General features: G+C 33.4%; 65 protein-coding genes and 1 tRNA gene. 9 read left to right on the top strand and 57 right to left on the bottom strand.

The window, feature by feature from the left end; genetic code table 11:
- Nucleotides 1-65: 65 nt before the first annotated feature.
- Entirely contained in the window at nt 66-2,798 is a 2,733-nt protein-coding gene (locus ACFWM3_RS03220) for a sigma-54-dependent transcriptional regulator (RefSeq protein WP_390310187.1), read from the top strand.
- Nucleotides 2,799-2,856: 58 nt separating this feature from the next.
- Here the strand turns inward: ACFWM3_RS03220 and chbG are convergent, their stop codons facing one another.
- The 11 genes from chbG to ACFWM3_RS03165 all read right to left on the bottom strand — a co-directional run bounded on the left by chbG (nt 2,857) and on the right by ACFWM3_RS03165 (nt 10,973).
- Nucleotides 2,857-3,573 carry a chitin disaccharide deacetylase gene (gene chbG / locus ACFWM3_RS03215; protein ID WP_390310185.1) on the bottom strand — a complete coding sequence of 239 codons (717 nt, stop codon included), beginning with the start codon at nt 3,571-3,573 and terminating at the stop codon, nt 2,857-2,859.
- Between the two features lie 79 nt (nt 3,574-3,652).
- On the bottom strand, nt 3,653-4,990 hold the full coding sequence (locus ACFWM3_RS03210) for a 6-phospho-beta-glucosidase (RefSeq protein ID WP_098231984.1): 1,338 nt from the start codon (nt 4,988-4,990) through the stop codon (nt 3,653-3,655).
- Between the two features lie 72 nt (nt 4,991-5,062).
- A complete protein-coding gene (locus ACFWM3_RS03205; protein WP_056469863.1) occupies nt 5,063-5,383 on the bottom strand; it encodes a PTS sugar transporter subunit IIA in 321 nt (106 codons plus the stop codon).
- A gap of 22 nt (nt 5,384-5,405) precedes the next feature.
- Nucleotides 5,406-6,761: a PTS sugar transporter subunit IIC gene (locus ACFWM3_RS03200; RefSeq protein ID WP_390310182.1), complete on the bottom strand. Its 1,356-nt coding sequence runs from the start codon at nt 6,759-6,761 to the stop codon at nt 5,406-5,408.
- Nucleotides 6,762-6,805: 44 nt separating this feature from the next.
- Nucleotides 6,806-7,108, bottom strand: a complete 303-nt coding sequence (locus ACFWM3_RS03195; RefSeq protein WP_056469857.1) for a PTS sugar transporter subunit IIB — start codon at nt 7,106-7,108, stop codon at nt 6,806-6,808.
- 441 nt (nt 7,109-7,549) lie between these two features.
- On the bottom strand, nt 7,550-7,870 hold the full coding sequence (locus ACFWM3_RS03190; protein WP_056469854.1) for a PTS lactose/cellobiose transporter subunit IIA: 321 nt from the start codon (nt 7,868-7,870) through the stop codon (nt 7,550-7,552).
- 25 nt (nt 7,871-7,895) lie between these two features.
- Nucleotides 7,896-9,251 (bottom strand): PTS sugar transporter subunit IIC, encoded by a 1,356-nt coding sequence (locus ACFWM3_RS03185; RefSeq protein ID WP_056469850.1) that lies wholly within the window; start codon nt 9,249-9,251, stop codon nt 7,896-7,898.
- Between the two features lie 43 nt (nt 9,252-9,294).
- Entirely contained in the window at nt 9,295-9,597 is a 303-nt protein-coding gene (locus ACFWM3_RS03180) for a PTS sugar transporter subunit IIB (protein WP_335410042.1), read from the bottom strand.
- Between the two features lie 336 nt (nt 9,598-9,933).
- Entirely contained in the window at nt 9,934-10,227 is a 294-nt protein-coding gene (locus ACFWM3_RS03175; RefSeq protein WP_390310179.1) for a DUF6509 family protein, read from the bottom strand.
- Between the two features lie 311 nt (nt 10,228-10,538).
- A complete protein-coding gene (locus ACFWM3_RS03170; RefSeq protein ID WP_156339647.1) occupies nt 10,539-10,694 on the bottom strand; it encodes a hypothetical protein in 156 nt (51 codons plus the stop codon).
- A gap of 205 nt (nt 10,695-10,899) precedes the next feature.
- A tRNA-Arg gene (locus tag ACFWM3_RS03165) sits at nt 10,900-10,973 on the bottom strand.
- A gap of 846 nt (nt 10,974-11,819) precedes the next feature.
- On the opposite strand from ACFWM3_RS03165, the gene clpP reads away from it, so the two are divergent.
- A complete protein-coding gene (clpP, locus tag ACFWM3_RS03160; RefSeq protein WP_025568718.1) occupies nt 11,820-12,413 on the top strand; it encodes an ATP-dependent Clp endopeptidase proteolytic subunit ClpP in 594 nt (197 codons plus the stop codon).
- Between the two features lie 85 nt (nt 12,414-12,498).
- Here clpP and ACFWM3_RS03155 read toward each other — a convergent pair whose 3' ends face one another.
- The 27 genes from ACFWM3_RS03155 to ACFWM3_RS03025 all read right to left on the bottom strand — a co-directional run bounded on the left by ACFWM3_RS03155 (nt 12,499) and on the right by ACFWM3_RS03025 (nt 36,709).
- Nucleotides 12,499-12,756 (bottom strand): HPr family phosphocarrier protein, encoded by a 258-nt coding sequence (locus ACFWM3_RS03155; protein ID WP_056469843.1) that lies wholly within the window; start codon nt 12,754-12,756, stop codon nt 12,499-12,501.
- 20 nt (nt 12,757-12,776) lie between these two features.
- On the bottom strand, nt 12,777-13,727 hold the full coding sequence (whiA, locus tag ACFWM3_RS03150; RefSeq protein WP_056469831.1) for a DNA-binding protein WhiA: 951 nt from the start codon (nt 13,725-13,727) through the stop codon (nt 12,777-12,779).
- A gap of 39 nt (nt 13,728-13,766) precedes the next feature.
- Entirely contained in the window at nt 13,767-14,735 is a 969-nt protein-coding gene (locus ACFWM3_RS03145) for a gluconeogenesis factor YvcK family protein (protein WP_056469830.1), read from the bottom strand.
- Entirely contained in the window at nt 14,735-15,619 is an 885-nt protein-coding gene (rapZ, locus tag ACFWM3_RS03140; RefSeq protein WP_056469828.1) for an RNase adapter RapZ, read from the bottom strand. Before rapZ ends, ACFWM3_RS03145 begins: the two co-directional genes overlap by 1 nt.
- A 27-nt stretch (nt 15,620-15,646) precedes the next feature.
- On the bottom strand, nt 15,647-16,105 hold the full coding sequence (locus ACFWM3_RS03135) for an NUDIX hydrolase (RefSeq protein ID WP_056469826.1): 459 nt from the start codon (nt 16,103-16,105) through the stop codon (nt 15,647-15,649).
- Between the two features lie 382 nt (nt 16,106-16,487).
- The gene (gene trxB / locus ACFWM3_RS03130; RefSeq protein ID WP_056469823.1) at nt 16,488-17,435 is read right to left on the bottom strand and encodes a thioredoxin-disulfide reductase; all 948 of its coding nucleotides are present in this window, start codon (nt 17,433-17,435) and stop codon (nt 16,488-16,490) included.
- A 227-nt stretch (nt 17,436-17,662) separates the two neighbouring features.
- Nucleotides 17,663-19,162, bottom strand: coding sequence for a tetratricopeptide repeat protein (locus ACFWM3_RS03125; RefSeq protein WP_056469819.1), 1,500 nt, complete (start codon nt 19,160-19,162; stop codon nt 17,663-17,665).
- 174 nt (nt 19,163-19,336) lie between these two features.
- A complete protein-coding gene (locus tag ACFWM3_RS03120) occupies nt 19,337-19,837 on the bottom strand; it encodes an acyltransferase (protein WP_390310176.1) in 501 nt (166 codons plus the stop codon).
- On the bottom strand, nt 19,834-20,481 hold the full coding sequence (gene ppaX, locus ACFWM3_RS03115; RefSeq protein WP_056469814.1) for a pyrophosphatase PpaX: 648 nt from the start codon (nt 20,479-20,481) through the stop codon (nt 19,834-19,836). Before ppaX ends, ACFWM3_RS03120 begins: the two co-directional genes overlap by 4 nt.
- Nucleotides 20,482-20,494: 13 nt before the next feature.
- Entirely contained in the window at nt 20,495-21,436 is a 942-nt protein-coding gene (locus ACFWM3_RS03110; protein WP_390310174.1) for a nucleoside recognition domain-containing protein, read from the bottom strand.
- A 27-nt stretch (nt 21,437-21,463) separates the two neighbouring features.
- A complete protein-coding gene (gene lgt, locus ACFWM3_RS03105) occupies nt 21,464-22,276 on the bottom strand; it encodes a prolipoprotein diacylglyceryl transferase (protein WP_390310172.1) in 813 nt (270 codons plus the stop codon).
- A gap of 21 nt (nt 22,277-22,297) precedes the next feature.
- A complete protein-coding gene (gene hprK, locus ACFWM3_RS03100) occupies nt 22,298-23,239 on the bottom strand; it encodes an HPr(Ser) kinase/phosphatase (RefSeq protein WP_056469807.1) in 942 nt (313 codons plus the stop codon).
- 291 nt (nt 23,240-23,530) lie between these two features.
- Nucleotides 23,531-23,905, bottom strand: a complete 375-nt coding sequence (locus ACFWM3_RS03095; protein ID WP_056469805.1) for a phage holin family protein — start codon at nt 23,903-23,905, stop codon at nt 23,531-23,533.
- Complete coding sequence (locus tag ACFWM3_RS03090) at nt 23,906-24,100, bottom strand: PspC domain-containing protein (RefSeq protein WP_025568734.1); 195 nt, start codon at nt 24,098-24,100, stop codon at nt 23,906-23,908. It lies immediately after the preceding gene.
- A gap of 229 nt (nt 24,101-24,329) precedes the next feature.
- Entirely contained in the window at nt 24,330-27,188 is a 2,859-nt protein-coding gene (uvrA, locus tag ACFWM3_RS03085) for an excinuclease ABC subunit UvrA (RefSeq protein WP_390310373.1), read from the bottom strand.
- A gap of 14 nt (nt 27,189-27,202) precedes the next feature.
- Nucleotides 27,203-29,188, bottom strand: a complete 1,986-nt coding sequence (gene uvrB, locus ACFWM3_RS03080; RefSeq protein ID WP_056469802.1) for an excinuclease ABC subunit UvrB — start codon at nt 29,186-29,188, stop codon at nt 27,203-27,205.
- A gap of 287 nt (nt 29,189-29,475) precedes the next feature.
- Nucleotides 29,476-30,744 carry a hypothetical protein gene (locus ACFWM3_RS03075; RefSeq protein WP_390310169.1) on the bottom strand — a complete coding sequence of 423 codons (1,269 nt, stop codon included), beginning with the start codon at nt 30,742-30,744 and terminating at the stop codon, nt 29,476-29,478.
- A 13-nt stretch (nt 30,745-30,757) separates the two neighbouring features.
- A complete protein-coding gene (locus ACFWM3_RS03070; RefSeq protein ID WP_390310167.1) occupies nt 30,758-31,600 on the bottom strand; it encodes a hypothetical protein in 843 nt (280 codons plus the stop codon).
- Nucleotides 31,597-32,286, bottom strand: coding sequence for an ABC transporter ATP-binding protein (locus tag ACFWM3_RS03065; protein WP_056469792.1), 690 nt, complete (start codon nt 32,284-32,286; stop codon nt 31,597-31,599). The genes ACFWM3_RS03070 and ACFWM3_RS03065 overlap by 4 nt, the downstream gene beginning before the upstream one ends.
- On the bottom strand, nt 32,287-32,679 hold the full coding sequence (locus ACFWM3_RS03060; RefSeq protein WP_056469789.1) for a GntR family transcriptional regulator: 393 nt from the start codon (nt 32,677-32,679) through the stop codon (nt 32,287-32,289). It abuts the gene before it with no gap.
- 210 nt (nt 32,680-32,889) lie between these two features.
- Nucleotides 32,890-33,093 carry a transcriptional regulator gene (locus ACFWM3_RS03055; RefSeq protein ID WP_390310165.1) on the bottom strand — a complete coding sequence of 68 codons (204 nt, stop codon included), beginning with the start codon at nt 33,091-33,093 and terminating at the stop codon, nt 32,890-32,892.
- Nucleotide 33,094: 1 nt separating this feature from the next.
- Nucleotides 33,095-33,391, bottom strand: a complete 297-nt coding sequence (locus ACFWM3_RS03050) for a YxlC family protein (protein WP_390310163.1) — start codon at nt 33,389-33,391, stop codon at nt 33,095-33,097.
- Nucleotides 33,384-33,923 (bottom strand): RNA polymerase sigma factor SigY, encoded by a 540-nt coding sequence (gene sigY / locus ACFWM3_RS03045; RefSeq protein WP_390310162.1) that lies wholly within the window; start codon nt 33,921-33,923, stop codon nt 33,384-33,386. The genes ACFWM3_RS03050 and sigY overlap by 8 nt, the downstream gene beginning before the upstream one ends.
- Nucleotides 33,924-34,073: 150 nt before the next feature.
- Nucleotides 34,074-34,679 carry a flavin reductase family protein gene (locus tag ACFWM3_RS03040; RefSeq protein WP_390310371.1) on the bottom strand — a complete coding sequence of 202 codons (606 nt, stop codon included), beginning with the start codon at nt 34,677-34,679 and terminating at the stop codon, nt 34,074-34,076.
- A gap of 16 nt (nt 34,680-34,695) precedes the next feature.
- Nucleotides 34,696-35,301, bottom strand: coding sequence for an alpha/beta hydrolase (locus ACFWM3_RS03035; RefSeq protein WP_390310160.1), 606 nt, complete (start codon nt 35,299-35,301; stop codon nt 34,696-34,698).
- A gap of 2 nt (nt 35,302-35,303) precedes the next feature.
- On the bottom strand, nt 35,304-36,245 hold the full coding sequence (locus tag ACFWM3_RS03030) for a ring-cleaving dioxygenase (protein ID WP_390310159.1): 942 nt from the start codon (nt 36,243-36,245) through the stop codon (nt 35,304-35,306).
- Between the two features lie 23 nt (nt 36,246-36,268).
- Nucleotides 36,269-36,709: a MarR family winged helix-turn-helix transcriptional regulator gene (locus tag ACFWM3_RS03025; protein WP_390310158.1), complete on the bottom strand. Its 441-nt coding sequence runs from the start codon at nt 36,707-36,709 to the stop codon at nt 36,269-36,271.
- 259 nt (nt 36,710-36,968) lie between these two features.
- On the opposite strand from ACFWM3_RS03025, the gene ACFWM3_RS03020 reads away from it, so the two are divergent.
- Nucleotides 36,969-37,679, top strand: a complete 711-nt coding sequence (locus tag ACFWM3_RS03020; protein WP_390310156.1) for a polysaccharide deacetylase family protein — start codon at nt 36,969-36,971, stop codon at nt 37,677-37,679.
- A gap of 2 nt (nt 37,680-37,681) precedes the next feature.
- Here ACFWM3_RS03020 and ACFWM3_RS03015 read toward each other — a convergent pair whose 3' ends face one another.
- Complete coding sequence (locus ACFWM3_RS03015; RefSeq protein ID WP_390310155.1) at nt 37,682-38,263, bottom strand: VanZ family protein; 582 nt, start codon at nt 38,261-38,263, stop codon at nt 37,682-37,684.
- 264 nt (nt 38,264-38,527) lie between these two features.
- On the opposite strand from ACFWM3_RS03015, the gene ACFWM3_RS03010 reads away from it, so the two are divergent.
- Nucleotides 38,528-39,184 carry a glycosyltransferase gene (locus ACFWM3_RS03010; RefSeq protein ID WP_390310153.1) on the top strand — a complete coding sequence of 219 codons (657 nt, stop codon included), beginning with the start codon at nt 38,528-38,530 and terminating at the stop codon, nt 39,182-39,184.
- A 66-nt stretch (nt 39,185-39,250) separates the two neighbouring features.
- On the opposite strand, the gene ACFWM3_RS03005 is transcribed toward ACFWM3_RS03010, so the two are convergent.
- The 3 genes from ACFWM3_RS03005 to ACFWM3_RS02995 form a co-directional block, all read right to left on the bottom strand.
- A complete protein-coding gene (locus ACFWM3_RS03005) occupies nt 39,251-40,039 on the bottom strand; it encodes an EcsC family protein (protein WP_390310151.1) in 789 nt (262 codons plus the stop codon).
- Nucleotides 40,040-40,403: 364 nt separating this feature from the next.
- Nucleotides 40,404-41,288, bottom strand: a complete 885-nt coding sequence (sigJ, locus tag ACFWM3_RS03000; RefSeq protein ID WP_390310150.1) for an RNA polymerase sigma factor SigJ — start codon at nt 41,286-41,288, stop codon at nt 40,404-40,406.
- Nucleotides 41,289-41,308: 20 nt separating this feature from the next.
- The gene (locus ACFWM3_RS02995; RefSeq protein ID WP_390310148.1) at nt 41,309-42,610 is read right to left on the bottom strand and encodes an FAD-dependent oxidoreductase; all 1,302 of its coding nucleotides are present in this window, start codon (nt 42,608-42,610) and stop codon (nt 41,309-41,311) included.
- 236 nt (nt 42,611-42,846) lie between these two features.
- On the opposite strand from ACFWM3_RS02995, the gene ACFWM3_RS02990 reads away from it, so the two are divergent.
- From ACFWM3_RS02990 to ACFWM3_RS02980, 3 genes are read left to right on the top strand one after another with little or no spacing between them, the layout of a single operon-like run.
- A complete protein-coding gene (locus ACFWM3_RS02990; protein ID WP_056469746.1) occupies nt 42,847-43,173 on the top strand; it encodes a PadR family transcriptional regulator in 327 nt (108 codons plus the stop codon).
- On the top strand, nt 43,173-43,577 hold the full coding sequence (locus tag ACFWM3_RS02985) for a permease prefix domain 1-containing protein (protein WP_056469743.1): 405 nt from the start codon (nt 43,173-43,175) through the stop codon (nt 43,575-43,577). Before ACFWM3_RS02990 ends, ACFWM3_RS02985 begins: the two co-directional genes overlap by 1 nt.
- Before the next feature lie 11 nt (nt 43,578-43,588).
- Nucleotides 43,589-44,221 carry a hypothetical protein gene (locus tag ACFWM3_RS02980; RefSeq protein ID WP_056469740.1) on the top strand — a complete coding sequence of 211 codons (633 nt, stop codon included), beginning with the start codon at nt 43,589-43,591 and terminating at the stop codon, nt 44,219-44,221.
- A gap of 110 nt (nt 44,222-44,331) precedes the next feature.
- Here ACFWM3_RS02980 and ACFWM3_RS02975 read toward each other — a convergent pair whose 3' ends face one another.
- Both ACFWM3_RS02975 and ACFWM3_RS02970 read right to left on the bottom strand, forming a co-directional pair.
- Nucleotides 44,332-44,973: an NAD(P)-dependent oxidoreductase gene (locus ACFWM3_RS02975; protein ID WP_390310146.1), complete on the bottom strand. Its 642-nt coding sequence runs from the start codon at nt 44,971-44,973 to the stop codon at nt 44,332-44,334.
- 140 nt (nt 44,974-45,113) lie between these two features.
- A complete protein-coding gene (locus ACFWM3_RS02970) occupies nt 45,114-45,542 on the bottom strand; it encodes an Rrf2 family transcriptional regulator (RefSeq protein WP_056469736.1) in 429 nt (142 codons plus the stop codon).
- Nucleotides 45,543-45,815: 273 nt separating this feature from the next.
- On the opposite strand from ACFWM3_RS02970, the gene ACFWM3_RS02965 reads away from it, so the two are divergent.
- Nucleotides 45,816-46,067, top strand: coding sequence for a hypothetical protein (locus ACFWM3_RS02965; RefSeq protein ID WP_390310144.1), 252 nt, complete (start codon nt 45,816-45,818; stop codon nt 46,065-46,067).
- Between the two features lie 145 nt (nt 46,068-46,212).
- Here the strand turns inward: ACFWM3_RS02965 and ACFWM3_RS02960 are convergent, their stop codons facing one another.
- Both ACFWM3_RS02960 and ACFWM3_RS02955 read right to left on the bottom strand, forming a co-directional pair.
- Complete coding sequence (locus ACFWM3_RS02960) at nt 46,213-46,827, bottom strand: LysE family translocator (RefSeq protein WP_390310142.1); 615 nt, start codon at nt 46,825-46,827, stop codon at nt 46,213-46,215.
- A 10-nt stretch (nt 46,828-46,837) separates the two neighbouring features.
- Entirely contained in the window at nt 46,838-47,308 is a 471-nt protein-coding gene (locus ACFWM3_RS02955) for an Lrp/AsnC family transcriptional regulator (protein ID WP_390310141.1), read from the bottom strand.
- Between the two features lie 174 nt (nt 47,309-47,482).
- Between ACFWM3_RS02955 and ACFWM3_RS02950 the strand changes: the two genes are divergently transcribed.
- The gene (locus tag ACFWM3_RS02950; protein ID WP_390310139.1) at nt 47,483-47,914 is read left to right on the top strand and encodes a YmaF family protein; all 432 of its coding nucleotides are present in this window, start codon (nt 47,483-47,485) and stop codon (nt 47,912-47,914) included.
- Nucleotides 47,915-48,095: 181 nt separating this feature from the next.
- On the opposite strand, the gene ACFWM3_RS02945 is transcribed toward ACFWM3_RS02950, so the two are convergent.
- From ACFWM3_RS02945 to ACFWM3_RS02895, 11 genes are all read right to left on the bottom strand, one after another.
- The gene (locus ACFWM3_RS02945; RefSeq protein WP_390310138.1) at nt 48,096-48,497 is read right to left on the bottom strand and encodes a VOC family protein; all 402 of its coding nucleotides are present in this window, start codon (nt 48,495-48,497) and stop codon (nt 48,096-48,098) included.
- 17 nt (nt 48,498-48,514) lie between these two features.
- A complete protein-coding gene (locus ACFWM3_RS02940) occupies nt 48,515-49,063 on the bottom strand; it encodes an NADPH-dependent FMN reductase (protein WP_390310137.1) in 549 nt (182 codons plus the stop codon).
- Between the two features lie 133 nt (nt 49,064-49,196).
- Nucleotides 49,197-50,135: a 2-dehydropantoate 2-reductase gene (gene panE / locus ACFWM3_RS02935; protein ID WP_390310136.1), complete on the bottom strand. Its 939-nt coding sequence runs from the start codon at nt 50,133-50,135 to the stop codon at nt 49,197-49,199.
- Nucleotides 50,136-50,183: 48 nt separating this feature from the next.
- Entirely contained in the window at nt 50,184-50,831 is a 648-nt protein-coding gene (locus tag ACFWM3_RS02930) for a response regulator (protein WP_056469707.1), read from the bottom strand.
- A gap of 13 nt (nt 50,832-50,844) precedes the next feature.
- Nucleotides 50,845-51,963, bottom strand: coding sequence for a GAF domain-containing sensor histidine kinase (locus tag ACFWM3_RS02925; protein WP_390310134.1), 1,119 nt, complete (start codon nt 51,961-51,963; stop codon nt 50,845-50,847).
- A gap of 2 nt (nt 51,964-51,965) precedes the next feature.
- On the bottom strand, nt 51,966-52,409 hold the full coding sequence (locus ACFWM3_RS02920) for an SRPBCC family protein (RefSeq protein WP_056469704.1): 444 nt from the start codon (nt 52,407-52,409) through the stop codon (nt 51,966-51,968).
- A 26-nt stretch (nt 52,410-52,435) separates the two neighbouring features.
- Complete coding sequence (locus ACFWM3_RS02915; protein ID WP_390310132.1) at nt 52,436-52,978, bottom strand: GNAT family N-acetyltransferase; 543 nt, start codon at nt 52,976-52,978, stop codon at nt 52,436-52,438.
- Between the two features lie 42 nt (nt 52,979-53,020).
- The gene (locus tag ACFWM3_RS02910; RefSeq protein WP_390310130.1) at nt 53,021-54,007 is read right to left on the bottom strand and encodes a GNAT family N-acetyltransferase; all 987 of its coding nucleotides are present in this window, start codon (nt 54,005-54,007) and stop codon (nt 53,021-53,023) included.
- 148 nt (nt 54,008-54,155) lie between these two features.
- Nucleotides 54,156-54,947, bottom strand: coding sequence for a YwqG family protein (locus ACFWM3_RS02905; protein WP_390310128.1), 792 nt, complete (start codon nt 54,945-54,947; stop codon nt 54,156-54,158).
- A gap of 120 nt (nt 54,948-55,067) precedes the next feature.
- On the bottom strand, nt 55,068-55,436 hold the full coding sequence (locus tag ACFWM3_RS02900; protein ID WP_025568995.1) for a VOC family protein: 369 nt from the start codon (nt 55,434-55,436) through the stop codon (nt 55,068-55,070).
- Nucleotides 55,437-55,548: 112 nt separating this feature from the next.
- A complete protein-coding gene (locus ACFWM3_RS02895) occupies nt 55,549-57,285 on the bottom strand; it encodes an aromatic amino acid hydroxylase (RefSeq protein ID WP_390310127.1) in 1,737 nt (578 codons plus the stop codon).
- Between the last annotated feature and the right edge of the window lie 386 nt (nt 57,286-57,671).

The following is a 57,671-nucleotide window of genomic DNA, read 5'->3' as shown; positions in this document are numbered from 1 at the left end:
AGTGAAAACGTTTACTTTTTCCTGTATAGTAAAAGTATACAACTCTTTATGATGGGTGGGCCATTATGAACAGAAAAAATCAGATTTATGAAGTTTTTCTTCAAAGTAAGGAGCAAGGTTTTACCGCTAATGAGATTGCTCAAAACCTTGGTTTAGATAGGGCAAACGTTAGCAGTGATTTAAATAAATTAGTTAAAGAAGAATTATTAATTAAAACAAATTCTAGACCGGTCGTATTTAAACTACTATCTCATACTTTACAACAATCGAATAAATCTCAAATTAAGATAGCAAGTTCGGAGTATAAATATGAATATTTTTACGATGAAAATATTAGTTTAAGACCTGCCATTGAAAAAGCAAGATCAGCTATTCTCTATCCACCAAATGGTATGCATACATTAATACTCGGTGAGACTGGTGTTGGTAAATCTGCTTTTGCTAAAAGAATGCATGATTACGCAATTCGTTCGAATGTTTTAGAAAAGGATTCTCCATTCATTATTTTTAATTGCGCAGACTACGCTAATAATCCTCAACTATTATTAGGTCAGCTATTCGGTGTACGAAAAGGCGCTTATACAGGTGCAACGGAACAAAAAGGTCTACTTGAGAAAGCAAATAACGGAATATTATTTTTAGATGAGGTTCATCGACTTACTCCTGAAGGTCAAGAAATGTTATTTACGTTCATTGATTATAAGTTGTATAGAAGACTAGGAGAGATAGAAAACGAACGAACATCGAATGTTTTAATCATTTCAGCAACAACAGAGGATCCCGAGTCTACTTTATTATCTACGTTTACACGCCGAATCCCTATGGTCATTACATTACCAGCTCTTCGTGATCGAACATACGAAGAGAGATTAACACTGATTAAACGATTTTTCACGGAAGAAAGTGTTCGTCTAGGAAAAGAAATTGTTGTAAGTGCAAATACCATTCGCTCTTTTCTATTTTATCCGTGTCAAAACAATATCGGACAACTTAAAGCCGATATTCAATTAGCTTGTGCAAAGGCTTACGCAGATTTTATTACACATAAACATGACAAAATACGTATTTATAGTACTGATTTGAACTGGTATGTGAAGGAAGGCTTATTCATTGAAAAAAAAGTGAAGCATGCAGTCACACTATTAAACGAGCATTTCGAGTTTTCACCAACAAAGGGTATAACTAGTAACCAACAATTGGATCATTCTGCAGATACAATTTATGACCGAATTGATACGAAATATGAAGAACTTAAACAACGTGGCGTTGCTCAGGACGAGTTATCCTTACTAATGGAAAACGATATCGAAAGCTATTTTACGCATTATTTAACTTCTATTAATCGTAAACTATCTAGTAAAGAAAATGTCCAAAAAATAATCAAGCCTGAAATCGTTACGCTAAGTGAAAAAGTACTAAAACTAGCAGAAGAAAAATTAAGTAAGAGATTTAATGAAAAAATACTTGTTGCTCTTAGCCTACATATACAAACGCTATTACAACGTATACAGTCAAACAAGAAAATTTATCATCCAAATATTACGCAAATCCGTGATCAATATAAGCAAGAGTTTTCCGTTTCAATTGAATGTGTAAAAATGATTGAAGATTTTTCAAATGTTTCAATCCCATTTGATGAAGTAGCATTTATAACGATGTTTTTCGTATATGGAAACGAAGATTATAAAGTGCCTAGTTCAAATGTGAAAGTAATAGTTTTAGCTCACGGTAATGGTATTGCTAGAGAGATGGCAAATGTAACAAATGAGCTTCTAGAAAACGAGGAAGTTATCGGAATTGATATGCCATTAAGTGAGCCACCACAAGATTTTTTAATTCGCGTAAAAGATTATATTAAATCATTAGGCAAATTAAATGGAATTCTACTTTGCATCGATATGGGGTCACTATCTTATATCGGTGACATAATTGAAGCCGAATTTTCAATTCCTGTACGAGTGATTCAAATGGTAAGTACCGCACATGTAATCGAAGCTTCTAGAAAAGCAACACTAGGATATAATTTAGACGAGCTTTATCAGGACGTGCGAAACTTAACTACTTTCTTCATCAATTCTCATTCTAATAAAACGAAACAACCTGAATTTAATCGTTCTGTCATTCTAACTGCATGTCTGACTGGTCAGGGAAGTGCAATAGCCATTAAAAATATACTAGCGAATAACTTGGTCTATGATAAAGAGATGCTAGAAATCGTGCCAATTAGCCTTTTAAATAAAAACGAATTACAAAAAATGTTAAATGATATATCTAAAGAACGAAGTATCGTTTGTATTGTTTCGAATTTTGATATAAATGTTCCATTTAATATGTTCCACTTACAGGATGTATTAAATATGAAGGCTACAAAAAAAATACAAGAATTAATTACTTATGAAGAAACGTACTTAAAAATGGCTGAAACATTACAAGATACGATTTCTTTAAAGGATGCTAAAAAAGTAATTAGTGTGATTAGGCGTGCTTTAAATGATATACAAGCTCAGACTAATAAATTTTTCAAGAATGAAGATTTAATGGGAATTGTGATTCATATGAGCTGTATGATTGATCGGATTCAAAACGCTCAACCTCTAATCCCATTTAAAGATAAAGAAGATAAAATAAATAGTGACTATATGCTATATTTAAAAATTAAAAAAATACTGCAGCAAATTGAGGATGCTTGTGACATTATCATACCTGATGATGAAATATGTTACTTAATGGAATTTTATTCTAGACATGATGAAGACAGCATCAAAAGTATAGTAGAAGACATTTATATTAATAATTGAATTGAGTCAAAAAAGCCAGTTACTTCCAAGCGAAGAAACTGGCTTTTTACATTCTATTTTAATATTTTACTAACTCTACTCCCTTTGGAAGTTTGGCGTTCGTTAAGATATCTAGTTCTGTTAATCTTTCAAAGCCATAAGAAGTACCATTTTTTAAATGATTATCTACTAATGCAGGATGTACCATAACTTCTACCGACTCTATACCGTTAGTTATTCTTTCTTCTATTGTCTCAAAATAGTTTGCTGGAATGTCACTTCCATAAAAATCGGTTAATAATTGATCTGTAAAAGGGGTGATCCCGTCTATTTTACTTTTTGGAGAAATACGGACTGGAAGATCATACTTTTTAGATAGTTTTGCAATAACTGGGTGTAGGAATGGAATCATATGCACATGGTGATGACTATCTAGATGTGTAGGCTTCAAACCAAAGGAAAGGAACTTTTGAATTTGCGCATCCCATTCCTTTTCAACTTCTTCTACATTAGCAACCGGATTGTCATACCAATAACTATTTTTAAGGAAAGCACCATTTTGATCTACGATTGTTTGTAAATCTGTTAATAATGGTTTACCCGCTGTTAATACAAGATGTACTCCTAGTCCTAATGAAGGATGTAATTTTGCTAGTTCGATCCCGTGCTCCACAGCATACATATTCATCATCATAGTCGCGGAGTTCACTATTCCATTCAGATGCGCTTCAATAATGCCATAATTTACACCCTTTGAATAGCCGAAATCATCTGCATTTACAATAAGCTTCGTCATCATTCATTCCCCTTTTTCATTTTTGTATGTTAAAAAGGGACGCACTCATTCATTCGAGCTACATCCCTCTTTTTAATCGTTAATTTGCTGCTACTTTTTCATTTTTAAAGAATTGAGGTAAATGCTCTTTGTGAGCTTCTAACATTTCATCTAGAATTTGTTTTGCTAAATTATCAGATCCAACTAATGGGTTAATACACATAGCAAGTAATGCTGTTTTATAATCACCAGTTACTCCAGCTTCCGCAGCAACACGTTCGAATGATTTAATTTGTTGAACTAAACCGCGTACCGCAACTGGCAAGTCACCCATCGTAAGTGGTTTTGGACCGTCTTTTGTAATAACGGCACTTACTTCAACAGCACAATCATCAGGAATTGATGCAATAGCTCCATTATTCATTGTGTTAACAGGTTGGATATCACCTTTATTGTTATATAATGATGAAATTAATCGGCATGCAGCATCACTATAATAAGCCCCGCCACGTTTTTCTAATTGTGGTGGCTTAATATTTAAATTAGGATCTTTATATAATTCGAATAATGATTCTTCTAATTTTTTTACAACCTCAGCACGCGTACCATCTTTTTTCGCCGCTTCAAGCTCTTCCTCTAACATTACTTTCGTTTGATAGTAGTAGCGATGATACGGACATGGAATCGCCCCAAGTGCTTCAATAAAATCAGGATTCCAATCCATTGCCTTAATATTTTGCATCGTCATACTTTCAGCAGGGCGTGCAAACTCACTTACAACACGACTTGTTACATCTTCACCATCTAATAATACTTTTGTTCCATAAACCATATGATTTAATCCCATAAAATCAATATGCACACGCTCAGCTTCTACCCCAAGACCTTTTGCAATGTTCATGTGAATATGAATTGGTACATTACATAAACCAACTACTTTACGGAAATTTGTATATCTTAAAATCGCTTCTGTTAAAATACCTGTAGGATTCGTAAAGTTTACTAGCCAAGCATTTGGACATAGCTCCTCAATATCCTTAACGATATCTAAAATAACTGGAATTGTACGAAGTGCTTTAAACAATCCACCAGGACCATTTGTTTCTTGGCCAATCACCCCATATTTTAAAGGAATACGCTCATCCTTCATACGCGCTTCAAGTAAACCTACACGAAATTGTGTCGTAACAAAGTCAGCATCTTTAAGAGCAGCACGTCGATCAAGGGTTAAATGAATTTCCATTGGTACCCCTGCTTTTTCTACCATTCTTTTCGCAAGATTTCCAACGATTTCAAGTTTCTCTCTACCTTCTTCAATGTCCACTAGCCATAACTCTCTTACAGGTAGTTCATCATAACGTTTAATAAATCCTTCTACTAATTCTGGAGTATAACTTGAACCGCCACCAATTGTTGCAATTTTAATACCGTTTCTCATTCTCTTCACTCCTTCTATATGATAGTAGAAAAGTAGTCCGGTCATTCTAGGAAACTACTTTTCTAGTTTCTCTTATTTATTTAATTTTTCATGTAGGAAAATTATTTCTGTTACTAAATCTCTCATCGTTAATGCATTCATTAAATGATCTTGAGCATGAATTAATAAGATACTTAATGTGACATTCTCTCCACGTGCTTCACCTTGAATTAAAGAAGTCTGTGCATGGTGCGCATGATTTAATTCTACTTTTGCCTCTTCAATCTTACTATTTGCTTCTTCTAAATTACCCGCTCTAGCAGCTTGCATAGCTTCCATTAGTGAGCTTTTTGCGTTTCCTGCGTGTAAGATTAATTGGAATGCTGTTTGCTCGATTGTCGTTACAGTACTCATTTCGTATCCTCCTCAAACTGCATTACATAGCAGCACTTTGATTATTTGCTGCTTCTTTCATTTTTTTAGATTCCATTCGTCTTTGTAGTGCAACGAAAGGTAAATAAATAACCACAGAGATAACTAAGTTAAATGCCGCTAAGGCTGCACCTGTCCAATGTCCCCCTGTAATTAACCACCCACCTAAAATTGGTGGAGTTACCCATGGAATATTCGTAGTTACTGGGTGAACCATACCTAAAGAAATCGCTGAATATGAAATAATTGTTAAGATAATTGGTGTACCAATGAATGGAACTAACCACATTGGATTTAACACGATTGGTAATCCGAAAAGAACTGGTTCATTAATTTGAAATAAACCTGGTGCCCCACCTAATCCAATCATTTGTTTATTACGTTTTCGATTAATTAATATCATTGAAATGATTAACCCTAATGTAGCACCTGATCCACCTAAGAATACAAATGCATCAAAGAACTGGCCTGCCATTACATTGTATTCACTCCACTTTGTAACACCTTTTGCTGCTAAATCAATATTTTCATTTCCTAAAGCTGTAAATAATGGTGTCGTAATTCCACCTAGTATGTTTGGTCCATGTAAGCCAAGCATCCAGAAGAAATGAATAAAGAATGCTATACCGATTGCAAACGGTAAAGAGTCTGCAGCATTCGTTAATGGCTTAACAAGTACTGAGCTTAACCAATCATTAAAATATACTCCATCCGATAAATATAATCTGAATAACAATCCAACAATCGCGATCACCAAGATTGTTAGCATACCTGGCAATAGCTTCGCAAATGCTTTTGATACTGCTGGTGGTACACCATCTGGTAATTTAATAACTAATTGCTTTACTCTTGATAAGCGAACAAAAATTTCTGTTGCGATAATTGCAACGATTATTCCAGTAAAAAGTGCAGTTGAATTAGTATAAGTAGAGTTCACTAATCCCCAAACACTACCAGTTGCTGTTTTTCCATTTTCTAATGTAACCGTTACTGTATTTAATGATTGTGGCACTAGTACAAAATATGACGCTAATGCGACAAGCATTGCTTCAAATCCTTCATCACCATAAGAACGTGCCAATTTATAAGCAATCCCTACAACTGCGAATACAGTCATAAATGCGAATGTACCCCACCAAATGTCTCCACCTAATGTCTTCCAGTCCACTCCAAAAAGAGCTTCCATCATCTTGTCGTAACCTTTGATCGCTCCACCTAAATTATTGAATAAAACTGCAAACGAACCGACCATTGTAATGGCAATCATACCGATTAACGCATCGCATATTGCTAACAAATGACGTTGGTTACCGAACTTTGCTGCAGCTGGCATTATGTATCTATCTACAAAATTCATCATTTTTTAAGACTCCCTTTTGTTTAAAAGTTATGCTACGATCATGACTATTTTTTTAAACTAAGTGCTAATTCTAAAACAGCTTCACCATTCATTAGTCCATAATGTACTGGATTGATTACATCAACTGGTATCCCTTTTGGCTCGGCAACTTTTTTCATTTCAGAAGCTAAATAACGAACTTGTGGTCCTAATAAAAGAACATCTGCTTTATCTAAGTTTTCTTTTGCAGCATCACCTGAAACCGCCCAAATCTTTACTTCAATCCCTTTTGCTTTTGCTGCATCCTCCATTTTAGTTACTAGTAAACTAGTAGACATTCCTGCTGAACAAGCTAATAAAATATTCATCGTTATTCCTCCAATATTAAATATAGTGTAGCGCTTACAAATTTGTTTAAAAGTAAAAACAAGATTCTTAAGCAACTGCAAATTAATTTATTCTGTACACTCTTTATACTGCAAATGGCGTGCCAACTTTTTCTGTCTTATAAAAAAATATATAATTTAATTATAGAAACCTTGCCCTATAAGGATTCATAGACATGAAATCTTTTTTCTTTGCTTTAAAAGGAAAGTAACTTAAAACGTCTAGTGTGTTAAAGATTGTTCGTAAATCTTCTTAAATTGTTTTAGTGTGTTATTACTCTGTTAGTGTGTCGTGATTTATATACACTATAATGTAGTGTTTTAAAACACTTTCACGATTTTCACTTAAATTATACATTTTGTTCTAGTAATCTATGAAAAAAAGTGATGTAGAATTAGTCTACATCACTTTTTTATCAAGTATTAAAGTGAAATCTTTTCATGCAAGTAAATAATTTCCTCTACTAAATCTCTTGTTGTTAGAGTGTTCATTAAATGATCCTGTGCATGTACTAAAAGAATATTAATTTTGTATTGTTGCCCTCCTGCTTCACTTTGTATAAGTGAAGTTTGTGAATGATGAGCCAGCCTAAGTTCCGCATTCGCTTCGTTTACTTTCCCACGAGCTTCCTCGAACTCTCCATCACGAGCTTTATACATTGCTTCCATTAATAAACTCTTAGCATTACCAGAATGTAATATTAGCTGAAATGCAATTTGTTCATTATTTGTGTCGGTAGGCATTTGCACTCTTCTCCTTCACATTCTATTATACATTTAATGAATTACTACTTGTCGTTTCTGTTGACTTTCTAGCTTCCATTCTTTCAGCTACTACAACGAATGGTAAGTAAATAACAATTGAAATCACTACGTTAACAAGCGCTAAAACTGCACCGCTCCAATGACCACCAGTTGCTAAATAGCCACCTATAACTGGTGGAGTTACCCAAGGGATTGTAGAAACAACCGGGAAAACAATATGCGATTGAACAGCTAAATAAGAAATAATCGTTAAAATAATTGGAGTACAGATAAATGGGATTAACCATACTGGGTTTAACACAATTGGTAAACCGAAAATAATCGGTTCATTAATATTAAATAATCCTGGTGGTGTTCCTAAAGCAATCATCTGTTTATGACGTTTACGGTTAACTAAGAACATCGCAATTAGTAAACCGATTGTAGTACCTGATCCACCCATATATACGAATGCATCTAAGAATGGACCTGCTAACACAGAATACTTATCTAAATCTGTCACACCTTTAGCATATAAATCGATGTTATGGTTACCTAGAGTTGTTAATAAAGGAGTTGTAATACCTCCTAAAATATTTGGACCATGTAATCCAATCGCCCAGAAAAAATGTACAAAGAATGCAATCGCAACTGCAAATCCTAATGAATCTGCTGCATCAGTTAATGGTTTTACAAGAACCGAATTTAACCAATCATTAAAGAATACGCCATCCGAAATGTATAATCTAAACAATAAGCCAACTAATGCAACGATAAAAATTGTTAACATACCTGGTAATAACTTCGCAAATGCTTTTGATACTGCTGGCGGAACGCCGTCTGGTAATTTAATAACTAATTGTTTCACTCTAGCTAAGCGTACAAAAATTTCAGTTGCAATAATCGCAACGATAATTCCTGTAAATAAAGCTGTTGAGTTTAATGAATTCCAACTAATAAATCCCCAAGTTCCACCTGTAGCTGTCTTTCCACCATTTAACGTAACAGATACTGCAGCTAATGATTGTGGAACAAGAACAAAATAACATGCTAATGCAACAAGCATCGCTTCAAAACCTTCATCACCATAAGAACGCGCTAATCTATGTGCGATCCCAACTACGGCAAATACGGTCATAAATGCAAATGTTCCCCACCAAATATCACTACCTAGTGTTTTCCAGTTTGCACCAAAGACTGTTTCCATCATTTTATCGTAGCCATGGATTGCGCCACCTAAGTTATTAATAAGTACAGCAAAAGCTCCAATCATCGTAATGGCAATCATACCAATTAACGCATCACGGATCGCTAACAAATGACGTTGATTACCAAACTTCGCTGCAGCAGGCATTATATACTTCTCAGCAAAACGCATCATTTTAATGCACCTTCTTTTCTCTCTAGATTTTTAATTCCCCGTTTTATTTTTTCAAATTTAAAGCCATTTCTAAAACAGCTTCCCCATTCATCAATCCATAATGTACTGGATTAATCGTATCTACTGGTATTCCTTTAGGTTCAGCCAGCTTCTTCATTTCTGAAGCTAGATAACGAACCTGTGGACCAAGTAGTAATACATCCGCTTTGGCTAAATTTTCTTTTGCCTCATCACCAGCAACAGCCCATATTGTTGCCTGAATTCCTTTTGCCTTAGCTGCTTGTTCCATTTTTGTAACTAGTAGACTAGTCGACATTCCTGCAGAACATACCAATAAGATATTCATCCTACACCTCCTCAATTTTCCTCATCGATGAAACGCTTACATTTTTACAAATAATGACAAAAGAATTACGCGTTACAAGGACAAGTTGTGAATCAATTTAAATATTGCAAAATCTGTGCCAATATTCTAAAAAATCTTTTTATTTGAAGGCTCAACAAAAAAAACCTTGAAGATCCAAGGTTTTCAAAACATAATATTTTTCCTAAAATAATAGTGTTTTATAAGTGTGTAATCATAATCAGTACTGTGTTTAAAAATTACACAGTAGTGTGTTGCGAAATACCCAATATAGGATATCTTCTAAGCTGAAGTGTGTCATTCAATAACACATTAACATTAATCTTCAACTGTTAAATGAGTTTTACAAAATTCGAATACTTCTTTTTCTTCATCTTCTTCCAAATCAAAATCTAAATACTGATTTGATTCAGCTTCATACAAGTCATATTTAATTAATTTCGACTCGTCACCATTTACTCCGAAAAGCGCTTTCATGTATATACCTTTTTCATTATATAATTCATCATCCTCTGGTACATTGATATAAAGAATAAACTCATATCGATCACCTTCAATGATACCAAATGGATCTTTTATTTCTTCTACAGTGTATTCTGTAATCGTTAACACAAAAACATTCCCTTCAATTATAATATGTACTATTATACACAAAGAAATGAACAAAAAGAAAGACGCCTGCCGCAGCAGACGTCTTGATGCGTTTGAGGCGAGAGACCGGGCGGCCACATCCGCGCGTTTAGCTTGCGCATATCTCTCGTCTTACTCAAATTAGCTCATCGCAAAGAGTAATATAACATATATTTAGAAAAAGGGAAAGAGGAAAAAAATAGAAGTAGCAAAAGAATCGATTAATTTTATAAAAATAAAATCACTCGGCTCTTTTTATAGTAAATTTAAAATGATTTTAAGCATTCTCTAGTTTAAAAACAGAATTTAATGATTTTTAGATCGATGCAGTATTTTTTCTTTTTAGATGTTGAGTACAATTTATAAGTTTCATTAAACTTTAGTTCTCTTTCCATTTCTTCTTTATTAAACCTTGCCATTTCCTCAAGAATCCAAGAATTCATTTCCATATGAATGACCTCCTTTTATTTACTTTAAATATATGAATTTAAGTAAAGGGAACCCATTCTTCATTGGATGGAGTTTTAGTACATCTTTAGTTGTAGGGAAAGGATAGGATTTAGGGCTGAGATTATGTGTTTAACTGAGGAAAAATAAAAACCGAGTGATAGATCTGTAAATTTACAGATTTTATCACTCGGTTTATTCTTTTAGCGCGCTCGACAGGATTCGAACCTGCGACACACGGTACCGGAAACCGATGCTCTATCCAACTGAGCTACGAACGCATGATATTTAAAAGGAAAATATGTATATTATTTTTGTCGCTCCAATCTAAGTAGGTAATTGCAAGGTGTGGCTCGATTGGTGCGCTGATATTTCGCTATGTAGCTTATTCGTAAGTTTATAAGAAAATCTTATATTTTATTATATCGTTAGAATGTTCTGACCGCAATGATTTAGGTTTCTTTTTGATTAGGAAAAAGAAGAAGATGCACTTTTGAATGGTTTGTGTGTGTTTTCTTCTATAAATTTTGATTTATACGTTTTTCTTTTTTGATTTGATGACTTGTTGGTACCAGTAAATGCCTTGAAACTCATCATCCTCTAAATACAGGGGACACCCTGAGATTATATTTAATTCTAATAAACTTTATTAATTGTTTTTTCAGAGGTTAAAAAATTTAGAACAAAGTTTAGATTAATAATTCCAAATGATTAGTTTATAAGTTCTTGTTTGATCTTAATTTATATACTATTATTTTACGCTAAGTAAAGGATATTAAAGTAGCTTTTTATCGTAAACTTTTTTCGTTGGAAATCAACATCACTCTACTCCTTTTACGAAAATTTAGTAATTTAACATGGCCCTGTTTTCAAACAAGAATATACTCGAATCATTAAGTTATTAGTTTTTTAACTAATCAAAAGAAAAACTACATAAAGTTACGTTTAATAATAGGAAAAGTCGTTAATGATGTTGAAGTATTAGATAAATAGATATGTTATAAAAGGTCAATATTTTTTAGTTAAAATAATACATTAAATATAGCATCTCTTTTATTTGACCTTTTCTGACCTTAAAGGTATTATTGTATTAATCATTCATTTGTTTTAAACAAGGAGGAGAAAAAATGAATTTAATTCCTACAGTTATTGAACAAACAAGTCGTGGTGAGCGTGCGTATGATATATACTCTCGTCTATTAAAAGACCGCATCATCATGTTAGGTAGCGCAATCGATGATAACGTAGCTAACTCAATCGTTTCACAACTTTTATTTTTAGCAGCAGAAGATCCAGATAAGGATATTTCATTATACATAAATAGTCCAGGAGGAAGTATTACTGCTGGTATGGCTATTTATGATACGATGAACTTCATTAAGCCTCAAGTATCTACAATTTGTATTGGTATGGCGGCTTCAATGGGTGCTTTCTTATTATCTGCTGGGGAAAAAGGTAAGAGATATGCTCTTCCAAATGCAGAAGTTATGATTCACCAACCATTAGGTGGTGCTCAAGGTCAAGCTACCGAAATCGAAATTGCAGCTAAGCGAATCTTGTTCTTACGTGATAAATTAAACAAAATTCTTGCAGATCGTACTGGTCAACCATTAGATACGATCGAGCGTGATACAGAGCGTGATAACTTTATGACTGCAGACCGTGCATTAGAATACGGATTAATTGATAAAGTAATTTCTAATACTGCAGCTATTAAATAATAATAAAAAACTAGCCGTAATTTTTCGGCTAGTTTTTTTATTAGAAAAAAAAGTTGGACATCCAACTTGTGAATGTCCAATTACATTAAATTTCTTCCCCAATAAAGTCCATTACTGCTTCCATCGCTTCAACTTCATCGTCGCCAGAAATAGTAATTACTATTTCTTCTCCATGAGGTACAGCTAGACTCATAACACCCATAATACTCTTAACGTTTACTTGTTTACCTTTGTAAGCTAATAATACTTCTGAACGAAATCTCGTAGCAACTTGAACAAATTGCGCTGCTGGACGAGCCTGTATTCCTGTTTCTAATAGTACTCTCCCTTTTTTCTCAATCATTTTTTCTTCCCTCTTAACTTTTATTTTATTTTTATTGATTCTCCCGCTCTTAATTTATCAGCTATTTCATCAATTTTACGTAGTCGATGATTGATTCCTGATTTACTAATTGCACCGCTAGATACCATTTCACCTAACTCTTTTAATGTTACATCCTCATACGCTACTCGAAGTTCTGCAATTTCACGTAGCTTTGGTGGTAATATATCTAAACCAACAGAGTTTTGGATATAACGTATATTTTCAATTTGCCTGAAGGCTGCACTGATCGTTTTATTTAAGTTCGCAGTTTCACAATTCACTAGACGATTAACACTGTTTCTCATATCTCTTACAATGCGGATATCTTCAAACCTTAATAAAGCTGAATGAGCACCAACAACGTTTAAAAACTCAGTAATTTTTTCTGCTTCCTTTAAATACGTAATATAACCTTTACGTCTCTCCAGTGTTTTAGCATTTAATCCGAATTCATTCATTAGACGACAAATTTCTTCCGTATGCTCTTTATATAGTGAAAAAATTTCTAAATGATATGAAGATGTCTCTGGATTATTTACCGAACCACCAGCTAGAAAAGCACCTCTTAAATAGGAGCGTTTACAACATTTCTTCGCAATTAGCTCTTTCGCTATTTCATTTGTAAAGGTAAATCCTTCACCAGTTATATAAAGATCATTTAAAATATGTTTCGCTTCTTCTTTTATTCGGACAATATATACATTGTTCTTTTTAAGACGCATTTTTTTACGAACGAGCAATTCAACGTCCACATCATAAACACGTTTAATTAATACATATATTCTTCTAGCAATTGCTGCATTTTCAGTAACTACATCTACAATAAATTGGCGATTCGCAATTGATAATGAACCATTCATTCGAATTAAAGAGGATAGCTCAGATTTTGAACAACAATCTTTGATCTCAATCGTTGTTAATTCTTTTTTCGTTTCTGATGCAAAGGACATTTGAATCACCCCCTCCTTCTAGCTCTAAATATTTTTTCATTATTCTTTTATTTTTGTCGGGATTAGGTCACATAAGATTTCAGCTAATTTTACAGTATCATGCCTAATCACATTATCATCATATTTAACGATCGACTTATGAACTATTTCTAGATTTAAAGATTTTAGCTCATTTATATCTAGTTTTACTTGTTGAGCATGTTCTTCTTTATAAAGTTCTAAAATATTTTTTGGCATCATGCCTTCATTTACAATAATTGTATCGATAAAACTTGAGTCTAAATGTTCGTATAGAGCTTTTACATGGTCACTAGCTGTATAATGCAAAGTTTCACCCGCTTGAGTCATCACATTACATACATATACTTTTTTAGCTTTTGAATTTATAACAGCCTTCCCAATTTTAGTAACTAATAGATTAGGAAGGATACTCGTATATAAACTACCCGGTCCAATTACAATTAAGTCAGCACGACTAATTTCATCAAGTGCCTCTTTTAAAGGTTCAACATTTCCTGGTGCTAAAAATACTCTTTTAATCTTCTTACCAGAATAAGGAATTTTTGATTCACCTGAAACAATTGTACCGTCTTCTAATTCAGCTTTTAATACGACACTTTGATTAGCTGCTGGTATAACTTTACCTCTAACATTTAATACCCTTCTCATTTCAATGATTGCACGATAAAAATCACCTGTAATTGCAGTCATTGCACTTAGCATTAAATTACCAAGAGAATGTCCAGAAAGGTCTCCAGATGTAGCAAAGCGATGTTGGAATAATTCTTCCAACATCGGTTCCACATCTGATAACGCGGCAAGTACATTTCGTACATCACCAGGCGGTGGAATTTTTAACTCGTCACGTAATCGTCCAGAGCTGCCACCATCATCTGCGACTGTAACGATAGCGGTAATATCAACGGGATGTTTTTTTAATCCGCGAACTAAAACAGATAGTCCCGTTCCGCCTCCAATTATTACTATTTTCGAACGTTGACTAATCATTACTTATGACTCCTTTTTTCAACGTCCCGATGGCTAATATTCGTATCATATTGATCTTTAAAGTAGTTAGCTAAATACTCTGCTAAAGTAACAGAGCGATGCTGTCCACCCGTACATCCGATCGCAATGATTAATTGTCGTTTACCTTCTCTTTTATATTGAGGTAACATAAAACTAATTAAATCAATTAATTTCAGCATAAATTCGGTTGTCTCATTAAATTTAAGAACATAAGAGGATACTTCTTGATCTAAGCCAGTTAAAGGACGCATTGATTCAATGTAAAATGGGTTTGGTAAAAATCGTACGTCAAATACTAAATCCGCATCAATCGGTATTCCGTACTTAAAACCGAATGACTGAATATTTACAGAGAAACCTTCTTGTTCATTTTCTCTAAATTGTTCAATTATTTTTTCTCGTAATATTTTAGGTTTTAAATCTGATGTATCATAAATTAATTGTGCACGCCCTTTTACCTCAGCTAAAAGAGTACGCTCCAACTCAATTCCTTTTAATGGAGATCCCGTTGGAGAAAGGGGATGTGAACGACGAGTTTCTTTGTAGCGAGTAACAAGTGCAGCGTTCGTTGCATCTAAAAATAAAATTTGAGGGATGATTGATGGAGTAGACATTAATTGATCTAATGAATTCCCTAACTGATCAAAAAATTCTCTTCCTCGTAAATCCATAACAAGAGCAACTTTATCTGTTGTATTGTGATCCGGGTCCTTTAATAGCTCTACAAATTTTGGAAGTAGAGCAGGAGGAAGATTATCAACACAGAAATAACCGATATCTTCTAACGCTTGAACAACGACAGTCTTTCCAGCCCCTGACATTCCAGTTATAATAACCATTTTTACATGTGATCTTGTAGGCATTTAACTCAACCCTTTCTATAATTTCGGTTAACTAGGATTTAAACGATATCTTAATAATTCAAAATCCGGTGTATATACAAAGGTACCATGTAAAATTTCTTTACCCTTTAGTAAATAATCAATTATGTGATAGTCTCCTGCTGCCATAGGAAGATTTTTCACTTCATCTATTGCATGCCAGCGAAGAATTCCTTCTTCACACTCATCTTGATTTTCACCGTCAAACTCGGTAGCCAAAAATGAAAACATCATCCATTCATTCACTACCTTAGCATCTTCTTCTATAATAATTGTAAAAACACCTTTTAATTTTGGGTTTTTTAAGTAAACACCTGTTTCTTCACGATATTCACGAACAACTGCTTCTCTAATGTTTTCACCTGGCTCCATCTTACCGCCGGGTGCAACCCACCAGTTTCTTCTAGGTTTTTGTAGCAAGAGGATATTATTTTCATTTACCAAAACACAATGTGTAACTCTTTGCATTTCTTATACCTCACTTACAATTTGGACTTGCAGTTGGTTGAAACTGCCCAATCTATATTATACCGTTAAACTAGTCAGACAACAACTTGTTAAGAATAGGAATTAGGGTAGAAAGGTCCTGACTAAAGGAAAAGATTTTGTAGGTTAAAACTAGGGTTGAGGAACAAAGTCGATCACTTTCGGAGACAAAAAAAGGGAACATGGACAAGCGCATATCCATGTTCCTATATATATTAGGGGGCTCTCTGGTTATTGTCTATATTACAGGAACTATATTTCAAGAGAGTTACACCCTAATTACATATAAGTTTCAGAATATTACAATTTCGTTCACAATTCTAAAACTTAATTTTATAAATCACTTTATCGTTTTTAATTAAGATCAGTTAGTTTTAGATAATTCTTCTTTTAGTTCTTCGATATAATGTTGTACTGCTTGAGCAGCAATACTTCCGTCTCCAGTAGCTGTTACAACTTGACGTAAAGTTTTTTCACGAACATCACCAGCAGCAAAAATACCTGGTACTCTTGTTTCCATTACATCATTTGTTTCGATATATCCATTTTCATTTGTAATGCCTAAATTTAAGAATGGTTTTGTTAATGGAAGCATTCCAATATAGATAAATACTCCATCTGTTTTAAATTCAGATTCTTCACCATTTTTAGTATCTACAAGCGTTACGCTACTTACTTTACCATCAGTTCCGTTAACTTCTTTAATTGTTGAATTCCAAATAAATGAAATCTTTTCATTTGCAAATGCACGGTCTTGAAGGATTTTTTGAGCTCGTAATTGATCTCTACGGTGAACGATTGTAACTTTAGAAGCATATCGAGTTAAATATACGCCTTCTTCTACTGCTGAATCTCCGCCACCTATTACAACTAATTCTTTATCTTTAAAGAATGCCCCATCACAAACAGCACAGTATGATACACCACGTCCTCCAAGCTCTTGCTCACCTGGAACACCAATTTTTTTGTATTCTGCACCAGTTGAAATAATAATTGCGCGTGTTTTGTACTCTTTTTTACCAGCAACTATTGTTTTATATTCTTTACCGTCGATAATTTCTTTAATGTCCCCATAAGCATATTCAGCACCAAATTTTTTCGCATGATCAAACATTTTATTTGATAAATCTGGACCTAAAATACTATCAAAACCTGGGTAGTTTTCAATTTCTTCAGTATTTGCCATCTGTCCACCTGGAATACCACGTTCCATCATTAATGTAGAAAGATTTGCACGAGATGTATATACAGCTGCAGTCATCCCTGCAGGACCAGCTCCAATGATAATAACATCATAAATTTTTTCTTCCATTACTTAATCACTCCTTGTACTTAAATGGCTAATTGCCCTACTTCATTAACTATCACTATCCTAATACGCGAAGACATAAAACAACAAATCATATGCTCATGATAAAGAAAACTCGTCGACTTCCGAGCCTTTTAGGCGAAGATACTACGTAGTGTACGATTTCTTGCTACCAACTTAAACTCACCTTAATGTGAAATAAAGAAAGCTTGCATTAACACCATCTGGTATTAAAACAAGCTTCGAATGGCGCTAATGCCTTTATTTAATAAATAGGTAGAGATATTATAGTTTGCTGCAATTTTCTTTTGTGATACACGTTTCACTTCATTTTCAACAAGATAATGTGTTGCAGCTAATAAAACTTCTTCATTTACAGGTAATTCTTTATATTTTAATGTAAGTTCACAAATAGCGAAAAACCACAATTGAAGATGATTACGTAGTATTATATAATCTTCTTCCCAAGTTGTTTGGACTTTCTTTGCTCCGTTAATCGCAATATTCAATGATGGATGTGGCTCTAAATAACACATATTATTTAGAAGAACTTGTTCTAATTGTTCATCGAGACCAATATTTTCTAATGGATTTAAATCTTGAAGGATCGAACTAAATTTTTGTTCATAATAATATTCCTTCATAAAATAAATTAATCCCCATCTCTCACTATTCGAATTGGAGTATTTTGCTTGGTACTCTGTTTCTGCCATCAATTGTTCGATTTCATTCGATGAATGTTTTTTTTCAGCCCAAGGAGCCAATTCCTCATGATCATCAAATTCACTCGTCATCTCAAAATTCCATATACGCTCCGCTGTTTCAGTTCTTCCAGATTGATAGGCTGCATCACAGAACATATAATAAAACTGTATTTCACGATCTGGTCGTTCCATATAAAGTAAATTAAATAACTTATATGCTTCTTCATACTTCTTGAATTGATAGAAAAGTACACCAAGCTTGTGGCGGTGCTCTTCAGAAATTGGAACAATATTTGATAAGCTTTCCAGATATTGTAGAGCAATTTCTTGTTCATTTAATATTCTTTTTAGCATTGTTAAATGAATTAAAGCTGATAAATTACCTGGATTTTCCTCTAAAACATATTGTAATACTCTTTCAGCTTCCTCAGGATTCCCTAAATGAAGCTCTACTAAAGCTAAATTATTATAAGCTGGCCAAAATTCTTGATACTTATCAACAATACTAAGTAAAGTTGTTTTAGCTGATTTCCAATCATGATTTGCCAAATAGCTTGTAACTCGCTCTTGAAGCACTAATAAATCATCATTAATACTTAAATCATCATCTTCTTCACTATGAATAATATCTAAATAGTCTTCTAGTTCTTCTAATTGCTCTTCATCCGTACCAATTTCTAAATACTTTTGAGCGTACAAATTAGCTTTTTGGAACAATCCTAATTCAAAAAATGCAAATGCTAATAAATAATATACATCCTCATTTGTTGGATATTTATCTAAAATATATTCTAAAATTGTAATCGTAGTTTGATATTGATGTAATGATAAAAGCTTTCTAGAAATATCTATAAGAACTGTTTGATTTTCTTCATTTTCAGCAGCTTTTTTTAAATAATAAATCGCTTGCTCGGAATCGTTACTATTATAAGCTTTCATCCCTTTTTCGTAGAAATAATCTTTCGGTAACGAGAACGAAACGACATTATGAAATTGATTTGTTTGATTCCCCAAATTTTCAGACATTCGATCCTCCAGTTTTTCAAGCTTATCACAGTATATCACATAAAAAGAGGAAATAGTCGCCGTCCAAATTATAAGAATTTTAAACGAACGTACAATTTCCACATTATCTAAATAAGTTGTCAAAGTATTATTTTAACCGAAACAAAAAATATTGAAAACCACTTTTTTAAGAGGTTAAATAGTAGTTTCAGATTGAGGTAATGAAATAATAACCATGGGATTACCTCCTACGAACGCACCAGCTGGAACATCCTTGTTGACAAGTGTTGCAGCTGAAACTTTCGCACCATCACCGATTGTGACACCCGGCAAGATTGTCGTATTTGCACCAATTAACACATTATTACCAATAATGACTTCTCCTAATCGATATTCATTAATTAAATATTCATGCGCCAAGATTGTTGTATTATAGCCGATAATCGAATTCTTACCAATTGAAATTAATTCTGGAAACATTAAATCAGGCGTTACTTTAAACGCAAAGGATGTATACTCTCCTACTTTCATTCCAATAAGATTCCTATAAATCCAGTTTTTCAGTCTAAAGAATGGGACATAACGAGCTATTTCAATAACAATGACATTTCGAAATGTTTTCCAAAATGAAACAGTCTTGTACACTTGCCAAAGTGAATTCTCACCTTCAATTAGGTAGCGTTTCGTTTTCCTCAATTCTCATCAATTCCTAGAATTGGTAAGATATCGCTCATCTTTTCAAGCATAAAATCAGGTTTAAAAGTAGCTAAAAAATCTTTTCCCTTTAGTGACCAAGCAACACCTGCTGTTTTCGTTCCAGCATTTTGACCACCTTCAATATCATGGTAATTATCGCCCACCATTATACTCTCTTCGGGAATAGAATTTAATTTTTTTAAAGCTAATTGAATTGGTTCTGGATGTGGCTTTGCATTTTGCACATCATCAATTGTGATAACAGTATCAAAGAATTGCTTTAATCGACCAAAACTTAAGCCCATCTCAACAACATTTCGTGCCTTTGTTGTTACAATTCCAATTTTATAGCCTAATTTGTGTAAAGTTTCAATCGTCTCATAAACCGTTTCATACTCCTCAACAAACTCATCATGCATCTCCATATTAAAACGGCGATATTCCGAGATCAACTCTTCAACTCTTTCTTCATCTACCGTAGAGAAAGATTCAGTTAAAGTTGGACCCATAAAAGGTATAACATGTTCACGTTTATATTGTTCAGGATAATATTTATTCAAAGTATGCAAAAAAGAAGCAATAATTAATTCATTTGTATTGATTAAAGTACCATCTAAATCAAATAGGATCGTATTTATTTTCATAAGAATTTCCTTTCTATTTCACTTCAGCTTTTAAACTTGATTCAGTTTTCCTACCTACTCTTCCTACGATTCTCGCAACTATACAAGTAACAATTAACGCGACAAAGAATCGAATTAAAAATAAGTATAAGACTGGAATCCCTAAAGGAATAAAGAGAAGTGTATCTTCTACTACAGCATGACAAGCTACTAAAAATAAGAAAACGAGGTATAAATCACGTTTCGAAACACCATCTTCTTTAACGGCTTGAATCATAACGCCTGCTCCAAAAGCTAATCCAAAAAACAATCCCGCAGCTAATGTAACTCCAGCTTTTGCTTCAACTCCAATTAATTTAGTAAATGGCGATAATAATTTTGTTATATAATTCATCCACCCAAAATCTTTTGCAATTTGAATAACTAGCATTAATGGAAAAACAATTTTAATAAGGTTTAAAATCCCCATTAATGACGAAATGATGGCAGTATAAACGATATCCCATCCTGTCTGGTTAGCGCTTTCTGCAACTGCAATGCCTTTATGAACAATTTCTGTTCCACCAGACCAAAAGAAATGGATACAAATAGCTGATAAAATTGCAAAACCTATCCTTACTAAAACAACAAAAGATGCTCGAACCCCTACAGCAGTAGCTACTGTCGTTTCAACAAATAGATTATGAGAAAAACTTAACATAACTGCAAGGATCAATGCCTCCTTAACAGTTAAATCCATCGGTAACATTGCTCCAAGAGCTGCATATAGATTTAAAACATTTCCTAAAACTAATACTAATGCCGCATCTCCCTTTAAACCAATAAAACTCATTAATGGTTCAAGAATATGAACAAACCAGTCCATTAGAGCAGTTTCTTTAATAATCGTTAAAATGAAAGAAATAGGGAAAATTATTTTCCCTATTTTCCAAGAAGTTTGTAAACCAACTAGTAACCCTCTCTTTAAAGTTTCCAACGTGCTCCCCACTCCTGTTTTACAAACTTATGCGTCTAAATAACGCTCATTCGATAACCCCTTAACTCTACGATAAACAAGAATGATAATAGATAGTACGATAATCACGACTGAAATAAATTGAGCCATTCTAATAGTACTTGTTAACATTAAACTATCTGTTCTTAATCCTTCAATAAAGTAACGACCAATTGAATACCAAATTAAATATGTTAAAAACATTTCACCACGTCTAAGATTCACTCTTCTCAAAATTAGTAAGAAAATAATCCCTAATAAACTCCATAGAGATTCATATAAAAACGTTGGATGATAATACGTTCCATCAATATACATTTGATTAATAATCCAAGTAGGTAAATGAAGACTTTCTAAAAATGCTCTAGTTACTGGCCCACCATGAGCCTCTTGGTTCATGAAGTTCCCCCAACGTCCAAGCATTTGGCCTACTAAAATACTTGGTGCTGCTATATCTGCAAGCTTCCAAAATGAAATGCCTCTTTTCTTTGCAAAGAAATAACTAGCAATAAATGCTCCAATTAAACCACCGTGAATAGCTAAACCACCATGCCAAATTGCCGGTATTTCACTAACATGCTTAGAATAGTAGTTCCACTCAAAGAGCACATAATAAATTCTAGCCCCTATAATTGCTGAAGGTAGAGCTACTAAAATTAAATCTAAAAATGTATCATCAGGTATTCCACGTCGTTTACTTTCACGAATTGCCAACCATAAACCTAAAACAACTCCTAATCCAATCAATACCCCATACCACTTTATTGAAAGAGGACCTAAGTGTAAAAATACTTTATCTAATGGCTGAATATTTGACTCCATTTCAATTTCCCCACTTTTTCATTAAATTAAATCACTAACATTATTACCGCCTTGAATTACCTTCTCTAAACGATCTGCAAATTGCTGCGCTGCGTTTACACCCATATTTTTCAAACGGAAATTCATCGCTGCTACTTCAATAATAACAGCTAAATTTCGCCCTGGTCGAACAGGTAATGTAATTTTCGAAATATCTGTATCTAATATTCTGAGTTTTTCATCGTCTAAACCAACTCGATCGTAAACCTTTTGAGAGTCCCAAGTCTCTAAATCAATGTTCAACGTAATACGCTTGTAATTTCGTACAGACCCTGCTCCGAAAAGAGTCATTACATTAATAATTCCTAATCCACGAATTTCCAATAAATGTTCAATTAATTCTGGCGATGAACCAATCAGCGTATCCTCATCAGTTTGACGAATCTCTACTGAATCATCTGCTACTAATCGATGACCACGTTTTACTAACTCTAGGGCTGTTTCACTTTTACCTACTCCACTTTTTCCAGTAATTAATACACCGACACCGTAAATATCAACTAGTACACCGTGTAACGCTGTAGTTGGGGCAAGTTTAGCCTCTAAATAACTCGTAAGTCTACTGTACGCTGTAGTTGTCTTACTGTTTGATAGTAAAATAGGTACGCCAGTTTCTTCACCCGCTTCGATTAATTCGGATGGAATTTCTAAACCTCGTGTCACAATGATACAAGGCGTATCATCTGCACAAAGCTTTCTTAATCGACCCTGTTTTTCTTCGTCAGTTAAGCTATGATAAAAAGTTAATTCTGTTTTCCCTAATATTTGTACTCGATCAGATGGATAGTATGTAAAAAAACCTGCAACCTCTATACCTGGGCGAGATAAGTCAGTCGTGTTAATCGAACGATTCAAACCCGCACTTCCACTAATGACCTCTAATTTAAAATACTCAACTAAATTCTTTGTACGTAATTTAGCCATACAAGCCTCCTAAGGATTAATAATTATGTATTATCTCTCATATTGTACCATTTTTAAACTTTGTGGGAAAATGTCGACAAATCACTATCTGCGCTAAAACGATTAAAAATCATTAATGTAAAAGTGAATTTATCAACTGAATTTTATAACTAAACAATCAGTTTTAGCATTATAGCACCCCTCATCAGTCATATATCAATGGAGTTCACATATAATTCGACTTCCCCACTAATTTAAAAAACAAAAAAAAGAGACTCTCAAAAGTACTTTAACTTAAGAGACTCCTCTTTTTTACCGATGACTATGCTTTTTTTTGTCCTTTGAACCAAACACAAAATATTGAATTAACATACTGAATGTACTAATTAGAATCGATGCAATAATAGCAGTTCCAAAACCATTTACTCGTAGGGCATCCCCTAATAAATAATCAGTAATTTCTAACGTAAATGCATTAATAATAAACAGGAATAATCCCATCGTAAAAATGGTTACAGGTAAAGTTATTAATATTAAGATTGGACGAATAATTGTATTTAAGATCGATAACACCAACGCAGCTATTATAGCTGTTGGAACATTTTTTACATAAAAATCTGGTTGCAGAAATCCTGCTACTACAATAAAAACTAAGCTATTAATAGCTAATGAAAAAAACCATCTCATTTATTTCACGTCACCTTCTTCTGGAACAACAAATATCCAAATTAAATACACAAATAGAAGTGCTCCAAATCCTACGAAGAATAAAATAACAAACAGTAAACGGATTAATGTACTGTCCAAATTAAAATACTTACCTAATCCACCACATACACCCGCAAGCATGGAATCTTTAGAAGATCGATATAGTTTTTTCAAAAAAAATCTCCTCTCTATCGATACGTCCTCATTTTTTTATCATTACTAATTTTTCTATTTCATTATTTATTCTATGTTAAAACATTAAAGAAATGTGGACTACTTTTCAAGTAAAAGGAACTATGAATAACATTAAAATGCCTATATAAAAACAAATACAAAGAAAAGGAGTTTAAGTCCTATTCTTTGTATCTCTTTTTCAATTTATTTTGAGACTATCTTTTTAAGATTAAGACTCCATCAATGCCATTCTTTTTTCCATTCTAGCTTTGTCCCGTTCTAATACCACTTTTAAATACTTACCTGTATGAGACGCTTCGACTTTACATAATTTCTCTGGTGTACCGGTTGCTACGATAGTCCCACCTTTGTCTCCACCTTCTGGTCCTAGATCGATTAGATAGTCGGCTGCTTTAATCACATCTAGGTTATGTTCAATTACAAGTACAGTATCTCCATTATCTACTAGTCTTTGTAAAACAACTAATAATCGAGCAATATCATCAACATGAAGCCCTGTAGTAGGTTCATCTAATATATATAAAGTTCTTCCATTCGTACGTTTATGAAGCTCGGAGGCTAGTTTTACACGCTGTGCTTCTCCGCCAGATAAAGTCGTAGCAGGTTGACCTAATGTAATATAACCTAAACCTACATCGTATAACGTTTGAAGTTTGCGTTTAATCTTAGGAATATTTTCAAAGAAGGAAACTGCATCCTCAACCGTCATATTTAAAACTTCAGATATCGATTTATCTTTATATTTTACTTCTAACGTTTCTCGATTATATCGTTTACCATGACAAATCTCGCATGGTACGTAAACATCAGGTAAGAAATGCATTTCTATTTTAATAATTCCATCGCCTCGACATGCTTCACATCTTCCACCTTTAACGTTGAAGCTAAACCGACCTTTCTTATAACCACGAACTTTTGACTCATTCGTAGCAGCATATACATCTCGAATATCATCAAATACACCAGTATAAGTAGCCGGATTAGAACGAGGAGTACGACCAATTGGTGATTGATCAATATCAATAACCTTCTCCAATTGTTCAATGCCTTTAATTTCTTTATGCTCCCCTGGACGTACTTTCGAACCATTTAATTTTTGAGCTAATGATTTATATAAAATCTCATTAATTAATGTACTTTTCCCTGATCCTGATACACCCGTTACCGCAACGAACGTACCTAATGGGAATGAAGTTGATACATTTTTTAAATTATTTTCCTTTGCTCCAACAATTTTAATTTCACGTCCATCGCCTTTTCTACGCTCAAGTGGTACAGGAATAAACTTTTCACCTGATAAGTACTTCCCTGTTAATGAATTTTGATCATTCATTACTTCATTTGGAGTTCCTTGTGAAATGACCTGGCCACCGTGAATACCGGCTCCCGGTCCGATATCAATTAAATAATCTGCTGCAAGCATCGTATCTTCATCATGCTCTACAACAATTAAAGTATTTCCGATGTCTCTCATATTTAACAATGTTGAGATTAAACGATCATTATCACGTTGGTGTAATCCAATCGATGGCTCATCTAAAATATATAATACACCAGTTAATCTCGAACCAATTTGAGTCGCCAAACGAATTCGTTGAGCTTCTCCACCAGATAATGTACCTGCAGCTCGGTTCAATGTTAAATAATCCAAACCTACATTTACTAAAAAGCCTAACCGCTCTCTAATTTCTCGAAGGATTAGATTTGCAATTTTTTCTTGTTTTGGCGTTAAATCAAGCGATCCAAAGAAATCAAACGCTTCTTTAACTGACATTTTTGTTACTTCACCAACATGCAAGCCACCAATAAATACTGCAAGAGCCTCTTTTCTTAAACGATGCCCTTTACAAGTTGGACAATGCTGTTGCGCCATGTACTTTTCCATTTGCTCACGAATAAAATCTGAAGATGTTTCTTTAAAACGTCTCTCTACATTCGAAATAACACCTTCAAATTCAATCATCGCTTCACGTACATGACCTTGCTCGTTATCGTATTTAAAATAGATTTGTTCGCCATTACTACCATAAAGAATTTTATCTTGTAGTTCTTTTGGTATGTCTTTAAATGGAATATTCATATCAATGCCGTAATGATTACAAACACTCTCTAGTAATTGAGGATAATACATTGAGCTAATTGATTCCCATGGTGCTATAGCATTTTCTTTAAGTGTTAATTCATCATTTGGGATAACTAAGTTTATATCCACTTCTAATTTTGTTCCTAATCCATCACATGAATGACAAGCTCCAAACGGGCTGTTAAACGAAAACATACGCGGCTCTAATTCCCCAATTGAGAAACCACATAAAGGACATGCATGATGTTCACTAAAAAGTAATTCTTCTTCACCTATTACATCAATGATTACTCGACCTTCTCCTAGTTTTAAAGCTGTTTCAAGAGAATCAGCTAATCGAGACGCTACACCATCTTTTACGACAATACGGTCAATTACAACTTCGATTGAATGCTTCTTATTTTTCTCTAATTCTATTTCATCAGATACATCAAATAGCTCACCATCAACACGAACACGAACGAACCCTTGTTTTTTTATTTCTTCAAATACTTTTACATGTGTCCCTTTACGACCAGATACCACAGGAGCAAGTACTTGAAGTTTCGTTCGTTCAGGATACTCCATTACACGATCTACCATTTGTTCGACTGTTTGAGAAGTAATTTCAATACCGTGATTTGGACAAATCGGCGTTCCAATTCGAGCATACAGAAGTCTTAAATAGTCGTAAATCTCTGTTACAGTACCAACTGTCGAACGAGGATTTCGGCTAGTCGTTTTTTGATCAATTGAAATCGCAGGTGAAAGTCCTTCAATTGAATCAACATCAGGTTTATCCATTTGACCTAAAAATTGACGAGCATAAGCAGATAAAGATTCTACATATCTGCGTTGACCTTCTGCATAAATCGTATCGAATGCTAGAGATGACTTACCTGATCCCGATAAACCAGTCACAACTACTAATTGATTGCGAGGGATCGTTACATCGATATTTTTTAAGTTATGCGCTCTGGCCCCTTTAATAATTATTTCATTCATACTTTTCAAGTTCTTCACCTCTCAGACTTCAATTCTAATATTAAGTCACGAAGTTCTGTTGCTCGTTCAAAATCAAGCGCCTTCGCTGCGTCCTTCATTTCCATTTCAATTGATTGAATAAATAAATGACGTTCTTTTTTGTTCATCTTCTTATATTTAGCACTAATGCCGTTTTCATAAACTTCTTCTTCCTCAGCAACAGAAGTAGCTCGAATCACATCACGTACTTGCTTAATAATCGTTTTAGGAGTGATTCCATGTTTTTCGTTATATTCTTCCTGAATCTCACGACGACGTTTTGTTTCATTAATAGCAATATCCATCGAATTCGTCATTTTATCAGCATACATAATAACATGACCATTTGAATTCCTTGCAGCACGACCAATTGTTTGGATTAATGATCGTTCAGATCGTAAAAATCCTTCTTTATCTGCATCTAAAATTACGACTAATGAAACTTCAGGAATATCTATACCTTCACGTAAAAGGTTAATACCAATCAATACATCATATTTACCTAAACGAAGATCACGAATAATTTCAATTCGTTCAAGTGTTTTAATTTCAGAATGTAAATAGTTAACCTTAATTCCGATTTCTTTCAAATAGTCCGTTAAATCTTCAGACATTTTCTTTGTTAGAGTAGTAATAAGTACTCTCTCATTTTTAGCAATACGATTACGAACTTCATCGATCAAATCGTCAATTTGCCCTTCAATCGGACGAACATCTATCGTCGGATCTAGTAGACCTGTTGGACGAATAATTTGCTCTACTTTCTCAGGACACAACTCTAGCTCATATGGTCCAGGTGTCGCAGTTACGTAAATAGTTTGTTGAACCTTTTCCACAAACTCTGCAAACTTTAAAGGTCGATTATCCAATGCTGAAGGCAGACGGAATCCATGATCTACTAAAACTTGCTTTCGAGCTTGGTCGCCGTTAAACATTCCTCGAATTTGCGGAACCGTAACATGTGACTCGTCAATCACCATTAAGAAATCTTCTGGAAAATAGTCTAATAATGTATAAGGTGTAGAGCCAGGTGGTCTCAGCGTCAGATGACGGGAATAGTTTTCAATTCCTGAACAAAATCCCATCTCGTTCATCATTTCTAAATCATATCTAGTTCGCTGCTCGAGCCTTTGAGCTTCTAGTAACTTACCGTTATCTCTCATTTCCTTTAATCGCACTTCTAACTCAGCTTCAATATTTTTAATGGCGATTTTCATTTTTTCTTCACGAGTAACGAAGTGGGAAGCCGGGAAAATTGCAACATGTTCACGGTCACCTAAAATTTCACCAGTTAAAGCATCCACTTCTCTAATTCTCTCAATTTCATCACCAAAAAATTCCACACGAATACAGTGCTCATCACGTGATGCTGGGAATATTTCAACAACATCTCCACGAACTCGGAATGTACCACGTGAGAAGTCAATATCATTACGTGCATACTGAATATCTACTAGTTTATGCAATAGTTCATCTCTACTAATTTCCATTCCAATACGAAGAGAACAAACTAATTCACGATATTCTTCAGGAGAACCTAAACCGTAAATACAAGATACACTCGCTACAATAATGACATCCTTACGTTCAAAAAGGGAGGAAGTCGCAGAGTGACGTAATTTATCAATTTCATCATTAATACTTGAATCTTTTTCAATATAAGTATCCGTTTGAGGTACATAAGCTTCTGGCTGAAAATAATCATAGTAACTAACGAAATACTCAACTGCATTATTAGGAAAGAACTCTTTTAATTCACTATATAATTGCCCTGCTAATGTTTTATTGTGAGCAAATACTAATGTTGGTTTTCCTACTTCTTTAATTACATTTGAAATGGTAAACGTTTTTCCCGTACCTGTAGCACCTAATAAAACTTGATGCTCTTTACCATTTTTAACCCCCTCAACTAACTGCTTAATCGCATTTGGCTGGTCGCCTTGAGGTGAATAATTAGAAACTACCTCGAATTCCTGCTCCATCTTCCCCGCCTCCATTTCCAAAACATACCTATCCTTCTATTTTACCACAAAATTTCAAAAATCAATCAAAAACAGAACAAACGTACTTTAAAAAATAATCATCTTTACATATTATCGATGTTTAAGTACAAATTCAAGTAATTAAACTAGAACGTATATTCCTTAAATGAAGGATAAGATAAAGAAAAAAGAACAGGAATAAAGAAAGAAGAAGGAGTAGGAAAAGATTTTATAAGTTTTATAAAATCTTTCCCTATAACCAATCTCTTATCTTTTTCCTGCCCTACTTATTCAACCTTAAAATCATATATCTGTAATTTTTTTAATGCTTTACTAGCATTTCCTTTACTATTCTTTACTTCAATCTTACCTTCGAAAACACTTTGTCCATTTGCTAAGTCAGCAATAATGAAATCTTTATTGACCTTCCCTGGATTTTCTATATTATTCGTAATTACATATAGTTTTCCATTAATGATTTTATAATTTGAAAGGTTATTACTATTTACTTTAGAAATAAGTACTGGTTCACCTTCGACTTTTTTATTGTTAAGGTTATACTTTAATACTGAAAGATCTTTATCACCGTTCGTTATAAAATACAAGTTATCTTTATCAATGATTACATTACTCTGCTTCAATTGTTCTTTTTGTTCATTCGATAAATTTAAAGGTTCTTCTTTATCAGTTTCTAAATTAAATACCAATACTTCATTACTAATTTCTTCAGTTGTTGTTTCTCCATTCGTTTGAACCGTATCCTTTAGTTTTGCCTTTTTGTAAACACTGAATTTGGAAGGAATTGTTTGATCTGATTCTGATATCGTACTTTGTAATTCAGTATGAGTGTGTGTCTTTTGGTCATTGGATGATTTATTAATTACTTTACGCTCAACAATTTTCTTTTGGTTTACATTAATTCGATACATAACTAGTTCAGTTTGCTCGACATTTATATCTGATTTTGTATTATTATTTATCGTTTTATTTTGATAAGTAGTGACAACTAAATCTTTACCGATTAATTGTACATCCTCTACATTAATATATGAGAAGTTTTCTTCTCCTGGGATATCAATTTTAAACGTATAACGGTCTTTATTATGAAGATCAAGACCATCTATATACATTTTAAAATGATTATTTTGATGCTCATACGTACCATCAAGTTTTCCACCTTTTACCCCGGCGTGCCATGCATAATCTTTATCGATATAAAATTGAGATGAAGAATTTTTTCCGCGCATAAAGTTTCTTTCTTTCTTTTTTAAATCATTTAATTTCTTTAAATCATAGTATTCACCATCAAGCTCACTAAGAATTGAATTAGTATCTTTATATTCACTTCCGTCAGTAGTGATACTTAAGCCTCTACCTCCATCCTGACCATATCCACCGCTAAGAACTAAATTTTTAACGTATTTCGAATCTCCATTTTCAGTCTTTAAATAAAATTTAGGCAACTTGCTTTCTGACATAGCTACTTTCGTAAAAAACGTACCTATACTGATTGTCGTGACAACGGCTATAACTGCCAAATTACGATATCGCTTCATTCCAAACTCCTCCTTACACCGATACTTTGTTTTTTAATAAATATTTACTAAATAAGATTGAACCTGTAATAATGATTGCAAAAAGACCTATTTCCATATAAATGACTTCGCTTGGATAAAATATGAAATTATTTCTAAAAATGTAAGATTGAATAATCTCTGGTATAAGAATTAAAACTACAATCGCCATAGCGTATAAAATTCCAAATAATATACCTTTCCAGCGATAACTACGTTCTAATAGTATGAATGTGAAAAGAGTAAACACTAAACCCATTCCAATCAGGTACCTAAAAATAAAATCCACAAAATTACTTGGTAAAATCATTTGAAAAATATTAGGACCCATAACAAGTTCAATCATATTCATTTTTCCTAAAAGTTCACTTGGAATGATTTGTTGAAATACGTTTATTTCAATTGGTAAAAGAATTAGTTGAAAAGCTAGTAAACTCAATACCATAATTAAGATTGTAGTCGCTTTAGCAAAGTAAATTGTCATTCTTGAAGTTGGTAGCATAAATAAACGGTAAATAAACGTGTTTTTTCCGAAATAATCTCTATACCAAATGATAAAAACATAGAACATCATTAAAGCGACACTGATCACAATAGGTCCAATAAATAATGCATGATTAGCAACCTGGTTAAAACTTATCAATCCATACCTTGTAATAAATTCCTCAGTTGCTTTCATAGAGCTTGCGTAATTTGCATCATTCGCCATTTTCATATAAGAAGACTTTACTGCAAATAAACTTACAAATTGTGATATAGCTACTACAATTAATAACCCTATATATAATTTAAAAAATCGATTAACTTCAAAATTAACTAGTTTCAAATATCGATTCATGACTCATACACCTCTCTCATTACGTCCATCACTGATTTACCTTCTTCTAATCGAATTTCTTCTGTATAAAACTCTTTCAGAATTTCGCCGTTATCTAATAAAACGACTTTATCGATCAAATGCTCAATATCACTAATTTCATGAGTAGTTATAATCACGCCTCGATCTTCAATTAAGTGACTCGTAAACACTTTTGCAATTTGCTCTCTACTAAACATATCGATACCAGAAAAAGGTTCATCCATCAGAACATAATCTACATCTAGTCCTAAACCAAACAGTAAATTTGCTTTTGCAGCATTCCCTTTTGAAAGTTCACCTAGTTTTTCATCTTCCTTTAAACGGAAAAATCCAAGTAGTTCTTTTGCACGCTCTGGATTCCAATTTACATAAAAGTCTTTCATAAACTGCATTGCTTCACCAACTGTAAAACTAGGAAGCATTGTAAGTGTATCTGGTATAAATGTGATATTTTCGTACATTGTATGATTCATTTTCTTATCATCTATTAATATTTCACCGCGATCGATTGGCGTAATCCCCATAATCGCCTTCATCGTTGTAGACTTACCAACACCATTAATACCAATTAAACAAGTGATTTCTCCTTTATTTGCAGTGAAAGAAATATCACGCAAAACATTTTTCCGACCATACTTTTTTGAAACATTTTTTACTTGGATCATTTAAGCATCTCCTTTCTTTTCTTCTTTTATCTTTTGTTCATAGTTCTGTTTAACCATTGTAAGTAATTCTTCTACAGGAACATTTATTACTTTAATTGAATCGACGAATTCATTTACAGCTTCCATAATCAATTCATTTCGTACACCATTTAACACTTTTATATCAGTCGTAATCTTACTAGGGAAATTTCGTTCAGTCGTAATCAATCCTTGTTCCTCCATTTCCTTGTATGCTTTTTGTACAGTATTTGGATTTATATTAAATTGAACAGCTAATTCTCTTCTTGATGGTATTTCTTGACCAGCTTCTAATAGTCTTTTGGCAATTTGTTGTTTAAAATGCCTAACGACCTGTAAATAAACGGGTTCACGGTTATTCACTATAAATTCCATCAATCCACCTCCTCGTTCTTAATACAATTTAATTAGTATGTGTGTGTACTACTTAGTTCATACACCTAATCCATAACTATGCGTATTACTCGGTTAATACACCTTATACGTGTACTATACAGGTAATACACTAAAATTGTCAAACATAAAATTAAAAAATACTAGACTTAATTGAACCGTTCCAATTAGTCTAGTATTTGTACGCTATCCTTAATTTAGTTTTTTTCGATCTTTTCGAATAACTAAAAAGTAAAAGAAGATACTAGGCCAAGGAAATTGGATCATACCTAACAGCCCCCATAACCAGGCTGAACGATTTCTCTTTTTAGCTTTTGTAAAAAGTGTGATACTTTGAATTATTAAAATTGTGAAGACTAAAACTAATATGATAATATTTTCTGTTGTCCATTCCACTTTAAATCCACTCACTTTCTATTTTCTTTTTATCTCGTTTAAAAATAATTGGTAGTGCAATAAAGCCTAAACCTTGAATAATAACAATACTCACTGGTGCTTCTAACGCTATAAGTAGTGTACCTATAAATAAACTGCATGCTACACAAATGAATATTATTAATTCCTTAAGAAAAATCGTTTTCTTTTTTTCTTGATGACTTTTAATCTTTTCTGTAATTGCGTTGATTGAAGGTTCTTGAATATTCGTTAATTCATCAAACTGCTTAAATGCCGAAACAATTTCTTCTTTATCCATCTTGCATTAACTCCTTTCTTAACTCCTTCATTCCATTATGAATTCTTGATTTAACCGTTCCTTCTCGAATTCCCATCATATTTCCAATTTCTTCGTTCGTATAGCCGTAGTAATGCTTTAATAATATGGCCGCTCGCACTTCCGATTTAAGCTTTTCAAAACCCTCCATAATATCACTCCACTCAAACCCTTTATAAGCCAACTGCCAATTTAAGGAACGGGATAATTCTACAGACTCATTTTTTTGCCAAAACCATTCGCGCTTTTTCTTTCTTTGTTGATCTAAATAAAGTCTAGTAGCGATTGTTATTAGCCAAGTTGAAAATTTTGATTGACCATTGTATTTCTTTATATTGTCATAACCTTTCAGCATCGTATCCTGCACTAAATCTTCTGCAGTTTGTTGATTTAACGTCATCTTCAATACGTATTTATATAAAAAGGAATAATGGATTTGAAAAAGTTTAGCAAATGCATCTTGGTCACCTTGCTGAGCATCCTTGATAATTTCTAATTCATCTAAATCAGCCATTTCTTCCTCCTTCCTAGCTAACTTATTCAATATTTATTTAGTTTTCATTTGTTATACGATTAGGTTCTGCAAATCGTTCATTTTTCTTTTAATTTTTTTCAAAAAAAAAGTGAGGGGTAAATTCGACTTTACCCTTCACTCTTATTAAACTTATTTAGGACGATCAATCGTAAACATTTCTCCAACCTTAGCATAATCATTCCCTGCTAAACGACTAACTGCTTTTAAGCCATCTGCATCGATCCGTCCATTTTCATAAATTTCATCTTCTATATGAAAATAAACAACCTTGCCTATTAATAAGTCGCAAGCCTCATTATCTTTTCCTAATGGAATTGCTTGTTCTAAAATGCATTCCATTCGAATTTTTGACTCCTTCACTCCTGGAACTGAAACCATTACACTTTCTACTGGGGTTAACCCCGCTAATTCAACTTCGCTCTCAGTAGGTAGCAATGCAGCAGCTGTTTTATTAATCGCTTCAACATTTGATTCATCAACAATATGGACAACGAACTCTTTTTTCTCAATCGCATTTCTAGCTGTATCTTTTTGTTTACCGTTTTGTCGCTGAACTGATACAGATATCATAGGTGGATTAGACGTTACGATGTTGAAATAGCTAAATGGTGCTCCATTTAAGACATTCTCATTTGATTCAGTTGTAACAAAAGCAATTGGTCTTGGAATAATTCCACCAATTAAGAACTTATAATTATCACGATCACTTAAATCCGCTGGAGAAAAAGATTTCATCATTATTGCATACTCCTTAAAAGTTATTTTTGTACCAATCAGCTGCTGCCTCAATTTCCGATCTAGTTAAACTATGCCCCATGTTTTCCCAATGAGTAACGACTTCTGCGCCAGCGCCGTCTAACAATGATGCTAATTCTTCCGTTTCTTGTGGTAAACAAATTGGATCATTTTTGCCCGCACCAATGAAGACTGACACATCTTTCAAATTTGGCAATTCTAAATCACGTATCGGTACCATTGGATGCAATAGCATTGCTCCTTTAAATACATTTTCGTAATGGAACAGTAAGCTACCTGCAATGTTTGCACCGTTTGAATAACCAATTGCGATCATATTGTTTGGATCAAATCCATGTTCTGCGGAAGCTGATTCAATAAACTCTTTTAATTCTTTTGTACGGAAAACTAAATCTTCCATATCAAATACCCCTTCAGCTAATCGCTTAAAAAAACGTGGCATTCCATTTTCGCTCACATTACCTCTTACAGATAAAACAGAAGCTTCATTATCGATCATACCTGCGATAGGTAATAGATCCAGTTCATTTCCACCTGTACCATGTAATAATAAAAATGTTGGTTTTGATGGATTACTTCCTCTATTAAATACGTGCTTCATCGTCATTCTCCTTTCACTTCTCTAACAACAATTGGCTGTAAGTGATTTTCTATTATTTCACGATGTGGTTCCTGCCACTTTGGTAGCATTAACTGTTCTCCTAAATGGTCTATATCCTCATCAATCATAAATCCTGGTGGATCGGTTGCAATTTCAAATAAAAGCCCACCATTTTCACGAAAATAAATTGCATTAAAATAATTTCGATCTTTTACTTCAGTAACTCCATAATGATTGTCATATAACTTATCTTGCCATTTTACATGTTCTTCATCATTACTTGCCCTCCATGCAATATGATGGACAGTTCCTACTCCCATAGCGCCTCTTCCTACTGCTGCTAATTCAATATCGATAATATTTCCGATATCACCAGCAGCCTTAAAACGTAAATAGTTCCCCTCTTGACCTAAGCATTCTAATTCCATCACGTTTTCCAATAGTTCAGCTGTTTTATTTGGTGCTCCAGAATATAAAACTGCACCACCAAAACCTTTAATTGCTACATCCTTTGTAACACCATTAAATTCCCAAGTATTTTCCTCGCCAGCTTCCCTTCCTACTAATTCAAGCTGTAAGCCATGAAAGTCTTCAAATTGAAGAAATGTTTCTCCAAATCGACTTACTTTTTTTGTTTGAATTTTAAAAGATGCTAAACGATTTTCCCAAAATTCCATTGAGTTAGCTGGGATTAAGAATGTTGTGATTCCTACTTGCCCACTTCCTACTTTTCCTCTATATGCATTAGCCCAAGGGAAAAAAGTCATGATCGTTCCTGGTTTTGCAGATTCATCTCCGAAATAAAAGTGATACGTACCTGGATCATCAAAATTAATTGTTTTTTTCACAAAGCGTAAGCCTAAAATCCCAGCGTAGAAATCCATATTTTCTTGTGGATCACCAACTATCGCAGTAATATGATGTATACCTTTCATTTTTCCCATAAACTCTCCTCCGTTCTAATTAATTATTTATTTAATTTCCTTAATAAAATAAGTAATTGTAATTGCTCTTCTTCAGTTAATTTACTGAATTGAGCTTGTTGAAACTCATCCTGTGTAGGAACGATTTCTTCATACATTTTTTGACCGATCTCTGTTAAAGAGAGATATTTGTTTTTCCATTCTACTTCTCTTTTAATCCATTGAAGCTCTTCCATTTTCTTTAATAGATGAGTCACATTTCCTTTTGTAACAACTAATTTATCGGCTAATTCTTGCTGAGTAAGACGCTTATTTCGCCCAACATGGACTATTACATCAAATTGAGCAGTCGTCAGTCCCCATTTTTTCAATTGATTATTTGATTCTCTAACATTTTTAAGATAAAAACGAGCTAATCGAAACCAAAGTAATACTGCTAAATTTTTTGATTTGTTTGCAGAAGCTTCATTATGACCATTCAACATTTTTGCACCTCTTTGATCGATCTTGTTATCAGTTTAATACTAAACTGATAACTTTGCAAGTAGATTGTTTTATCTAAATAAAAACCTATTTTCTAAAATTACTTTCGAATTCATATCTATTTCATACCTTAAAATACTGTATTACACTACTTCTTCCATCAATCTTAAATTCCCTTTAATTTCCTTCTTTTATTCTTTTTTTAATTAGTGATGTTATAATTATGTTTAATTTCAATAACTAGAGAGACAGGTAAAATAGATGAAAAAAAGATTACTTAAGATAAGTGCAAGTATTCTAATTTTGTTTCTGATCTTATTTGGATCGTACAAGCTAATGAATGCAAGATCTTTTCAGCTTTTTGGTGGATTAACAAACGAAGTACACACTAACCAAAAAGTAGTGGCTTTAACATTTGACGACGGTCCAACCAAAAACGTTGATAACATTCTTCCACTTTTAGATCAATACAATGCAAAAGCTACTTTTTTTCTAATCGGTAATGAAATTGAAAAGAATCCCGAGGAAACTAAAAAAATTGTGGATGCGGGACAACAAGTTGGAAATCATACATATTCTCACGAAAGAATGGTGCTAAAATCACCTTCATTTATCAAAAATGAAATAGAAAAGACAGATAAACTAATTCGAAAAGCTGGCTATAAAGGGGATATTGAGTTCCGTCCACCAAATGGTAAAAAACTACTTGGGTTACCGTATTACATGCATAAACATAACCGAGAAACGATTACATGGAATTTGGAGCCAGATACTTTTTACACAAAACCTGAAGACAAAATAAACTATGTAAAGAAAAATATTAAACCGGGTTCAATTATTTTAATTCATCCGATGTATGATAAAACTGGTAAAGAATTAGCAACAATTAAGGGGATATTGGATTTATTATCGAAAGACGGATATAAATTTGTAACAGTGAAAGAGCTTCAGAAGTTACAAAAAGACAAGTAGCATCATGCTCCTTGTCTTTTTATATATTGATTATCGATTTTCTTCTTTATGGAAAATTTATTGCTTAAACTAAAGACTAAAACTCCTAACACAGTGCCAAATGTATTTAATAATATATCATCAATGTCGCATGATCGATAATTATATCCAATAAAAAACCCCATGGTTCCTTGGATTATTTCAATCCCTAAACTTACAGTAAAACCAACTAATATCGTTTTACTTCTCATAATTTTAGGATAAAGAACTGGCAAAGCAAATCCTAATGGCATAAATAATACAATATTTCCGCCAACTTGCTTTAGAGCAATAGAAAATGATCCATAACTTATTGAATCTACAACTACTTTAAAAGGGACAAAATTATTTGTATATCCCAAGTGATCCTCAATCATGACCTGAATTAGATATTTTTGATAAGGAAATGGAAACAAAGTAAAATCCACGATACATGTAATGTAGATTCCAAAGATGATCCAATATAAATATTTTAGTAGAGTAATATAACCTTTAAAGAATCTATAACCAAAAAATAAAATGGTTAAAGTCATGATAAAGATACTAGGATATAAATAATTTAACAAAACTTTCCTCCCCTTCACCTTCCAAGGAATAAGAAACAACTTGAAGTGTTTCGCTTTTTCCATTTTTTACCACAACTTATTATACTATATCAAAACCTCTTTATTTTATATAGTTCATCTAATCATTTTTGATGTTTTCCATATAAGTCAGGTGCTTATTTTACTTTCACAATTGAGATAAATATAAAAACTTTGAATATTACTTGAAAAAAAATCCAAAATAATACTGGTACATTTTGAAAACATTTCAAAGGAGACATCTAGATGAAGAAACAATTACTAAAATTCACATCTCTATTTTTATGTTTTGCACTAATTTTATCCCCTATTAAATCCAGTGCCGAACAAATAGATACTAGAGCTCATGGAAGATGCATAAGTAACTCAGCATGTAATTTCAAAGCTGATATGAGAAAGCTTTGGATGGATCATTTAATATGGACTAGTAAGTATATTGTTAGTGCTGTTGCTGGAATGCCAGATAAGGATGTAGTACTTGCAAGACTATTAAGAAATCAACAAGATATTGGGAATGCAATTAAACCATATTATGGTGCTGCCGCTGGAGATCAACTTGCTAAACTATTAACCGAACATATTGTACTGGCTGGTAAAATTGTTGATGCTGCGAAAGCGAATGATATGGCAACTTTAAAAACATTAAACGATCAATGGTTTAAAAATGCAGATGACATTGCTGCATTTTTGAGTAAAGCAAATCCAAATTGGACAAATCAAGCTTTAAAAGACTTACTATATACACATTTAAAAATGGTAACAAATGAAGCTGTAACTAGAATAAAAATGGACTGGGACGGCAATGTAAAAGCATTTGATGCTGGTCTTCAACATATGATTCCTATAGCTGATACTATTTCTTCAGGCATTATTAAGCAATTCCCGAATAAATTTAAATCTTAAACAAACGTTTGATTAATTAACAAAAAAGATGAATTTAGCTCTAAACTAAATTCATCTTTTTTCTGCTTATTTTAAATCATGCAATCTTTCCATGATCCGTCTTTTTTTATAAAGCATTCTACCAGCCTCGCCAACATCTTCAATTGCTTGTTTATTTACATATGCACCAAATATTAAACCTGCAATCGGGACCATTTGAAACAGTTTCTTCCAGCCCATGTTATCTCGATATGTATAAAATACTTCTCTCCAACCTTCAATTTGAGAAAAGGCTTTTTTTCCTTCAATATTTGTTAACTCTTCTAATATCGCCTTTTTACCAACTATATCAGCAGATGTAAATTGCAAGCATTTAATAATGAAGACTCTCTCCATTTGGTCATTTGGATCATAACCATAAGAAATCGCTATTTCTTGAAGTGTCTTTAATGTAAGTCCTAATAAAATTGGAATATCGATCGCAATCGTAAACATTCCACCAAAACCTGTTGTCGCTCCTTGGACCTTTGCAAATTGTTTACGACTAGCAATAAAACTATTCGAAACAAGATCCATTTGTTCAAGACTAAGTTGGTTGACCATTTCTACTTCAGTTAATTCTTGAATTGAAAGCTCCTTACGCATCCTAGTTAGAGTTGAAGGAACACTAACTAAATATTGACCACCAGCATTCACATACTTAGATAGCTCATCTAAAATAACTCCAATCTTATCATGAATGAACTTAGGTGTAATTTTATCCAAAATCATAAATGGAATTCTACCAATTTTCTCCCAAAAAAATACGCTTTTTTGATCTTTTTCCCATTTTTCAATTTCATTAAGCTGCATTATTAGATACTCTTTCGTTTCCATAAACACTCCTAAAATTTTAATCTGAACATAGTGACTACTAAAACTATAAAGCTTTTTGTGAAAAAAACCAAAAATAAAAAAGGGCTGTTCTTAGACTTACCCCTTTTATTCTTTTGAGTTAGTATTTTTCTTATTTTTGCTATTTTACTTACTCATGAGCACCTTATGAGTTAGCTTTTTTCTTATTTTTGCTTTTGTACTTACTCATCAACCCTCTAAGAGTTACTAAATTCCTCATTTTCACATTTTTACTTACTCATGAACCCTCTATAAGTAAGATGCTTTCATTTTCTTACCTCTAAAAAACAAGGTACCCCATAAAAAGTGGGACACCCTGTTCTAATGTTTAAAATGATCTTCATAATCAACCTAAAAATCTTATCTTATCCGGGTTTCGAAGCATATAAATACTTCGATAACGATCTCCTTCTATTTCAAAACAAATTACGGTTGGCTCCTCGCCTTCACTTTTAACAATTAATCCAATTTGATTATTGATCAAAGCAATTTCGATTTCGGATGGAGAGTTTATCTTCTTCCTCACTCCAACAAGGAATGCAATAACATTTTTCTGTAGGTTGATTGGGCGAAGTGCAGCTTTCGTTTTGCCACCAGCGTCAGTAATTAGTACGATATCTTCCGTTAAAAGTGATATTAGCATTTCTAAATTACCTGTTTCAGCAGCTTCTATAAATCGTTTTGCAATGGTTAGCTCTTGATTTAGATTACGTTTTTCAACTACATCCTTACTTTGGACTTTGCGTTGAAGTCTACTGAATATTTTACGGCAATTCAATTCGGTTTTATTTAAAATATTTGCGATTGTACGAAAGTCAAACTGAAAGGCTTCACGTAATACAAATACTGCCCTTTCGATTGGATTTAGCTGTTCAAGTAAAACTAAAAATGCATAGGTTATCGTTTCATCTAAAATCATCTTTTCCATCGGATCATCATGTAAATCTTCAGGTAAGTTCTGAATAATCGGTTCTGGAAGCCACGGTCCTATATAAACTTCACGTTTATTTTTTGAAGATTTTAATAAATCCAAGCAACGGTTTGTCATAACTTTACATAAAAATGCTTTTATATTATTCGGCTCTTCTTTTGTGATGGATTGATTTATCTTATGAACTGTGAGAAAAGTATCCTGTACCAAATCCTCCGAATCCTCAACCGAACCTAGCATACTATATCCTATTGAAAATAAAAGTGGTTTATATTGAGAATATAGATAATCTACTTCCATGGAGTATCTTCTCCTCTATCTTAAATTAGTTGAAGTTCGAGCTTCTCATTTATAAGTTTAGTAGCATTTTTAGCGCTCTTTAGTGATGCATTCAATAGAAGTTCTGTCTCCCCTACCCAATCCCCTGCAACGTAAATACCTTCTATGCCCAATTCATTATTTGATAAATTGTTGCCTAATTTATCAAATGGCTTTTTTATGTCGTTGGAAACAATAAGCTTAGGAAGATAGCGACGTGAAATGACGTACTCTCTCCAACCTGGTTGAACTAAATCAAGTAAACTTTCAAGCTCTTCCTCATCTTTTGCAGAATCTGTTTCGTTGACCGAGTTTAAATATTTCATTATATGGACTACACTTTCGCCTTCTTTCGATAATTTAGCTACTGTTGAATGATTTGAAAAATACCATGGTTGATCTACACCTAAAGCAAAGTTGAGTTTTGGATTCGGTAAACCATTCATCACAAGGTCAAGGCATGCAGCTTTTACTGGCACCATTTGATTACATTTTTGTAAAAATGAATCTGAGACTGGCTCATCTATTAACTTAACTAAATCAATTGGGTTAATAGTTGATAACAAACAGCTAGTGTTGATCCTAGTATCATTTTTCAAGATAAGATTTATGTTTGGATAAGAGCCAGTAATTTTAGATACTACTGCACTATTTTGAATCGTAACACCAAGTTGATTCGCCTTTTTAATTAGGTCGTTAACAATTGATTGCCATCCGTCATTTATATACAATACTTTAGCACTACGAAGCTGGCCAATTGCCACTCCTGCACTTATCATTTCTGAATTACTTGTAAAGGTAGATACGCGTACAAAGGCTAAAATTAAATTCTTTATACGGTGACTTGTTATTTTTCTATTTAAATATTCTTCTAAAGTAATATGATTGATCTCATCTAAGTCCATTTTACGAATATGTCGGTAAAATCGAATAAATTCCATTTTTTCTTTCCATTTTAAATGATTACCCAAAAATAAATTAATTGCCTCTATTATTTTCATTTGTTTAGATCGATCTCCAAGAATAAATGCCCCACTCAATTTTGGAAGTTTGCCAGAAACAGTAACACCTACTTCATTTAAAATTTCGATACAGTTTGTATATAGTGCGTGTGCTCCAAGATTTAAATGTGCATCGCCAATTGTATTAGAAATACCTCTCCCACCTAATTTAGATGCTTTATCCAATAGAAGTACTTTTTTACCTGCTTGAGCTAAGTAGATCGAAGCAGTTAACCCCGCAATACCACCACCTAATACAGTAACATCCCATTTTTGATGACCATCTATTTGATTTAAATTCATAATATTATCTCTCCCTTTCCTTTTCTTCATTAATTAAGACGAATGAAATACAAAAAATGTGACATATAGTAGAGCAGGACAAAGAAAAAATAATTATTTTATATTGGCTTCGGACGGGCTTATTTCATTTCTCTCGAATAGTGATAAACAGAATTACATAAAATTACTTTGACAGGTAGAGTAATTATTGTTAACATTACTCTATCAGATAGAATAATATTATAGAAGGTGGATTTATGGTTAGAAGTGATATCATACGCGGGCATCTTGACTCAATCATATTAAAGCTCATTTCTGAGAAAGACCGCTACGGATATGAGATTTCTCAAGAAATTGGTTTACGGACAGACAATCGGTTTCAAATAAAAGAAGCAACATTATACGCTGTATTTCAGCGCTTAGAAAAAAAAGAATTAGTGGAAGCTTATTTTGGCGATATTACACACGGTGGAAAAAGAAAATATTACAAAATTACTTCATTAGGTAAAGCATATTTAAGTGAATTAGTAAAAGAATGGCAGGAAGTAAAAGAAATAATTGATTTATTCATGGAGGAGATATAATGAAAAAAATTAGAAATCATATTGAAGAACTATTTAAAGATGTTCCTAAAACTGAACAATCAGAAATAGTTAAGCAAGAGATCATTCAAAACTTAGAAGAAAAAGTCATGTTTTTAATGGAAAATGGTAAGGAAGAAGAAGACGCTATAAACAAAGCAATTGTAGAATTTGGTGATATTGAGGAATTAAAGAGTGAACTTGGTGTTAGAAAACCAGATAGCAAAAAGTCAAATTTTGCAAAGCTAAATTTATCTTACTCAATTTGGGGTAGTGGTTTACTAATCGCTTTTTTCTTATTTATTAATTTTTACTATACTCCAAAGACTATATGGTTTGTGTATCCAACCTTTGGATTATTATGGTGGCCCCTTTCAATGTATTTCTACTGGCAACGTAAAAAGTGAGGTGAATATCAGTGAAAAATTATATCGGTTTTGCAACTGCAGGCTGTATTATGACAATGGTCTTTTTTATGCTCGTAAATTTTATTACATCTCCTAACACGATTTGGTTCATTTACCCATGTTTTTTCATTTTATTTTGGCCAATTAGTTTATACTTCATTGGAAAAAGATCGATGAAGCAATTCTCACTCTTTGGCAGTATCGTACTCTTAGCATTCTTGTTAACGGAAAACTTAATTCACTCACCTGATTATCTTTGGTTTTTCTATGCTGCTTTCCCTATTATTAGTTGGCCAGTCTTCATGTATTTAGGTAAAAATGCTAGAACTTTACCGATTGCTCTCCTTGGCAGTATCATTACAATCGCATATTATGGGTTATTGAATTTTATCGCCTCTCCAGAATATCCTTGGGTCATTTATCCGGCATTCGCAATTATTTGGTGGCCATTATCAATTTATCATGCAAAAAGAAAAGCGTTTGTAGCTTTTTCGTTTACAGCTAGCATTCTAATTAGTATTTTCTTTATCATTGTAAATCTCATTTCATCCCCAGATACAATTTGGGCTGTATATCCAATATTTGCAGTTATTTGGTGGCCTCTAAGTATGTATTTTTATAGTTATAAAAAGAAACAAATATAGGTATTAATTGTACGCTCCTGAGCTTGGTGGACTTCAAATTATGAGGTCCTTTTTATTTTTATAAAGAGCAAAAAGCGATTCTAATAAAGAATCGCTTCATAAACAAAAGCTTATTCTGCTTCAGAAACCAATGTAAATCGTTCATTTAAGTGTTGAGGATTTTCAATTTCGTCTAGTAATGCAATTGCATAGTCAGCATAACTTACGTAGCTATTACCTTTTTTATTAACAATAAAATTGTCTTTTCCTTTTTGATAAGCTCCAGTACGCTTACCATTCGGATCAAAAAATGCCGCTGGACTAATAAACGTCCACTTAATATCAGTTGTTTTTTGTAAGTCGTGAAGATGTTTTGTCATATTTGATGCAGTTGCATAATATTCTTTTGGAAATTCAGGTGTGTCCACTAATTGAATCGTTTTGTCTTCATCAACATACAAGCTTCCTGCTCCACCAACTACGATTAATTTTGTATCTTTGGCATCTTTTAACGCATTTATTAAGACATTCCCAGCTTCAATATAAAGATGCTCTTGACCATCCGCTGCTTTAAATGCATTTACAACAACATCAAATTGCTTTAAGTCATTTGAATTTAAATCTAATAAATCCTTTTCCAACACTGGTACTTCTTTATTCGTTAATTTAGAAGCACTTCTTACGATTGCTGTTACCTCATGGCCTCTTTCTACCGCTTCTTTTAAAATAAGATTTCCTGCTTTTCCTGTTGCTCCAATTATACCAATTTTCATCTTTTTTCTTCCTCCTAAAATTTAAGTTATTTTGACCTCACAGTTGTAACAAAGGAGGTTACAACCACTTTAAAAAAATATAAATAATATACAGATGTAACAACTATAGTTACATCGTTAACAAAAAAAATTGAATGATATTATCCAATTTTTTTGCTTAATACTGTAACTAATTCTTCCATAGTAACTTCGTCCAGTATTTTTTCCATTGCTTCTTGTGCTCGATTTAAGATCAGCTCTAACACTGCTTGAATATTTGCACCGACTGGACAATTCGGATTCGGTTTATCATGAAATTGAAAAAGTTCTCCTTCATCTACAACTTCAACCGCTCTATAAACATCTAAAAGTGTAATTTCACTTAAAGGCTTATGAAGTGAAGCTCCACCAGTTCCTCGACGGACTTGAATTAACCCAGCATTCTTAAGTTTTCCCATTACTCTTCTAATTACGACTGGATTCGTATTTACACTTCCTGCAATCCATTCGGAAGTACAAAGCGTGCTATTCTCCATCGTAACTAAAGATAAAATATGAACAGCAACGGTAAAACGACTACTGATTTTCATAGGATTCAACCTCCGATGTAACCATTATAGTTACAACAATTATTATATGTCAATACTATTTATTTTACACAAACTTATGATCAATTTATATTTTTTTATTTAATAAAGCCAAGTTAAACAGCAGAAAATCGTTAACAGCTACTATTAGAGGTAAACTTACACCAGTGCCATAGTAGTTAAAATTTATTCAAAAATGGAAAAAAATGGTTGAACAATTATAATAGCTAACTTATCCTTAAGTTATTAAGAAACATTAATACAAGGGTGAAGAAAATGAATGGAAATGATCTTGCTTATCTAATTTGCTTTACGATTATAGGTTTGTTTTTACTTGGTTTTGGTATCATGTATAAAAAAGAAGCTCATGCAGATTTAAAAAACAGTGGTGTTGGAGGAAATGGCGTAAGCGGAATAGGTGCTATCTTGTTCTTCCTACCTCATTGGGTATATAAGGCAATATTTATCGCATTAGGAGCATTCCTAACGATTGGAATTTGGTATGTTATGTTTTTTTACAATAAATAAAAGACTTTCCATTCAAATCTAGAGAGCACAAAGAACCAATAAGAAGGGAGCTATTAGTATATAGCTTCCTCCTTTACTTAATAAGTGACATAATTCCTAAAACACCAATCATTAAACCCGCTATTTACTAATCCTAAGTGAAATTTCACATTAATCCATACAAAGCTATACCACCAAAAATAATAATAATCATACCTGATAAACGGTTAATTAATGTTAAAGACCGATCATTGATCCGAGATCTAAATAGCCCTACCCCACTGCTTAATATTACCCACCATAAACTTGAACCACAAAAAACACCTAATACTAAAATGATGGACGAAGCAATATTGCTATCTGAATTCGAAATTCCTAATCCTGCAAAAATGGCGATAAATGATAGAATCGTCATTGGGTTTGTCAGCGTTAAAAATAAAACCGATAAAAATGCATTAATCATATTTTTCTTCTGTGTATCAGATTGAGTATAGCTGGCTTTTGAAATAATTGTTTTTACACCTAAATAACATAGGAATATACCACCGATTAACTGAATCCAAAAATGTTGACCAATTAAAAAATTCATAATGATAGTTAATCCAAAGCCTGCAACTAAACCATAAATACCATCAGCAGTAGCAGCCCCAAGTCCAGAAACTAAACCAACCATTCTTCCATACGCTAAAGTTCTACGGATACACAGTACCCCAATTGGGCCAACAGGTGCGGCAATTGATAGACCAATTAATAAGCCTTTAATATAAAATTCAAGATTCATGTTGCCCTCCCTACTCTATAGAAAATTTATGCTTTTGCAATGGCAGTCGAAAGGTTTCTTTCGATGTATCCATTACAATTGTTGTTTTTGTTCTTATTACTCCCTTTAACCCTTTTATTTCATGGCTAATTACACGATCCAAGTCTTTTGTATTTCTACTTCTTATTTTTAGTAAATAATCATCTTCACCTGCAATATGGTGACATTCCTGTACTTCCTCTAATTGATTAACAAGTTCTAAAAAAGGAGCTCGATTTTCAGGTCGCTCAAGTGAGACAGCTACAAATGCTGTTAATTCACTTCCAACTTTTTCTGAATCAACTAGAACACCAAATCCTTTAATTACACCTTGTTCAACTAAACGATTAACACGTTCAGCAGTAGCCGGAGCTGACAAACCGACCTCACTAGCTAAATCAGCCCACTTTATTCTAGAATTATCCATTAAATGATTAATAATTTTCAAATCGTAAGCATCCATCTATAACTACCTTCTTTTTATAAGTATTTATCCTATTTTACTTATTTTCTGAAAGTAATTCAATATTCCCAAGTAAAAATATATTCTAAATATGCGCGTTTATTAAACATATTTATTTACTGGTACTAATAAGATGAAAAAGAAGACAATCTTTATCGAAAGGGGAGTCATTTTATGAAAAGAGACCCGTTTGAATATCGAAGAAGACTAAGAGAGAGAGAAAGAGAAAGAGAACTTAATGAAGAAAATGAAAGAGAGCCTGATGAAGAGAAAGAAGTAAAACACAAAGAAGAAAAGCCTCAAACACATGTACATGAGTTTGTAGCAAGTACTAAACTGGCAGAAGAAGGTGACGATCGACATAATCATCGTTTTGCTGGAGTTACAAGTGAGGTCATTCCTGTAGGAAGACACAGTCATATACATCGAATTGTAGTAAATACGGACTTTCTCGATCATCATCACGAGGTAATTATTGAAACCGGCCCTCCTATTCCTGTAGGAAACGGTAAGCATGTTCACTTTGTCAAAGGAATGACAACGATCATTGATAACCATGAACATGCTCTTGAATTCGCTACTTTAATAGATAGACCATTAGTATAGGGGAATATTAAAATTCAATTTATGTATATTTTATTCAACTTGATATACATAAGTTTTTTAAATTCATGTTCCGACTCCTTATCAACAAATTTTAACGTTATATCAACAAAAAGTGTTCGTATTTTTCAATATTGTCTATGTGATATTTCAACAAACTAAAGGACCTTCCATAGAAGGTCCTTTAGCTATTTCTCAATCCTTCAGTATTCATTAACACAATTCTCCATCCATCCGGATCTTCAAATGTAATACTTTTTCCAAGCCAATAAGGATTCTCAGGTTCAACGTCTATATATCCCATATTATTTAATCGGTTTTTGATAAGATCTATTTCAGTTTTATTAGGTATATAAAATACTAAAAGATTATCCTTTGTTGGGGCAGGACATGGGCTTCCATCAATATGTTGAGTAAATTCTAAATGGTATTCAACATCAGGTAATCCAAACATGATTCCATCATACCCATTATGATTTTGAAAACTGCCCACTTTTTTTAATCCAAGCCCTTCACCATAGAATTTACTTATTTCAGCTAATTGGTTTGTAGGTCTTGCAATTCTAAACTGAACCCAGTTTTTCATTGTCATCACCTTATCCTTTAATAATTTGATGCTACCCATTCTTCATTTAGCTTTTTTGATATTTGTGTATAGAGCTTCAATTCTTGAAATAAGCTATCTACTGAATATGATGTGTTTTCTTCTAACGCAGTACCTTCTGATATAAAATCTGATGGATCAATCACAACTTGTTTCGATAAAACATTTGCATACAATGCTCTTAAAACAATTCTCATATTGTTAAGTGCATTAATTCCACCCTTTCCTCCACCAGCTACAGCCAATATTGCAACTGGCTTATCTTTAAAATGCTTACTACCTAAAAAGTCAAAAGCGTTTTTTAATGCACCACTCATTCCACCATGATATTCCGGTGTTGCAATGACCATAGCATCAGCATTTTCTAGCTGTGATCTTAGCTTTTGGATATTTGCTATTTCATTTTGTTCTTCTTGACCATTATAAATTGGTAATACTAGTTCACTTAAATCAATTGTTTTTACATTGTATTTTTTCGAGATGATTGTAGTTAATTTACCTGTACGACCTTCTTTTCTTGGGCTACCATTAATCATTATAATATTCATATTTCCACTCCTTTAATTTGTACCTTTAGTATAGTCAATTAATAAGGTCCAAACTTCAGTCGTTTGATAGAACTTTTCTACACGTTTAGGAGTAGATAAAAATAAAAAAAATCTACAACTAAAGTTGTAGATTTCAAATAGATAGACGTTCGGTTTCTTGATTCATTTTTTGATAAACTTTAATATTTTGATAAACTAATTCAAGTAATTTAGCAGTTATACCCTTTTCCTTTGCAAGTTCTAGTAAATACCCTTGCAAATGATCCCCTTCTACTAAGGAACCTTTTTCCATATCCCTCTGCAAAGAGGACTTCATATCATATCCAAGTGCATCGATTGATTTCATATGCTCATCCACAATACTTTCAGAAATCGGTGCACCATGGGACCTCATAATATTAGCGCATTCTTCAAATAATTCACGGATCGTAGCTCTTCCACCATCACTTTCTCTAATTGGACCAATAGGAGCACGCATAAGTGATGTAACACCAGACATTACAGTAATAAACAAATATTTATGCCACATATCACGTTCAATCTGTTTACTATGGACAAAGTCAGCTTTTGAACCGTTAAATGCATCAGCAATTCTTTTAATACGGTCAGTTTCTTTACTTAAGAATTCACCAAATACAAGTCTAGATGCTTTACTTGTTTGAGCAACTTCCCCAGCTTCATTCAAAGTTGTTTCAATAAAACATAAACCGCCTATAACCTTTTCTTCACCAAAGGCCTGTTTTAAAGGATTTAGATGAGCAATCCCATTCAAAAGAGGTAAAATAACAGTTTGATCACCTACAAACGGTTTTACATCCAAAATAGCATCGCTTAAATGATATGACTTAGTCGAGAAAAGCACAATATCAAAAATCTCTGCAGGACTCTTTGCCGAAATTAGATTCGGTTGAAATGAAAAATCACCATTAACACTACGAATGACCAAACCATTTTCCTCTAGCTGCTTTTTCCGATTAGCTCGTACTAGAAATGTAACATCTTCACCCTTTTCTACTAAGCGTCCTCCAAAATAGCCGCCAATTCCTCCAGCTCCTAATACAAGAATTCGCATCAAACTCTTCCTTTCTATTAAAAATTAAAAATCTGAACTTGCTAATGTCTATTTCAAAATCCCATTTCGAACTGCGTAAAGTGCCAGTTGAGTTCGATCTTGAAGCTGAGTCTTTGCTAAAATATTCGAAACATGAGTTTTTACAGTTTTTTCTGTAATAAATAAAGATGCTGCTATTTCTTTATTACTTTTTCCCCTCGTTATTTCCTTCAATACATCCATTTCTCGTTTTGTTAATTTATCTTGAAATGACTCATCGTTCTTCGTTTCTATCTTCCCAGTTAAAGCAGAAACTAATTGCGTCGTAACCTTTGAATGAAACTGTTTTTCCCCATCATGTATCTTTCGGATTGCGGAAACGAGCTCATCTGGGTCACTATCTTTTAAATAATAACCAGCTGCACCCGCTTCAATAGCAGGTAAAATATGATCTTGATCATAAAAACTAGTTAATATCATTACTTTTACAGCTAAACCCTCTATTTTTATTCTTTTGGTTGCCTCAATTCCATCTAGAACTGGCATCGCTAAATCCATGATAACAATATCAGGTCTTAACTCTTTTACTAAGCTTAATGCCTCTTCTCCGTTCGATGCTTCTCCGATAACCTCAATATCATCTTGCGTATTTAAGAAGAAAATAAGTCCTCTCCTAACTACATGATGATCATCAGCAATTAATATTTTAATAGACATAAAACTCTCCTTCTTAAAAAGGGATATTCGTCGTAATTTTTGTTCCTTTATTCAAATCACTTTCAACTAAAAACGACCCTTTTATCGATTCGACTCTTTCCTTCATACTTTTCAAACCTAATGTTGGGATTTGTACGGCCTTTGGGCATATAAAACCTACACCCTGATCTCGAATCGTCATTTTTGCTTTCTTAGTACTGATTGATAACTGTAAATATACCGTATTTTGTCCTGAATGTTTTCTACAATTATTAAACGCTTCCTGACCTACACGCCATAACGTTTCTTCTATTTTAGAAGGTAAGATCGTTGTTCCTTTTATATTACTAATTACTTTTAATCCTAGCATTTCACCATAGTTAATTAATGCGCTAACTATTCCTTTTTCAATACCTTGTGGTCTAAGCTGCCATATTAAAGCTTTCATTTCTGCTTGCGCTTCTTGGGCAATTTGTTGAATATGATTAAAAGTATCCTTTAACTTCGGACTGTCGGATACATTTGCACCTGCTTTAGCAGTTACATTAATTGAAAACAATAATTGACTAACTGAGTCGTGTAAGTCCTTTGCAAGACGATTTCGTTCTTGAATCAACTCAAACTCTTTTACCTTTTCAGTTAATTGAATTCGTTTAATTGCCGTTCCAATTTGCAACGCAACTGCACCTAGTAAATTCAATTCTTCCTGATCAAATTTTAATTTATTAGAAGCAGCAACATTTAATAAACCAAAAGATTCTTCACCTGCTTGCAGTGGTACAGTCGCATGATGGGTGATACCATTTGTTTCTCCCCAATTATGAATAAGTGAGTCTTCTAATCTTTTACATTCCATAATGTTTGATGCCTTATTAAGTCTGCCTGTATTATATTTATTTACACACCAACAATCTCCATTGCACATTGGCTTAGCTTCTTCGTTCATGAGAGCTGGGGGTAATTCATGTGAAGCGACTAATTCAAAATCTCCATTTTTATCAATTAAAAAAATCCATCCTGTATCTAGACCCGTAACTTGAACTAATTTGGCTAAGGCACAATTGAGGGTACTGTGTAAATCAGTACCCTCGTTTAATATTTCTGCAATTTCTTTTAATACTTGTAGCTCTAAAAGAAATGATTCTTTTTTCATACTTATGCTAATTCCTTCATTCGACGATCAAGTTGTTCAAGCACCATCGGCCACGCTTGCTCGTGTTGGTCTCTTGATAATTCATCTGGGAATCCCGCATGTGTCAATTTAATAACTGCTGCTCCACTTTCATCTGTAGAAAACTCTACAGTGACTACAGTCTCTGCTTTTGATCCTGAAGTGAACCAAGTAATCTCTACAAGTTGATTGTGCTCAAGCTTTAAAAAGCGACCATAATGAGGATGACGTTTATCTTCAAAATGCGTCTCAAAGAAAAATACAGAATTAACCTCTGCCTTCATAATCACCGAACCTGGCGCAGCAAACCAATCTCCAAATCTTTTTGTCCAAGCCTCATACAATACATCTATTGAATTTTCCATTACTCGTTCCACAGTGAGACTATGTGGTCTATTCGATAAATCTGGATAACTAATAATATTCATATTAATCCCTCCAAAAAGTTAGATAGTTATTCATTTTCATTAATAATAGCTAGCATTTGGTGATCTTCCCACTTCCCATTTATACGGACATTTTTCTTGGCAATGCCCTCTTTATGGAAACCAGCCTTTTCTAATACCCTAATTGAACCAATATTATGAGGCATTACACCTGCTTCAATGCGATGTAATTTTATTTCATTAAAGGCATATTCTACAACTAACTTTGCAGCTTCAGTTGTATATCCTTTACCATTTTGTTGTTCATCTAAAGAATAACCAACAAAACAACTTTGTAAATCTCCTCTTAAAACCTCTGCTAGCATCGTAAAACCTATAAAAGCATTTGTTTCCTTTAAAAAGATACCAAAGCCATAATACAGATCATTGTCGCTTTTCTCTTTATATGACTTAATGCGATCCTGCTGAGCTTCCAAAGTATAGAAACTCTCGTCTTTTATATATGTAAAAGGTTTAAAAAACTCTCTATTTCGAACTTCGTATGATAAAAAATCCTCAGCATCTGCGACTTCTAACTGTCTTAAATATATATTATTACCAACTAATTTCATCTGTTTCCTACACTCCCTAATTCCCCTGCTTTTCCTGACCCATTAAACGCCTGTTGCCCATATTATTCTTGGATCTATCTTACGGACTAGACGGTACGCTATCGGTTTAAAACCATTTTTTGGCCAGAATCTCGAGGATTCTAAATTCGTTATTCTCCAATCTGTTTCGCACAGTTTATAGCCTTCTTTGTCAGCAAACGTAAGTCCATGCTGTAGTAAGGCCGTGCTAACGCCCATTCCGCGAGAAGTTTCGACCGTTGCTCCCACTACTAAACTAATGCAAGATTCAGGTGTTAATAAATTCTCATCAGATGCTGCCGCTGATTCAAATACTTGAAAACCTACAATCTCATTTTTATAGAGAGCTAACCATAAAGTTGCGGCTTCATCATTAATGATTTCTGCGTAACCTTCCTGATAGTCCTCTCTTTCTTCAATAAACCCTGGTGCAAATACCGGTGATTTTGCTTGGTGTTCCATGATCACAGTTGCTAATTCACGTATTCTTTTTTCATCTTCACTAGTAGCCACTCGAATCTGTATATCTTCAAATACTCTTTCCGACGAAACTGACAAATCACGTATTCCATGAACCTGCTCATAAGCAAACCCTAAGTGAAACCATGCATCTAAAGTCGACTTATTTCCACTTGGAACCATTACATAATGATTAAACGAACCAAGCTCTACCATTTTCTTCGCAAACTCTACATATAACTCACGATATAATTCTGCATCTTCACTTTCTGCTATCGCCATCCCTGCATACTTAATCCAAGTATGACGTTCTCGATTTTTATCTGTTTGAATTGACCCAATCATATAGCCAACTAACTCAGAATCATTCATCGCTGCAATACCAAAACTATCCTTTTCATTAAAAAGCGCCTCAATAGCTTTCTTAGCATATGTAGCCTCTTCAAATTTAGATGGTAATTCAGGGTTTATACTTCGGTCATACATATGACGGATAGCCAAGAGACTAGCCGCTTCATCTAAGTGTATATTTTCGAATGCGATAAATTTCATAACAAACCTCCTTGCAACTTTTACAAGTGTAACTACTCAATAATTCCGACTATTTAAATTATCATTTCATTCACTCATTACTAGTTCCATAAAAAGTTCACTACTTCCTGCTTATAGCTGGATAATGCTCTCTTTCATCTAGTAAAATTCAGCAGCAATCCCATGTGTATAGGACATTAGTAAAATCCTTTTTTAACAAATCCTCTTTTTTAATAAAGAAATTCGCTACACCAACATCGCCAAACATACATTCAATCGTATCATCACTATCAATTTGTAATAACAAGATAGAGTGATTTTCAGTTTTTTTAACATAATCTCTTGGATCTGACTGAGTAAAGTATGGATACCCTCCAATTCGATGACCATCTCCACTAAAGTATTCAAAATAAAGCTCACCTAGCTCTTCATAATCCTCATGATCAATTTCTGCGTCAAACGGTACGTCTAAGTCGATTTTCTCAAAGTCCATTGCTTCAGGGGATATTGGTTGAGCTGTTAATTCAAAATGCATTGCTGCTTCTTTTCCAATTGGAAATTCATCTTCTACAGTTATAAAAGAGAAATCTTCAATTAGGTTTGTTTCATTTAAATTTTCATGATAGATAACCCTAAAGCTTTTTTGACTTGTTGGATGTTCAAAATCTTGCCCATACAGATCATCAATCGCTATATAAAATTGAAGTAATCCCGATGTTGGAAAATTTTCCATTTTAGGCAACTCAGAAAAATTAATCTGAGCAAGTAATTTCATAGGCTCCTCGTTTTCATCCTTTGGATACTCCGTACTAGATGGAAAATAAGGGACTCCTGAAAACTTACTTTCTATTAAAGAAGTCTTTCTTACGATTGGCTCAATTTCAACTGAATCTTTAACAGTAGACTCAATTGTTTCTTTATAAATCTGTAACTCTTTCGGTAACTTTAATTGTTTAATCACGGGGCACCTTCTTTTGTATTTGATAATTAAATCATATCAATTTTAACAATTTAATTCTCGATAAATCTCTGATTAAAAGTAAAAAACCACTGTTTATATACAGTGGTTAGCAATTATTTCTTAATGAAATTCTAAAAACTCGACTCTGTTCCCAAATGGATCATTAACAAAAAAGCGAGTACGACCTTCTATTGGTGGTTCCTCTTTGATTTCAAAGTTGAGTTGAAGGAGTTGCTCTCTTAATGCCTCTATGTTTGTAACAATTAAACCAGGATGAGCTTTTTTAGGTGCTATAAAATCTTCTTGAATACTAATATGAATTTCTTGATTACCACAAATAAACCAGCATCCACCTCTGCCTTTTAAATTTTCCGGCTTTGGCAATTCCTTCATTCCTAAAATTCCATTATAAAATTTTCTAGCTTCGTCCTCTCCACCCTTTGGACAAACTAATTGAATATGGTCAATTCCTTTTACTTCAAATGCCATTGATTAGCACCTCTCTCATTATGAAAAGTTTATATCTTTAGAGTACCAGAACTAAAAAATAAGAAAAGCATTACCTCTATAGAAGTAACGCTTTTCCCAATATTCCAACTTATCAAACTAGCTTTAAGCCATTTGTAATAAGATTCTTTAAAGAATCTTCTTTTCTTAATGCTTCCAATTCAGCTTTTAATGGTTCAACAATTTGCGCTAATTTAGCATTAACTATAGCTATTTCAAGTAATTCTAATCGTAATAACCAATCACTTTGGTGTTCACGATTAAGTTCGTTATGCACAGCAATTAGTTTAGAAATACAGTCATCACAGAATGTATTCTTTTCTCTAATTACTCTGACTTCTTTATATAATTTTTCTAATTCAGTTAATGGGGCTGGTGTTTCCATTACGAACTCTACTTCTTTAATTGAATCACTAAAGTAAGACGTTGGATCTGCTGCACCAGGGTATGCTGATTCAACTCGAGAACCAACTGCCATATCAAAAGTTCCCCACTCTTTTTTGAATAATTCTTTTCCTTCGTAAGTAACAGTGCAGTCTTCAAATGAGATTAATGCAACTTTATCTTCATTTTTAATGATATTCACAATTCTTCCGGAAGCGCTTACATTGCTTAAGAATTCTAAATCAACAAAGTTCCCTACGACAATACCTAAATTTTTAAGTGCAGCATCATCACATTCTTCTAATTCAATATTTCCTTTTAGAAGTCCAATTGGCGTACCAAATCCTTTAGCATGGTAGTCTTTTCCGTGACCTTCTAATTGCTTATTGTTTATTGAAAGTGCTGTTTCGCCAGTTGTATTAACGTAAATTGCTTCACCATTTTCGTCTTTAACGATTGCATGAACAATACCAGTTACACTTAATCCAGAATTTAATTCAAATGTAGCAACAGTTTTCGATTTAAGAGCTTTATCTAAACTTTCAGTACCACCTACACGGAATGCCATAGTGCTTGCTAATTCCTCAGCACCTTGCATTAATTCATCGAAATCTTTGCATACAAATAATTGTGCTTGCATTTCAGTTATATTTTTCGGTTGTAATGTAGAAGCTTCAATAGAGAAAGGTAATCTTTCAACTGCATCTGTAAAGCAATGTGTGCTTTCACCTACTGATGATAATAAACCAGCACCGTAAATTTTTGGATTATCTAGTTCACCTATTAAACCATATTCAACTGTTCTCCAGAATACGCGTGAAATTTTTTCAGCTTCTGAAATTCCAACAATTGCTTTTTGTCTTTCTTCAACTAATCTTTGTGCAGCAGCTTTTTCTTCTGGAGTCGATTTTGGATCTTCCATTACAATCGTTAAATTTCTAACTGCTTCAAATAGTTCTTGTTTTTCTTTTGTAGCAAATGCCTTTGCACCAATTGATCCAATTTTTTGTACGTACTCTCTAAATACAGGATCAAATAATATTGGCGCGTGTCCTGCAGCCTCATGAATAATATCCGGAGCAGGTGTATATTCTATATTCGTTATTTGTCTAATTTCAGTTGCGATTGGTAAAATACCATTTGCTAATAGTTCAAAAAATGCAGCGCCTGGAATTAATCCATTAACGATTCCTGCGCCCCAACCGATTTTTGAAAGGCACTCGTTCATTTCAGCTACATTTGGAATTTTTTCCGTTTCAATTCCTGACATTTTTAGTCCATCGACAAATGCAGAATGTGCTTTATCTTTTAATGCATGATGATTTTGTCGCATTACATAGCGCCATACAGCATGATCAATTGGCGTGTAAAGATCATAATTTTGCTCCGATAAGTATTGTTTCAAATGAGGTGGTATTATTTTTGTTTCAAAAGCTGCTTCTTTCATGTCATCAATTCCCCTTTTTAAAATTATTTCACTTAAAAATCTATTACTCTACTTTCTTAAAAATACCCGTTCTATCTATATCTTGCTAAAAGCTTTTTTGAGCATTTTTAAGCAAGTTTCCATCATTTAACCATTTCTACTTTTTCCAAATTACTCCTTCTTTCTACAAATTTTTTTTTTATTCGGTATACATAATCATAATCAACCAAACACATCACTCCTTTCAAATACGAAATGTGGAAGGCGTTTGCTAAAGCCCCGACAAGCATGAGACAAAGGCCGATAAAGGTTGGTTTTTACCTTTATTGAACTTTGGCTTATGACCTCGAGGGGCTAACGCCTGGAACTAGACAACACGAAATGTGGAAGGCGTTTGCTCAGCCCCG

Origin of the sequence: Gottfriedia sp. NPDC058432 (assembly GCF_042721555.1) — a bacterium.
Classification (GTDB): domain Bacteria; phylum Bacillota; class Bacilli; order Bacillales; family Bacillaceae_G; genus Gottfriedia.
This window is presented reverse-complemented; position numbering and strand designations above follow the sequence as displayed.

What these genes read in the sequence shown, in the direction of transcription:
- ACFWM3_RS03220 (WP_390310187.1), top strand. Translation starts at nt 66, where the DNA reads ATGAACAGAAAAAATCAGATTTATGAAGTTTTTCTTCAAAGTAAGGAG.
- chbG (WP_390310185.1), bottom strand. Translation starts at nt 3,573, where the DNA reads ATGACGAAGCTTATTGTAAATGCAGATGATTTCGGCTATTCAAAGGGT.
- ACFWM3_RS03210 (WP_098231984.1), bottom strand. Translation starts at nt 4,990, where the DNA reads ATGAGAAACGGTATTAAAATTGCAACAATTGGTGGCGGTTCAAGTTAT.
- ACFWM3_RS03205 (WP_056469863.1), bottom strand. Translation starts at nt 5,383, where the DNA reads ATGAGTACTGTAACGACAATCGAGCAAACAGCATTCCAATTAATCTTA.
- ACFWM3_RS03200 (WP_390310182.1), bottom strand. Translation starts at nt 6,761, where the DNA reads ATGATGAATTTTGTAGATAGATACATAATGCCAGCTGCAGCAAAGTTC.
- ACFWM3_RS03195 (WP_056469857.1), bottom strand. Translation starts at nt 7,108, where the DNA reads ATGAATATTTTATTAGCTTGTTCAGCAGGAATGTCTACTAGTTTACTA.
- ACFWM3_RS03190 (WP_056469854.1), bottom strand. Translation starts at nt 7,870, where the DNA reads ATGCCTACCGACACAAATAATGAACAAATTGCATTTCAGCTAATATTA.
- ACFWM3_RS03185 (WP_056469850.1), bottom strand. Translation starts at nt 9,251, where the DNA reads ATGATGCGTTTTGCTGAGAAGTATATAATGCCTGCTGCAGCGAAGTTT.
- ACFWM3_RS03180 (WP_335410042.1), bottom strand. Translation starts at nt 9,597, where the DNA reads ATGAATATCTTATTGGTATGTTCTGCAGGAATGTCGACTAGTCTACTA.
- ACFWM3_RS03170 (WP_156339647.1), bottom strand. Translation starts at nt 10,694, where the DNA reads ATGGAAATGAATTCTTGGATTCTTGAGGAAATGGCAAGGTTTAATAAA.
- clpP (WP_025568718.1), top strand. Translation starts at nt 11,820, where the DNA reads ATGAATTTAATTCCTACAGTTATTGAACAAACAAGTCGTGGTGAGCGT.
- ACFWM3_RS03155 (WP_056469843.1), bottom strand. Translation starts at nt 12,756, where the DNA reads ATGATTGAGAAAAAAGGGAGAGTACTATTAGAAACAGGAATACAGGCT.
- whiA (WP_056469831.1), bottom strand. Translation starts at nt 13,727, where the DNA reads ATGTCCTTTGCATCAGAAACGAAAAAAGAATTAACAACGATTGAGATC.
- ACFWM3_RS03145 (WP_056469830.1), bottom strand. Translation starts at nt 14,735, where the DNA reads ATGATTAGTCAACGTTCGAAAATAGTAATAATTGGAGGCGGAACGGGA.
- rapZ (WP_056469828.1), bottom strand. Translation starts at nt 15,619, where the DNA reads ATGCCTACAAGATCACATGTAAAAATGGTTATTATAACTGGAATGTCA.
- ACFWM3_RS03135 (WP_056469826.1), bottom strand. Translation starts at nt 16,105, where the DNA reads ATGCAAAGAGTTACACATTGTGTTTTGGTAAATGAAAATAATATCCTC.
- trxB (WP_056469823.1), bottom strand. Translation starts at nt 17,435, where the DNA reads ATGGAAGAAAAAATTTATGATGTTATTATCATTGGAGCTGGTCCTGCA.
- ACFWM3_RS03125 (WP_056469819.1), bottom strand. Translation starts at nt 19,162, where the DNA reads ATGTCTGAAAATTTGGGGAATCAAACAAATCAATTTCATAATGTCGTT.
- ppaX (WP_056469814.1), bottom strand. Translation starts at nt 20,481, where the DNA reads ATGAAAATAAATACGATCCTATTTGATTTAGATGGTACTTTAATCAAT.
- lgt (WP_390310172.1), bottom strand. Translation starts at nt 22,276, where the DNA reads ATGGAGTCAAATATTCAGCCATTAGATAAAGTATTTTTACACTTAGGT.
- hprK (WP_056469807.1), bottom strand. Translation starts at nt 23,239, where the DNA reads ATGGCTAAATTACGTACAAAGAATTTAGTTGAGTATTTTAAATTAGAG.
- ACFWM3_RS03095 (WP_056469805.1), bottom strand. Translation starts at nt 23,905, where the DNA reads ATGAGATGGTTTTTTTCATTAGCTATTAATAGCTTAGTTTTTATTGTA.
- uvrA (WP_390310373.1), bottom strand. Translation starts at nt 27,188, where the DNA reads ATGAATGAAATAATTATTAAAGGGGCCAGAGCGCATAACTTAAAAAAT.
- uvrB (WP_056469802.1), bottom strand. Translation starts at nt 29,188, where the DNA reads ATGGAGCAGGAATTCGAGGTAGTTTCTAATTATTCACCTCAAGGCGAC.
- ACFWM3_RS03075 (WP_390310169.1), bottom strand. Translation starts at nt 30,744, where the DNA reads ATGAAGCGATATCGTAATTTGGCAGTTATAGCCGTTGTCACGACAATC.
- ACFWM3_RS03070 (WP_390310167.1), bottom strand. Translation starts at nt 31,600, where the DNA reads ATGAATCGATATTTGAAACTAGTTAATTTTGAAGTTAATCGATTTTTT.
- ACFWM3_RS03065 (WP_056469792.1), bottom strand. Translation starts at nt 32,286, where the DNA reads ATGATCCAAGTAAAAAATGTTTCAAAAAAGTATGGTCGGAAAAATGTT.
- ACFWM3_RS03060 (WP_056469789.1), bottom strand. Translation starts at nt 32,679, where the DNA reads ATGGAATTTATAGTGAATAACCGTGAACCCGTTTATTTACAGGTCGTT.
- ACFWM3_RS03050 (WP_390310163.1), bottom strand. Translation starts at nt 33,391, where the DNA reads ATGGATAAAGAAGAAATTGTTTCGGCATTTAAGCAGTTTGATGAATTA.
- sigY (WP_390310162.1), bottom strand. Translation starts at nt 33,923, where the DNA reads ATGGCTGATTTAGATGAATTAGAAATTATCAAGGATGCTCAGCAAGGT.
- ACFWM3_RS03040 (WP_390310371.1), bottom strand. Translation starts at nt 34,679, where the DNA reads ATGAAATCTTTTTCTCCAGCGGATTTAAGTGATCGTGATAATTATAAG.
- ACFWM3_RS03035 (WP_390310160.1), bottom strand. Translation starts at nt 35,301, where the DNA reads ATGAAGCACGTATTTAATAGAGGAAGTAATCCATCAAAACCAACATTT.
- ACFWM3_RS03030 (WP_390310159.1), bottom strand. Translation starts at nt 36,245, where the DNA reads ATGGGAAAAATGAAAGGTATACATCATATTACTGCGATAGTTGGTGAT.
- ACFWM3_RS03025 (WP_390310158.1), bottom strand. Translation starts at nt 36,709, where the DNA reads ATGTTGAATGGTCATAATGAAGCTTCTGCAAACAAATCAAAAAATTTA.
- ACFWM3_RS03020 (WP_390310156.1), top strand. Translation starts at nt 36,969, where the DNA reads ATGAAAAAAAGATTACTTAAGATAAGTGCAAGTATTCTAATTTTGTTT.
- ACFWM3_RS03010 (WP_390310153.1), top strand. Translation starts at nt 38,528, where the DNA reads ATGAAGAAACAATTACTAAAATTCACATCTCTATTTTTATGTTTTGCA.
- ACFWM3_RS03005 (WP_390310151.1), bottom strand. Translation starts at nt 40,039, where the DNA reads ATGGAAACGAAAGAGTATCTAATAATGCAGCTTAATGAAATTGAAAAA.
- sigJ (WP_390310150.1), bottom strand. Translation starts at nt 41,288, where the DNA reads ATGGAAGTAGATTATCTATATTCTCAATATAAACCACTTTTATTTTCA.
- ACFWM3_RS02995 (WP_390310148.1), bottom strand. Translation starts at nt 42,610, where the DNA reads ATGAATTTAAATCAAATAGATGGTCATCAAAAATGGGATGTTACTGTA.
- ACFWM3_RS02990 (WP_056469746.1), top strand. Translation starts at nt 42,847, where the DNA reads ATGGTTAGAAGTGATATCATACGCGGGCATCTTGACTCAATCATATTA.
- ACFWM3_RS02985 (WP_056469743.1), top strand. Translation starts at nt 43,173, where the DNA reads ATGAAAAAAATTAGAAATCATATTGAAGAACTATTTAAAGATGTTCCT.
- ACFWM3_RS02975 (WP_390310146.1), bottom strand. Translation starts at nt 44,973, where the DNA reads ATGAAAATTGGTATAATTGGAGCAACAGGAAAAGCAGGAAATCTTATT.
- ACFWM3_RS02970 (WP_056469736.1), bottom strand. Translation starts at nt 45,542, where the DNA reads ATGAAAATCAGTAGTCGTTTTACCGTTGCTGTTCATATTTTATCTTTA.
- ACFWM3_RS02965 (WP_390310144.1), top strand. Translation starts at nt 45,816, where the DNA reads ATGAATGGAAATGATCTTGCTTATCTAATTTGCTTTACGATTATAGGT.
- ACFWM3_RS02960 (WP_390310142.1), bottom strand. Translation starts at nt 46,827, where the DNA reads ATGAATCTTGAATTTTATATTAAAGGCTTATTAATTGGTCTATCAATT.
- ACFWM3_RS02955 (WP_390310141.1), bottom strand. Translation starts at nt 47,308, where the DNA reads ATGGATGCTTACGATTTGAAAATTATTAATCATTTAATGGATAATTCT.
- ACFWM3_RS02950 (WP_390310139.1), top strand. Translation starts at nt 47,483, where the DNA reads ATGAAAAGAGACCCGTTTGAATATCGAAGAAGACTAAGAGAGAGAGAA.
- ACFWM3_RS02945 (WP_390310138.1), bottom strand. Translation starts at nt 48,497, where the DNA reads ATGAAAAACTGGGTTCAGTTTAGAATTGCAAGACCTACAAACCAATTA.
- ACFWM3_RS02940 (WP_390310137.1), bottom strand. Translation starts at nt 49,063, where the DNA reads ATGAATATTATAATGATTAATGGTAGCCCAAGAAAAGAAGGTCGTACA.
- panE (WP_390310136.1), bottom strand. Translation starts at nt 50,135, where the DNA reads ATGCGAATTCTTGTATTAGGAGCTGGAGGAATTGGCGGCTATTTTGGA.
- ACFWM3_RS02930 (WP_056469707.1), bottom strand. Translation starts at nt 50,831, where the DNA reads ATGTCTATTAAAATATTAATTGCTGATGATCATCATGTAGTTAGGAGA.
- ACFWM3_RS02925 (WP_390310134.1), bottom strand. Translation starts at nt 51,963, where the DNA reads ATGAAAAAAGAATCATTTCTTTTAGAGCTACAAGTATTAAAAGAAATT.
- ACFWM3_RS02920 (WP_056469704.1), bottom strand. Translation starts at nt 52,409, where the DNA reads ATGAATATTATTAGTTATCCAGATTTATCGAATAGACCACATAGTCTC.
- ACFWM3_RS02915 (WP_390310132.1), bottom strand. Translation starts at nt 52,978, where the DNA reads ATGAAATTAGTTGGTAATAATATATATTTAAGACAGTTAGAAGTCGCA.
- ACFWM3_RS02910 (WP_390310130.1), bottom strand. Translation starts at nt 54,007, where the DNA reads ATGAAATTTATCGCATTCGAAAATATACACTTAGATGAAGCGGCTAGT.
- ACFWM3_RS02900 (WP_025568995.1), bottom strand. Translation starts at nt 55,436, where the DNA reads ATGGCATTTGAAGTAAAAGGAATTGACCATATTCAATTAGTTTGTCCA.
- ACFWM3_RS02895 (WP_390310127.1), bottom strand. Translation starts at nt 57,285, where the DNA reads ATGAAAGAAGCAGCTTTTGAAACAAAAATAATACCACCTCATTTGAAA.